This window comes from Adlercreutzia muris (assembly GCF_041223505.1).
GTDB lineage: Bacteria > Actinomycetota > Coriobacteriia > Coriobacteriales > Eggerthellaceae > Adlercreutzia > Adlercreutzia muris.
Map to the genome: position 1 here is coordinate 1 of NZ_JBCLQK010000007.1, position 57,052 is coordinate 57,052.

Below are 57,052 nucleotides of genomic sequence, written 5' to 3' on the forward strand. Positions count from 1 at the left end.
TCGGCGCACACCGACCGATAGCGGACAAGCGCACCGATGGCTCGCGGAATCACGGACTGAAAACGCCGCAATAATCATTCGCGGCAACGGAACAGATCAGCGGCGATAGCGAAAAACCCTCCGAAACGCCATGTGCGCCGCTGTGCGCCCTGCTTCCAGTATCGAATGGAATTCGACCCCTGGAAGCAGGGCGAAAAGGGGAGACGGCAGCGAATACGCCCGAGCGGGCCACGGGGCGCGGCGGCAGGGGCCCCAAACCCCACCGCCTACGCCCCGGGCACCTGCTCGAAGCGGTTATAGCTGTCGTAAACCCTGAAATACGCCCTGCGCGGGAGAAGCCAGGTACAGCCCACGCGCTCGCGGAGGCCGTAATAGTAGCTGACGGAGGCGAACAGCTTGCCGCCAAAGGGAAGGGAGAGCAGAAGGCCCCTCATCCCGAAGTTTGACAGCTTGCGATGGTTCGCCTCGATCTCTATAAGGCTGCGAATCTGCCTATCAAGCATCCTATCAAACTGGGCAATAAGAACGATCTTGTAGCCGTAGTGGCGGTGCTGGCTGAAGAACTCAATCCAGTCCATGCGCCGCTGGCTCGCCCCCTTGTCCTGCCAGGTGCGCGAGTTGAAAACAAGTTGAGCCTCGTCTATCACCAGCAAGATAGCGTCCTCACGTACGGGTCGCCCATCGAACCAACGCCGCGAGAAGTCATAGAGGAGATCAGGCGCAAGGTCAGAGTTGGGAACGTAGCGGAACAGCTTCCCATAGTTCCTCAACTTGGGGTTAACGTCGAAGTTGCAAACAACGGGCCTCCTCTTAACTTGCAGCGTGTCGCGAATGTCGCGGGCAACATGGAGGCTCTTCCCGCTGCCAGGAGTGCCTGAGTAAAGATAGATCATGGGAACCCCTATCTGTCAACGGTGGAAATGACGCGCTGAACGACCATGGCGACGTTGACGGCGAGCACGAGGCCAATCCAGGTCGTAAGAATGTCGATGAGATCGCCGACAGGAACGAACCAGTTGAGGGCACCGAGGGCATCGGCCACGCCCTGGGGCATGGCGAGGGGGAGCGCCGAGAGATCGACGGCGGGCAGCAGCGAAAGCAGCAGCAGAACCAACTGAAGAGCTGCACCCGTGATGAAATCAATAAGCCCGGTGATCATTCGGAAGCCGCACCCCCTCCCATGAAGATGAAACGGCGGGTATTGGCGAAGAGGACAACAACGAACAGGACGCGGCAGAACCAGCCCGACACGTCAGCAACGGGCTGCATGGGCGCGAGATCGACGCGCATAGGCTCGCCGCCGATCTCGAAATCCCAGACAGGGGCGGCGGCATCATGGCGGACAAGGCCCAAAACCTGCTTAAGCACGGCGGGGATACAGAAGGGGAAAGCACTAGATATAGAGCCCTGAACCTCGGAGGAGAGGGCGCCCAATCGCGAAAAATCCAGATCACCAACTAGAGTGTCGACAATATCGCGGGCAGCGCCAGCCATCATGAGATCAACAATGGTGGCCAACTTCGCATCAATGTAGGAGGTATCAACACTCAAGCCCTTAGCCGACCACGATTCCCAAGCCTTCGCCCACTCAATCAAAATAGTTCGAATGTCTAGAAAAAAATCACCGAAGGAATCATCAAAATCAGAAAGGACACGAACAATAGAAAGAAGATTCTGATTAATACCATAGGAAAGATTGTTAGCGTTCTCAAGAAGGACAGAATTCCCAACGAGAACATCATAGATGTAACCAATGGTGGTAGTGAAGTACCGACCATCATACTGGCTGTGGAGGAACTCATACAACCTATCATTCTGGGCACGAATCTTAAGCCCGTTATCATAGATATAGTAAATCCAGGTAGTGAAATAGCCGTCGTCAATCTTAGACGAGAGAAAAGAATAGAGATCAAAAAAACCCTTGGAAGTCAAAGAGCCATTCTGAACAAGGGCGTTATAGATGTAACCAATGGTGGTAGTGAAGTACCGACCATCATACTGGCTGTGGAGGAACTCATACAACCTATCATTCTGGGCGCGAATCTTAAGCCCGTTATCATAGATGTAGTAAATCCAGGTAGTGAAATAGCCGCCGTCAATCTTCGAATGAAGAAAACTGTACAAAGAAGAAAAGGTATCATTCAAAGAATAGAGCCAGCCAGCGGGAGAATTTTTCGCCCAAACAATCGTATTGCCAGTACCGTAATTATAGCCCCACTGCTGCTTTAACAAATTCAAAGTGGTGAACTGTGGAATAAGTTTCGCGCGATCAACCGTAGAAACCTGTGTGAGCCAAGAATCACTTCCGTAAAACCACGACAGATAATCCTTTACAGTACTCCAAGCAGCAGTAACAATACTTTGAATAGAACCCCATGTTTGCCCAACAGTATCAGAAAGGGAAAAGGCATTAGCGGAGTAAAGCGGCATATCAGCGGCTAAAATTAATCCCCCATCAACTTTCTGAGAAGTTTCTCCTGCTCGCGCTGAAGTTCCATCGTCTGGAAAACGTCCCTCTCCTGCTGCTGCGCCATCTGGGACTGAAGAGCCTGATTCCCACGAATCATCCGCGCCTGAAGTTCCCGCTCCATATCCTCCACCGTCTGATTCTTCTTGCGCGGCTTGCGACTGAACATGGGAAACCTCCTGACCGTCGGCGGACTCGTCGGCATAAGCATACCACGACAGAGCCGGGGAGAGCGAGAGCGTTACCGTGAGCAGGACGGACAGGGGAGCACGGAAACGAGCGAGCATAAAATCACCTCCTAAGATGAAAAAAGGGGAGGGCCGAAACCCTCCCCGAAGCCCAGGTTAGCAAGGGCGGGAACCGACTAAGCGCCCGAGGTGAAGCGCTTGACCAGCTTCCACGTCGCGGTGATCGCGATGAAGATGGCGGCCACACCCAGGATGGTGGGCAGGTTCGCGCCAATCACGGTCTGGATGGACGTGGAAAGCTGCGTAACGGCAGTTCCAATGGCAGTGGTGATAGTCTCCATTTCACACCTCCTCTCGTCAGATGAGACTACGAATCAAGCTCAGAAGCTTGAATGTTCCGAAGCTGAGGAGACCCAGGAACAACCCCAGCATGAAACCAGCGGGAACGGCTGCGAAGAGCGACACGAGGAAATCAAGCCAGCCGGCAACTTGATAGGTCTCGAGAATTTCCAAGGCGATCACCTCAATAAAAATGGTCGAAGAGCACTAAGGCAAGGGCACCAAGAAAAGAGCTCACGAGACAAAGAAGCATGAACAGTTGCGCGGTCACAGCGCCGCCGCCAGGAAGCAGAGCACCAGGACGGCGGTGAGCGCCCAGGGCGGCAGCTTGAGGAGCAGGGGACGCTTGCCCCAATCGTCGCGCCAGCGGTCTTTGGCCCAGGCGGTCACGATCTTCAAGACCTCGTAGACCGCGAAGGCGTAGGCGAGCACGCCGACGAGGGACAGAATGACAAGGACGTTAAGAAGGGATTCCATCTTAAGACCTCCACTTATCGGAGAACGCGAGCCAGAGGATCGCGCCCAGGTTGAGCAGGAAAGCCAGCAGCAGGAATACGAGAAGAACCGTCTGCATGTACTGGAAGGACATGAGGTCTCCGAAGAACCCGGAGGGAACCTCCACCGAGGAGTGAACCTCGGTGACCCACCCGCCGTCATCGGCGGCGGGCTCGGCGGGGGCCAGGTTGGCGGCCTCCTCCCCGTCGGGCTGCGGAACCTCCTCGGCCTCGTCGGGGCGGGACAAGATTTCAAGCTGCTTGAAGGACAGTTCGCGAATCTGGGCAACGTCCTGGCCGATGCCCTTGAGCGTGGCGGCCGCATCGACGGCCAGGCCAGCGGCTTCCGTCTCATCCATCTAAGCCACCTCCTCTACGAGATCGGGGAAAGGGCAGAGAGGGGAGCGGGAAGGGGGAGCGCCGTAAAAGTGCTTGTAACGGCCCTCGTCCTCGTAGTCGATGAGGCCGTGGCGCGGATCCCGGTAACACTCCTCATCGAACATATCCGCAACTTGGGAAAGCTGCGCGACGATAAGGCGGATAAAGAAACGCGCCTCGGGATGGTCGGCGTAACTCATGACAACATTGCCGTTGAAGCGATTCATAGCGACAGAAAGCAACTCGCCGCGGGGGATGTCGATGAACTGCGCGGCTTCCTCCACATTGTCCAGGGGAAAAATGATGTGATGCGAAAGGCCCATTTAGCACCTCCTTAAGTTCACAAGTGTTATGTAAAGTCCAGGGGATGCGGGCGCTACAGCTCGTAGGAATCGTAAACGAGCTTACAAAACTTCTCGCCAGCGTTCACGCGGAGAATGACGCAACAATTCACCTGCTCTTCGGGAAGCGCGTTCGATTCCTTGGGAATGGACACCTTCACCAGCTTCTTTGCCTCGGTGTCGTAGAAACGCGCATTGTGATACTCAACCTTGCGCCCCGTCTCATCGGTAAAATCGCCCTTCTGCTCATCGAGCAGAAAACCGTTCAAATGAGTAACCATGATCAACCTTCCTTTCGGTTAGAATTATCGGAAGCGCCCACGCGCTCCGTTCACGGATACCTTAAACCGATCTGAAAGGCTGATAATATGGATTATGTAAAGTCTAAATCCTTTACCCTTGCCCATGGAATTCTCGTTCTGTTGGTGGCCATCATGATGATCGCGGCTGCCTGCTCGCTCTCAGGTTGCCTGGGCAGCCCGAGCGACGAGGACGCCATCCGCGCGAAGCTCACTTCGGAACTCGACAGCATCAAGAACCTCGACGACTCCTTCGTCAACGAATTCTCCGAGAGCATCAACATGAGCCAGTTGTCGGTCTACGGCATCGACGGCGTGGCCTTCATGAAGTCCTACCTCGACGGCTTCGACTACGCCATCGATTCCATCGCCGTGGACGGCGACCGGGCCACCGCGCAGATCACCATCACCTGCAAGAGTTACACGGGCTATCAGGGCGCCCTCCAAAACGCCGTGACCGACATCACTGCGAATCCCGACGAGATCGCTGCCTTGTCGAGCGATGAGATCAACCAGCGCATCGGCGAGATCGTCATCGGCTCTCTCGACGGCGTGGAACTGGCGGCCACCGAGCCGGTCACCATCACCTACACCAAGGTGGACGGCCAGTGGGAGCCGGCATCGTCGACATCCGGGGACATCGCGGCAGCGCTCATGACCAACTAGGGCCATCAACCTTATATCTTCACGGAAGGCACCGCGTACCCGGTGCCTTCTTCTATAATAGCCCCACCGCGCATAATCAGCGAACAGGACAGCCCCGCTGTGCGATCGGCAGACGGCCCGAACAAGAAAGCGAACATGAGTACGAAACAGCATTCCGACGATAGGGGAGCGTTCGCTCCTCTCTCCCCTGCCCTGATCTGGCAGCTTTCCGCCCCCCACACCTGGCCCGCGGCCATCATGCCCGTGCTCATCGCCTGCGCCTGCGCCCTCGCGACCACGGGCGCCGTCTCCCCTGCCATGGCCTGGCTGCTTTTGGTCATCTGCATTCTCATGCAATCATCGGTGAATACGTTCAACGACTACTTCGACTACGTGAAGGGCGCCGACTCGGCCGACGACAACGTGGAGGTCACCGATGCCGTCCTCGTCTACAACCACGTGAACCCGCGCTCAGTGCTCGCCGCAGCCATCGCCCTGCTCACCGCGGCCTTCCTCCTCGGCATCATCGTCATCCTCAAGGCGGGCCTCACCCCGTTGGCTATCGCCCTCGTGGGGGCCGTCATCGTCGTGGCCTACTCGGGGGGCAAAACGCCGCTGTCCTATCTTCCCGTCGGGGAGGCCGTAAGCGGTCTTGTCATGGGAGGTCTCATACCCCTGGCCTGCTACCAGGTGCTCACCGGCTCCCTCGACTTCCTCATGCTGCTGTGGGCCGCGCCCACCGTCATCGGGGTGGGACTCATCATGATGACCAACAACACCTGCGACATCGAGAAGGACATCGAGGCGAATCGTCGCACCCTGCCCGTCCTGCTGGGTCGCCCGCGCGCCCGGACAGCCTATCGCGGTCTCATGGTGCTCTGGATCGCGGCCATTCTCGCCATCGTGCCCATCTGGTTCCCGACGGGCATCGCCGTCCTGCCGTTCCTGCTGCTGGCCGCCTACCCGCTTCTGCGGGCCCTCTGGCTCAACCCCCTCGTTCCCGCCTCGCGCATCGGCGCCATGGGACAGATCGGCAGCGCGAACGTGGCACTGGGCGCTCTCTACGCCGCCGCCCTCCTGTTCTAGGCTCAGCGCCAGGGTATCTGCACCGGATCGGAAAACAGGGTCAGCAGCTCCCCGACGGAGAATTCTCCCAGCAGCTCCTCGGGCATGACGGGATCAGTCGTGGGTGCCAGCCCCGTGATGCCGGCGATGTGCCCGATCACCGCCGCAGGCGTGCCAAAGCGGGCGAGCAGCTCGTCCAAGGCCGCATCGCGATCCCGCTTCGAGAGGCGCCGGCCCCGGTCCCCCGTCACCAGCGGCACATGGCCGTAGACGGGATGGGGCAATTCGAGCAGCTCCTGCAGGTACATCTGCTGGGGCGTGGAGCACAGCAGATCGACGCCCCGTACCACCGAGGTCACCCCCTGGGCCCCGTCGTCCACCACCACGGCCAACTGATAGGCGAAGGCCCCGTCGGCGCGGCGCACGAGGAAGTCGCCGCAGTCGCAGGCCAGGTTCTGACGGTAATCCCCCTGCACGAGGTCGCGCAGGCCCAGGACGCGGTCGGGCACCGTGAGCCGCAGAGCCGGCGCGCGCCCGGCGGCCTCGCGCTCGGCCCGCTTTGCAGCCGGCAGGGCGCGGCACGTCCCCGGGTACACCGGCTTCTCGCCGCGATGGGGCGCCGAGGCGGCATGCAGGTCGGCCCGGGTGCAATAGCAGGGGTACAGCAGATCCCGTGCGGCCAGGGTCTCCAGGGCCGCACGGTAGGCCTCGTCCCGATCATGCTGGAAATAGGGACCGCGATCCCAGAAGAGCCCGAGGCGCTCGAAGTCCCGCTGCACGCCGTCGATGAACGCGGGCTTGGAGCGCTCCCGATCGAGATCCTCCACCCGCAGCACCATCTGACCGCCCTGGGACCGCGCCACGAGCCAGGCCACGAGCGCCGCGAAGATGTTCCCCGCGTGCATGCGCCCCGTGGGCGACGGCGCGAAACGGCCAACGACGGGGATAGCGGGAACTTCAGGAGCATCCATGGAAAGGCCCTTGGGCTACTTCGCCCGTCGGTCGTCCACGTGCTTGGCCTTGCCGATGGCCCGCTCGATGCCGCCAGGCTCCACCAGGCGCACCGAAGGTGCCACCAGCAGGGTTGCCTTCAGCTTCTCGGCGATCTTGCGGCGCAAGGCGTCCATGGTCTCGAAGGAATCGGAGAAGGCCTCGGGGCGCAGCTCGGTCTCCACGATGAGGGAGTCCATGCCGTCCTTCGTCTCCACGATGATATGGTAGTGGGGCGTGACCTCCTCGATGCCCGTGAGCACGTCCTCCACCTGGGAGGGGAACACGTTGGTGCCGCGGATGATGAGCATGTCGTCAGAACGGGAGCGCACCTTGTCCATGCGGGCCAGGGTGCGGCCGCAGGCGCAGGGCCCGGTATGCACGGCCGTCAGATCGTGGGTGCGGTAACGCAGCACGGGGATGCCCTGCTTGCCCAAGGGCGTGAGCACGAGCTCGCCCATCTCCCCCTCGCCCACCGGCTCGCCGGTCTCAGGGTCGATGACCTCCCACAGGAAGTGGTCCTCGGCGATATGCTGCTGGTAGCGCTCGGCCAAGCACTCACCGGACACGCCCGGCCCCATGACCTCGGTGAGCCCGTAGTTATCGGTGCACACGATGTGCATGCGCCGCTCGATCTCGGCCTTCAGGCCCGGCGGGCAGGGCTCGCCGCCGAACAGGCCCACGCGCAGGGACGAGGCCTCCCAGTCGTAGCCCATCTTCTCCCCCACCTCGCAGATGTGCATGGCATAGGAGGGCGTGGCCACGAGCACCGTGGTGCCGTAGTCCTCGATCATCTGGATATGGCGCTCCGTGTTGCCGGCACCGGCGGGAATCATGGCGCAGCCGAGCCGCTGCAGGCCGTAGTGCAGGCCAAAGCCACCGGTGAACATGCCGTAGCCGAAGGCCATCTGGGCCACGTCCCCGGGCACCACGCCGGCCATCTGCACGAGTCGGGCGATGCACTCGCTCCACATATCCATGTCGTCGTCGGTGTAGCCCACCACCACGGGTTTGCCCGTAGTGCCCGACGAGGAATGCAGCTCGCGAATCTCGTCCAGGGGCACGGCGAACAAGCCAAAGGGGAAGGTGTCGCGTAGGACGGCCTTATCGGTGAAAGGCAGCTGGCGCACGTCGGCCAGGGTCTGGATGTCGGCGGGCGCCACCCCCATCTCGTCCATCTTCTCCCGGTAGTAGGGTACGCGCTCGTAGGCGTAGGCCACGGTCTCCTTAAGCTTGGCCAGCTGCACCGCCTCGATCTCCTCGCGCGAAGCGCACTCGATCTCGGCCTTGTACACCGGAAGAAGATCGAAGCGACCCGCGGCCGCGGCGGCCAGGGCGCCCCCCTTCTCCCTCACGTCCATGATCGCGGGAACGCTCATCGCTCGATCTCCTTCCCCTGGCGGGCCGCCGAGAAGCGGGCGATGTCCTCCTGGGTAATCATCTCCACCGGCTCGCTCGCCAGAAGCTCCCGGGCCCGGTCGGGATCGGTGGTGGAGAGCACGATGTAGGTGGAGATCATGGAGTAGCTGTACACCACGTTGATGCCGCAGCGGGCGAGCACCCCCATGACCCGGGCCAGCTCGCCGGGCTCGTCGACGAGCTTCAGGCAGAGCACGGGCGCGACGGTGCAGGCGCAGCCGTCCTGCCGCAGCGCCGCCAGGGCCTCCTCGGGCCTGTCCACCACGAAGCGCAGGATGCCGTACTCGCCGGTATCGGAAGCCGAGAACCCGCGCACCGACACGCCGACCTCCTCGAAGCGGTCGAGCACCCGGCCCAAATGGCCGGGTCGGCTGTTGGCAAAGACGCTGATCTGGGACACCGTCATATCACTCACGCCTCCTCTGTGGTATCCATAAAGGCCCGGCCGGCGGCCAGGGCCGCCAAATTCGCCTCCACGGTACGGGCGGGCACGCGCTCGGCCACGGCGCGCTCCCATATCTCGGCCGGGATATCGAGCGTGGCCGAGAGCGCCCCCACGAGCACCACGTTGGCGCACTTGGGGTTGCCGGCAGCCCGGGCCAGGGCCTCGGCGGGAACGAGCAGCGCCCCGGCCGCGGCCAGGTCTTCCCGGGCCCGGGGCGGCATGGAGGCGGCACCGGTGAGCACGGGCAGCGGCTTGATGGCCGTATCGTTCACGATGAGCGTGCCACCCTCGGCGAGCTGGGGCAGGTTGCGCAGGGCCTCGGTGGTCTCGAAGGCCACCACCACGTCGGCGGCGCCCGGATCGGACACCATGGACCGCACAGCACCGCCCATGCGCACCACTGTGGTCACGGAACCGCCGCGCTGGGCCATGCCGTGGATCTCCGACACCTTCACGTCGAGCCCCGCCGCCAGGCAGGCGGCGGCCAGCAGGTCGGCCGCCAGGATGGTGCCCTGACCGCCGACGCCGCACAAGAGCACGGTCTTGGTCGTCATCTCCATTATCGCTCCCCTATTCCAAAACGATCGCGTTGAAGCGGCAGTACTGCTCGCACTGGCCGCAGCCGATGCAGAGCCCCGTATCGATGGAGGCCACGCCGCTCTCGTCCCGGGCGATGGCCGGGCAGCCGAGCGTGGCACAGGAGCCGCAGGCCGTGCAGGAGCCGTTCACCCAAAAGGGCCGGGCCGCCTTGCGCTCCAGCAGCACGCAGGGAGAACGGAATACGATGACCGAGATGTCGTCTGCGGCCGTGGCCTCCTTGAGGGCCGCGCGCACCGCGGCGGCGTCGTTGGGGTCCACCGTCCGCACGTCCTCCACGCCGATGGCGGCCACCACGGCCTCGATGTGCAGCTCGCGGCTGGGGCGCCCCTGCAGGGTCACGCCGTTGAAGGGGTTGCCCTGGCGCCCGGTCATGGCCGTGGTGCGGTTGTCGAGCACGCAGACGGTGCCCGCGCCGCAGTTGTACACCGTGGAGATGAGCGAGCTCAGGCCCGAATGGGCGAAGGTGGAATCGCCGATGACCGCCACCACGGGCCGGTGCTCGGTACCGGCTAAGGCCAGCTCGAAGCCGTGGGCCATGGAGACGGAGGCGCCCATGTCCACCGTGGTATCCATGGCGGCCAGCGGGGGCAGGGCCCCCAGGGTGTAGCAGCCGATGTCCCCGGTAACGATGGCCCGCATGCGGGCGAGCTCCTTGAACACGAGGCGGTGGGGGCAGCCCGGACACAGCGCCGGCGGCCGGGCCGGCAGTCCCTCCACGGCCGGGGCGTGGGGCAATGCCGCGCCGCCGAAGGCCGCCCGCACCAGACCCGGGGACAGCTCCCCGGCCCGGGGCAGCGGGCAGGGCGGCTCGCTCACCGCGATGCCGCAGGCCCGCACGGCATCGGCCAGATAGGCCGAGCCCTCCTCCACCACGTAGAGGCGCTCGACGGAATCGGCGAAGTCGGCCAGGGCCGCGGCCGGAAGGGGCCAGGTGAGGCCCAGCTTGAAGACGGAGGCCTCTGGCAGCCCTTCCACCACATGCTGGTAGGCCGCTCCGGCGCAGACGACGCCGATGTCGCTTCCGCGGCGCACCACCTCGTTGTAGGGGCACTCCTCGGCCCAGGCGCGCAGGGCGTCGATGCGCTCGAGCTGCACAGCACGGCGCGGCTTGGCGAAAGCGGGCATCATGACCCACTTCGCGGGGTTCTTCTCGTAGGGAACGAGGGGGCGCTCCGTGCGCGCGCCGGGCTCCACGGGCGTCTTGGTATGGGAGATGCGCACACTGGAGCGCAGCATCACCGGCACATCGAAGCGCTCGGACAGGTCGAAGGCCTCCCGGGCAAAGCGGAGCGCCTCGGCGGAATCGGCCGGATCCAGGCAGGGCACGGCGGCCGCCTGGGCATAGTAGTGGGAGTCCTGCTCGTTTTGGGAGGAGTACATGCCGGGGTCGTCGGCAGCCAGGATCACCAGGCCGCCCCCCACGCCGGTGTAGGCGGCGGTGAACAGCGGGTCGGCCGCCACGTTCACCCCCACGTGCTTCATGGTAGCGAGCACCCGGGCCCCGGCCGCCGAGGCGCCGACGCCCACCTCCAGGGCCACCTTCTCGTTGACGCACCACTCGGCGTAGACGCCCTCTTTCCGGCCGAAGGCCTCCAGCGTCTCCGTGGAGGGCGTGCCCGGATAGGCCACGCCGATGGCGCAGCCGGCTTCCCAGGCACCTTGGGCGATGGCCTCGTTTCCCGACATCAGTTCCATAGTTCCTCGTCTCTCTCCCAACCAAGGGCCGCAAGCGGCCTAGTTCTCCTCGTATTGCAGGCAGAAAGTGCCGATCTGGATGAAGTCGCCGGGACGCAGGGTGCGCGCCTCCACAGAGTCGTTGTTCACCCACACGCCGTTGAACGAGTTCGCGTCGCGGATGACGTAGCAGGGACCCTCGGGCTCGATGGTGGCGTGCATGCGCGAGACGGTCATGTCGTTCAGGAAGATGGTGCACTGCGGCGCGCGGCCCACGGTAATGGGCTCGCTGCCCAGACCGTAGACCATGCCCACCTTCGGCCCGCGCACCACGGTGAGGGACGCCCGGGTGGGGGCCACATCGCAGGCGAGCACGGCATCGCCCTCCACCGACAGCGGCTTGAAGGCCTGGGTCGCACCGAGGAGCTTGAAGCCGCAGGTGGGGCACACGGCATCATCGGGCGATACCGCATGGGAGCAGACGGGGCACAGTTCGGTCATAGCCGTTCTCCTTCTATTCGCTGGCCCCGGACGCCGGGGCCCCTTGCTGGTCGTCGGTCGCCCCATCGCCGTCGGCCGGGGCCCTATCCTCCTCGCCGGAGGCGATGGCGGCCACGGACTGGTCGGAACGGGTTGGCGCCTTGTCGTAGATGAGCGGGGTCTCGTTCACCACCACGGGCTCGGCCACAAGCTCGGTGCCCCCGAAGCCGGCCCACAGGCGCTCCCACCAGATGGCGATGGCCTGGAAGAAGTCGGGGGCGGCCGCGTCCTCGGCGGCCACGAGATCCTGAGTGGCGATGGGCTTGCCGGCCTGGTAGAAGGTGGCGGTGCCCACTTTATCGCCGGCCCGCACCGAGCCGTTCAAATCGTCGAAGACGAGCTCCTGGCTCACGTTGCCCTCGGGAGCGAACACCTCCACGGCGGCCTTCGGATCGGCGAAGGTGGCGTTCACGCGCTTGTCGGTCCAGGCAGTGAAGGGCACCTCGGCGATGAGGGGCACCTCCTCGGCGCGGCCGTCCGCGGTCATGGTCACCGTGCGGTCGCTGTGGGCGAGGCGGTAGCTCACGCGGTTGTCGTAGACCCAGTCGAAGAGGATCTTCGTGTCCTCGAAGCGGGCGGTCTCCGAGGGGCAGCCGAGCACCACGGCGATAAGGTCGCCGCTGCCCCGGTTGCAGGCCCCGGCGAAGGAGTTGCCCGCAGCCTCGGTGTAGCCGGTCTTGATGCCGCAGGCGCCCTCGTAGACACCGAGCAGCAGGTCGGAGGACACCAGATCGAGGGTGACCGCCTGGCCATCGGGCTTGGCCACGGTGATCTGGGCCGTCTGCTGGGCCACAATGGAGCGGAAGGTCTCGTTCTCCATGGCGTAGGCGCACATGAGGGCCACATCGCCGGCCGTGGAGTACATCTCGTTGTCGAACTCGTCGATGTCGAGCCCGTGGGGGTTCGCGAACAGAGAGTGCTCCATGCCCAGCTCGGCGGCCTTGGCGTTCATGGCGTCCACGAAGGCCTCGTTGGCCGACTGGCCGTCCCGGGCAAGCCCCGCCCCCACGGCCTCCGCGATGGCGATGGCGGCATCGTTGCCCGAGGGCACCATGAGCCCGGTGAGGGCCGCCTGGAGGGTGAGCGTGTCGCCGGCCTGGAGGTTCGCCGAGGACTCGCCCACGGCGGCGGCCTCCGGCGATACGGTCACCTTCGTGTCCAGGGGCAATCCGGAATCCAGGGCCACGATGGCCGTCATCACCTTGGTGATGGAGGCGATGTGGGACTGGGTGTCGGCATCGCGGGCGAAGAGCACCGCGCCGTTCTCATCGGTGAGCACGGCATAGGACGCCGTGATGTTGGGGCAGGCCACGGCCGGCAGTCCCCGCGCCTCCACGGTCTGGCCGAGAATCACATCGGTGCCGCGCACATCGGCGGCGGCCGGCACAGGGGCGGCCAGGGGCAGGGCCAGGGCGCCGGCCAGCAGCAGGGCCCCGAGCCAGGAGCGGCGCTTAGTCCTCATCGACAACATAGACCTCTTCCGGAGCGAGAATCTTGAAGCCCGCGGCGGCCAGGGCCTCCTCGGCCCCCTCCCCCTCGATCTTCAGCACGTCCACGGCAGTGCCGCCGGCCACCGAGAAGCAGTAGCCGTACTCGACGTTCATGGACGCCTCATGGCAGAAGCCCAAAAGCCGGGCCAGGGCGCCGGGCTCATCGGCCACGGAAACGGCGATGACCGGCGTGATGGAGGCGCGAAATCCCGCCTCGGCGAGCACGGCGGCGGCGCGGTTGGGCCGGTCGCAAAAGATGCGCACGATGCCGAAGTCGGCCGTGTCGGCGATGAAGAGCGCCGCCAGGTTGATGTCGGCGTCGGCCAGGGTGCGGCAAGCCGCGGCCAGGCGCCCCTTCTCGTTGGCGAGGAATACCGTCAGCTGCGAGATCATTAGTGGGTCTCTCCTCTCAGGTCGATGACGCGCTTTGCCTTGCCCTCGGAGCGGGCGATAGTCTTGGGCTCCACGAACTTGATGTCCACGGCCACCTGCAGATTGCCCTTGAGCGCCGCGCCCAAGCGTCCGCGCAGATCCTCCAGGGCGCGCACCTCGTCGATGGGGAAATCGGGCTCGGTCTCCACCTGGAGCTCCACGTGGTCGAGGGGCCCGCGGGAAGTGAGCACGATCTGGTACTGGGTGGCCACCTCGGGGAACTCGGTGATGACCTGCTCGATCTGGGACGGGAACACGTTCACGCCGCGGATGATGAGCATGTCGTCGGTACGGCCCAGGATGCGGCCGATCTTGCGGTGGGTGCGACCGCAGGCACAGGGCTCGGCGCTGATGGAGGTGACGTCGCGGGTGCGGTAGCGGATCATGGGCGAGCACTCGCGGGTGAGCGTCGTGATGACGAGCTCGCCCACTTCCCCGTCGGGCAGCACCTCCAGGGTGTCCGGGTCGATGATCTCGCAGTAGAACTGGTCCTCGGCGATGTGCAGGCCGCCGCGCTCGGCGCATTCCATGGCCACGCCCGGGCCCATGATCTCCGAGAGGCCGTAGACGTCGCAGTACTGCAGCCCCAGCTTGTCGGCGATCTCCTGGCGCATGTTCTCCGAGCAGGGCTCGGCGCCGAAGATGCCGCCGGAGATCTGGAACTCGGTGGCCGGATCGTAGCCCATCTCGATGGCCGTGTCGGCGATGAGCAGGGCGTAGGAGGGGGTGCAGCACAGAATATCGGTCTTGCAGTCCTTGAGCATCTGCACCTGGCGCTTGGTGTTGCCCGAAGAGGTGGGGATGACGGTGCAGCCCATGGCCTCGCCGCCGGCGTGCGCGCCCAAGCCGCCGGTGAACAGACCGTAGCCGTAGGACACCTGGATGGTGGATTCGCGCGAGCCCCCTACCATGGCGATGCCGCGGGCGAAGCAGTCGCCCCAGTTCTCTAGGTCGGCGGCGGTGTGGCCTACCACCGTGGCCTGGCCCGTGGTGCCCGAGGAGGCATGGATGCGGGCCACGTCGCCGTTCTCGCGGGCGAACATGCCGAAGGGGTAGTTGTCGCGCATGTCCTGCTTCACCACAAAGGGAAAGCGCGTAAGATCCTCGAGGCTTTCCAGGTCGTCGGGGGTCACGCCGGCCGCGTCGAAGCGCTCTCGGTAGAGCGGCACGTTCTCGTAGGCGTTGCGCAGCGACTCCCGCAAACGCTCCAGTTGCAGCGCCTGCAGCTCCGCGCGGGGCATGGTCTCGATTTCCGGCTGAAAGTACACAGCTGTCCTCCTATTCCTCATCATCCGATGGCCCGGGTTGCTCCCCGGCCCCTCCGTCCTCTTCCCCTGCATCCTCTTCCTCGGGCTCGCGCGCGGCGCCGGCCACCACCTCATCCCAGGGGCGGCCCTCCTCGGGCGGCGGCTCGGTGCTCTCGGGCTCGTCGGGCTCGCGCTCGGTGCCCGGAAGATTCGGGCCCTCCACGACCACCTCGTCGACGGGCGCGTAGTTCGAAGCGAAGTCCTCCTGGTGGAGCAGGTTGCCCGAGCGGTCGCGCACCGTGCGGTGCACCGTGACGCGGCGCCCGTCGGCCCCCTTGGTCTTCACGTAGTGGGTGCCCGCCGGCTCGTTCTCGTCGACCTTCGTGCGCTTCTTGAAAGGATCGCCCGCCTCCCAGTCGCCGGTCTCGGCCGTGACCACGTAGCCCGGATCGATGCCGAAGAGGGAGACCGTGAGGGTCGAGTCGGTGTAGCGGGTGCGCACGAGCACGTCGGAGGAGCTGTCGTTCACCCACGCCAGATCCAGATCAGGATACGCGATGGCGGCATCGCGGCCGGTGGGATAGCTGGAAATGTACAGGGAGTGGTTTCGGCGCTCGGTCACGGGGAAGCCGGACTCGAAGACGGCGTTGAACACCGTGGTGGCCACCTGGCAGATACCCCCGCCGATGGCGTCCTCGTACTCGCCGTTCACGATGGCGTTGGCGGCCTGGAAGCCGTTGGCCTCGTTGGCCTCGCCCATGACGTCGTTGAAGGACCACTCTCCGCCGTCGGCGGCCGCGATGGAGTCGGTCAGGCGGTCGGCCGCGTGGTGGATGTTGTGGCGGCGGTTAGCGGTGCCGGGGCCGTCGTTGTACTCGGTGGTGAAGGTGGCGATCTCGCCGATGAGCCCCAGCTCCACGGCCTCGTCGAAAGTGGCTCGCTCAGGGGCTTCCCCCCAGCCGATCTCCACGGCCACCGGACCGGCGACAGGTGCGCCGGTCCGGTCGAATTCTCCGAACAGCGCCTCGCGGGCCGCCGTGAGCGCCTCGGCCACGAGCGGGTAGCGGGAGCCGGCCCCCGTGGACACCCACACCTCCCCGTCGGCCTTCTTGAAGGAGACGGTGACCGCCGAGGCGAAGCCGGCGTCGCGGATGCGGGCCACCAGATCGGCCCGGGCGACCTGCTCGTCGAGCACGGGAGCCAACACGAAGCCGTCGCCGGACGGCCGCACCTCGGTATCCATCCAGGCGCCGAGCTCGGCGCCGGACAGGGTCCAGGACGTGCCCTCGAAGGTAAAGGTGGCACCCCCGTCGAGAGCCGCCTGCACGGCGGCGCGGGCACGCTCGGCGGCGGCCTCGTCGATGCGCAGGGGCGCCCAGGCGGCCTCGGCCACGAAAGAGACGGCCTCCGGAGCGTCGCCGAGGAAGCCCTCGGTGAGCAGCGCCGTGAAGTGATCGCGATCGACGATGGTGCCCTCGTGGCCCTCCACGAGGCGCACCTGGCCCTCCTCCACGGCCACGTCCCAATCCTGGCGCGGCTCGCCGATGGTGGCGTCGATGTCGGCGGCGAGAGTCTCCACGGCATCGTCGTCGAAGGCCAGGCGCACGGGCACAGCAGCGCCGTCGACGAGGGCCGACCAACGCTCGGCGATGCCGCCGTCGCGCCCCACGGCGAAGGCCTCGTCTACAAGCTCGCTCACGGGCAGATGCGCCCCCAGGGTGCCGGCCTCGGCCACCCACAGCAGCTTATCGGCCCGGGCCTCCTCCACCGAGAGCTGCTCGGCTTGGGCCTCTTGCTCGGCCAGCTCGGTGCCCACGTCCACAGAGGCCGCGGCCTCCTCGCTCGCGAACACGATGGCCCGCCCGCGGCTGGCGCGATCGCCGTAGGCGCCGCTCACGGCGGCGCGGGCCTCCTCAAGGGTCATGCCGGACACGTCCACCGAGCCGATGGACACACCGGCGTAGATGCGGTTCTCGTTGATGACGCGGTCGGCACCGTAGGCGCCCCCCAGAAGGAGCCCGATGAGCAGCAGCGTGGCCAGAGCCGCGGGCAGCCCGCGCCGGCGACGGCCGCGAATAGTGGAGGGCTGGACGCGGGGCGCGTCGTAGTCGGACGCCCTCTTCTTCCCCCGGCCGTGTCGGCCGCCGTCGGCCGCCGAGGGGCGCTGCGCGGCCGGCCGGGACCGGGGCGTGCGATCGGGGCGGCCCGTGGGCCGGGCCGGGACCGCCGGCCGCGAGCCCCGGCCGCCCTCGGCGGCGACGGCGCGATGGGCTCCGATGGAAGACGGGGCGGGCCGAGCGGGCCGGGGCCGCCGATCCGCAACCCGATCGCGATCGCCCTCGATCGAACGGGAGCCGCGGGCAGCGTCGGCCGCCTCGGGGCGGGGGCGCCGCGGGGCGGGGGCTCCCTCCGCGCGGGATCGCTGCGATCCGGAGGCATCCCGCGCCCCGCGCGAGGCGCGGTCGTCCCGCACCGAGGGCATGGACAGCGACGAGGGGGCCTTGCGGCGCGTGGGCCGGACCGGCCGGCCCTCCCCTTCCCTACGCGGCGCCATGACCGGCGAGCCTTTCCCGGGCGAGGGCGTCCCGCAGCTGCCGCACGGCGGCCACGGTATAGTAGACGGTCACTCCGAGCGAGAGCACGAGTCCGGCGTAGATGAACCAGATGCCCCAGGACACGGGAGCTCCGTTGAAGCCGGGCAGCCAGGATAGGTCGCACCAGCCCAGGCCGGGAACGAGAGGCCAGTTGAGCAGCAGCCCCGAGAACCCGATGAAAAGGAAGGTGGTGGCGAACTTGCCCGGATAGACCACCGGCACGCGGATACGGAAGCGGGAGATGAGCCAGCCGCCGCCGATGAGCAGGTAGGCGTCGCGCACCACCACGACGACGATGACCCACAAGGGGATGCGGCCGACGAGGAACACACCGAGCACGCCGGTGATCATGAGGATGCGGTCGATGGCAGGGTCGAGCAGCTGGCCCAAGCGGGTGACCGTGTGGGTGCGCCGGGCAATCTGCCCGTCGAGGAAGTCGGTGGCCGCGGCCGTGGCGAACACGAGAGTGGCGGCCAGATTGAGACCCTGCAGCAGCAGGGCGAGGTAGAGCGGCACCATGAGCAGGCGGATGAGGGAGATCACGTTGGCCACGGTGAAGACCTTGTGAGACACCTCGTCGGCGGCTCCCCGGGGGTTCTTCGCGTTCTCGGCCATAGAATGCACTTCCTCTTCTCAAAAAGTCCGGACTCCCCGAGGAGCCCGGACTGTCATGCCAGCTGATGCAATTCTATCAGATGCCCCGCGCCCACAGAGCATCGCCACGAAACTTAACGCCCCGTTCACCTTACTTTTCCGTCACCATGACCGGCATCGGCCGACGGCCGACGGGGAAATGCGAGGCGCCCGGCCGAGGGCCGACCGCTCCCCTAGGCCGAGGCCTTGGGATCGGGCACCTCCACCACCGTGCACGACTGCGCTGTGGCGATGGGGGTATAGCTCGGCAGCATATGCAGGCAGGCTTTGGGGCAGGCGCGCACGCAGCTGCCGCACTGGACGCAGCGAAACGGGTCGATGGCCCAGGTGCGCTCCTTCTTCTCCACGACGATGGCATCGGCCGGACAGGCCTTGGCGCAGATGCCGCAGAGGATGCACAGGGACGCGTCGTTGACGATGTGACCCTTCAGACCGGCCGGGGCCGGCTTGGTCTCGAGGGGGTACAGCAGGGTCTCCGGCTTCTTGAACAGCGATCCGAAGGTCATGCCCCCCAGTTTGAAGCTTCCCATGGCGGCCTACCTTTCCGTGCAGCTGATGCAGGGGTCGATGGTCAGGATGATCATGTTCACGTCGGCCAGATCGCATCCCTTCAGGGCCACGGTCATGCCGGCGAGGTTCTGCGAGGTTGGCGTGCGGATGCGCATGCGCTCCAGGTTCTTAGAGCCGTTGCCGCGGGCGTAGTAGTAGCACTCGCCGCGGGGCTGCTCCAACACGTTGGAGGCCTGGGCCCCGTCGGCCGGGGCGCCCTTCACGGCCACCTCGATATCGCCGGCGGGGATCTTCGCCGCCAGCTCCTTGATGATCTCGATGGACTGGAGCACCTCCAGGCAGCGCACCTTCACGCGGGCGTAGCAGTCGCCCTCGGTGGCCACGATGGGCTGGAAGTCGGCCAGGTCGCCATAGGCCCCCTTGCCGAAGGAGCGCACGTCGTAGGGCAGGTTGGAGGCGCGAGCGAAGGGACCGACCATGGATAGCGAGCGGGCATCCTCGGTGGAGATGTGGCCCACGCCCACGGTGCGGTTCTTCACCGAGGTGTCGGTGAGCAGGGTGTTCATGATCTTGGTGTAGTCGTCCTTCAGCCCATCGAGTACCGCGATGATCTCGGCCATCTGGGTGGCGTCGATGTCGCGCACCACGCCGCCCACCTTCACCACAGACAGGATCACGCGGCCGCCGGTGGTCTTCTCGAACAGGTCGAGCACGCGCTCGCGCAAACGCCAGCAGTGCATGAACATGGACTCGAAGCCGAAAGCGTCGGCGGCCAGGCCCAGCCACAGCAGGTGCGAATGCACGCGGGACAGCTCGTGCCAGATGATGCGCAGGTACTCGGCGCGCTTGGGAATCTCCACGCCCATGAGCGACTCCACCGTCTCTGCGTAGCCGATGGAGTGGCCCGTGGCGCAGATGCCGCAGATGCGCTCGGCGATGTAGATGAACTGGTTGTAGTCGCGGGTCTCCACGAGCTTCTCCAGGCCGCGGTGCACGAACCCGATCTGCGGGAGCACGTCCACGACGGTCTCGTCCTGCACCACCAGATCGAGGTGCAGAGGCTCCGGCAGCACGGGGTGCTGCGGGCCGAAGGGAATGACGGTCGCCTTGCCCATGCTACTTCCCCTTCCCGGCTGCGGCCGCAGCCTTCTTGGCCTTCGCCTCCAGAGCGGCGCGCACCTTGGCGGCCTTCTCCGGATCGAGGCCCGCGATCTTGGCCTGGATCTCCTCCTCGGTCAGCGCCGCCGACGGGGCCGAAGTGGCCGGGGCCGTCTCGACAGCGGCCGCGGCGGCCTTCTTGGCCTTGGCCTCCATGGCCGCGCGCACTTTGGCGGCCTTCTCGGGATCCAGCCCGGCGATCTTGGCCTGAATTTCCTCTTCGGTGGGACTGGCGACGGTGGCAGGAGCAGCCGGTGCGGCCTGCTCCTTCTGGGCCGCGGCCTCCTTGGCGGCCTTGGCGGCGGCGATCTTCTTCGCCTTCTCGCGGGCGGCCAGCTGCTCGGGGCTCACCACGGTCATGGGGGCCTTCTCGGCCAGCTGGTAGAACATGCCGCCGAAGTCGATGGCGATGTTCTCGATGGCCACGCCGTACAGGTCGTGGATCTCGTTCTCACAGACGAAGGCCTCCAGGAACAGGTCGGTGATGGAGGGCACCGCATCATCGGCGCCCACGGCCGCGACCGTGTCGTTCTCCAGCAGGCCGTCCTTCATGTAGGAGTACACCAGATCGATGCCCTCCTCGGTGTTCACCGCGAGGATCTGCACATAGCGCCAGCCCTCCTCGGCGCGGCGGGCGGCCAGATCGTGCACCTCGGCCAGGGGCACCTCGTTGAACACTTGGCTGAATCGGTCCATGGGCGCTCACGCTCCCTTCTTGGCGGCCTTCATCGCCGCCGACTTCTCGTCGAGTTTGGCCACGCCGGCCACGATGGCGTCGATGAGCTGCTCGGGGCGCACGGCACAGCCGGGGGCGTACACGTCCACGGGAATGGCCTTGTCAACGCCGCCGATGACATTGTAGCAGTCGTGGAACACCCCTCCCGAGCAAGCGCAGATGCCGCAGGCCACGACGACCTTCGGCTCCAGCATCTGCTCGTAGATCTCACGCACCACGCCGATATTCTGCTCGTTCACGCTGCCGGTGACGAGGAAGATGTCGGCATGCTTGGGGTTGCCGGTGTTGATGACGCCGAACCGCTCGCCGTCGAAGCCGGGGCAGAGCGTGGCCAGCACCTCGATGTCGCAGCCGTTGCAGCTGGAACCGTCGTAGTGGATGACCCAGGGCGATTTCGATGCGAATGCCATTTTCGTCCCTCCTTACAGAAACGCCAGCACGGCGATGTTCACGCCGCCGGCCACGAGGGCCACGAGCCACGCCGACTTGAACATGAACTGCCACTTCACGCGGGCGAAGTTGTTGTCGATCCATATCTCCAGGAAGTACACGACCGCCACAGCGACGAGCGCCGCGATGAGGGAAAGCGGGCCGCCCCAGACGAAGAACAGACCGATCCAGCCCATGAACAGCACGTTCTCGCACCAGTGCATGATCTCCACCAGACCCAAGGTCGAGCCGCTCATCTCAGTGGTCACGCCGCGGACGATCTCCTGGTGGGCGTGGTGGGACAGCGCCAGGTCGAAGGGCGACTTGCGCAGCTTGATGGTGAGGATGAACAGCACCCCCAGAAACACCAGGCCGATGGTGCACACCGCCGGATGCGGAAGCCCGAAGGCGGCGGCCACATCGAAGGAGCCGGTCACCTGGAAGAACGCCACGGCCATGAGCAGCACCATGGGCTCGTAGGACATCACCTGGAGCGTCTCGCGGGCCGCGCCCGCCTCGGCGTAGGGGCTGCGGGTGGAATAGGCCGCCATGATGAAGAACAGGCTGGAGAGCGTGATGACGAACACGCACAGAAGCAGGTTGCCGCCGGAGAAGAAGATGCCGCCGGCGAGCACGGCGAACAGGAGGGCCGCCCCCACGTAGACGCGCTCGACGGCGTTCACACTGGCGCGCTCCTTCTCGAAGAGCTTGCGCACATCGTAGTAGGGCTGCAGAAGCGGCGGCCCCACGCGGCCCTGCATGCGGGCCGAGATAATGCGGTCGAGGCCGGCGAGCAGGCACCCGACCACCGGCGCGACGAGCGCGAACAGGAGGGTGCCGATCAGGGTCGTCAGCAAAGTCATCTCAATCACACCCTTCCTAGAAGACCAACGGGGTCACGACGAAGGCCACCACGAACGCGGCCACCATGATGAGCGAGTTGAACACCACGCCCACCGGCGCGATGCGGGCCTCGCCGAACACCGATTCCATGTACCAGTTGCGCGTCGTGGCCTCGGCAGTGCCGGACAGGGCGTTCTGGAAGGAGCGCGCATCGCCGTCGCGGCTCACGCCGGCCAGGTACACGTCCACCGTGCGGCCCTTGGGCTTGGCGCCCGCACCGGCGAACAGGACGACGACCACGATGACGGTGCACAGCGAAGCCAGCCACAGGTTGTCGGCGGAGATGTCCTGGCCGACGGTGCCGTAGACACCGAAGATGTAGGGCTCCACGACGGCAGCGGAGATGAGGGGCAGAAACACGCAGCCGAGCACGAGCAGGCAGGCCATGAGCAGCAGGGCCGTCCACTCCGTGGGCTTCACGGTCGTCTCCACGTTCTCCGGCGAGCCGGCGATGCCGGCCAGCTTGCCGAGCCACTTGGCCCAGAACATGAACGTGGCGGCGCTACCGAAGGCGAGGATCACGATGAGGGCCACCTGGCCGGCGTCCACGAAGGACACGAGCGTGGCCCATTTCGCCATGAGCATGCCGAAGGGGGCGATGAACATGGCCATGATGCCGAGCATCATGAAGCGGGCCAGGCGCGGCATGCGGTCGAACAGGAGATCCATGTCCTCGATGTCGCGGCTGCCGATGTGGTGCTCGGCGGTGCCGACACACAGGAACAGCAGCGACTTCGCGATGGCGTGGAACAGGATGAGGAAGGTGGCTGCCCACACAGCCTCGGGGGTGCCCACGCCGGCGCAGGCCGTGATGAGGCCGAGGTTGGCGATGGTGGAGTAGGCCAGCACCCGCTTGGCGTTGGATTGGGAGATGGCCATGAAGGAGCAGAGCACGAAGGTGATGGCGCCCACGAGCATGACCATGATGGAGGGGGCCGGGGCCACGGCGAGCACCGGAGCCAGCTTCACCAGCATGAACACGCCGGCCTTCACCATGGTGGACGAGTGCAGCAGGGCGCTCGTGGGGGTGGGGGCCACCATGGCGCCCAGAAGCCAGGTCTGGAAGGGCATCTGGGCCGCCTTCGTGATGCCGGCGAAGGCCAGGGCCGTCACGGCGAAGGTGACGATGGCCGGCTCGTTCACGCCGATGACGAGGAAGTCCAAAAACGAGAACGTGCCCACGGTGATGGCGCAGGAGTACAGGGCCGCGAGAAAGCCCAGGCCGCCGGCCAGGTTCATGACGATCTGGCGGAAGGCGTTGTTGATGGCCTCCTCGGTGCGGGTGTAGCCGATGAGCAGGAAGGAGCACACCGTGGTGACCTCCCAGCCCGTGAACATCCACTCCATGTTGTTCGAGAACACGATGGCGAACATGGCCGCCAGGAACACGAACATGAGGGCGAAGAACAGCGGGCGGCGATCGGCGGCGCCTTCGGGCTGGTGGGCCTGGAAGTCCTCCATATAGCCGAGGGCGTACACGCAGATGCCGCTGCCGATAACGCCGATGATGAAGGCCATGAGCAGCGACAGCGAGTCGAAGTAGAGCCCGTAGGGCACCTCGATCTCGTGGGCGAAGACGAATTCCAGCACGAGCGTGCCGACGATCTGCACCGCGGCCAGGGCGATGGCCAGGGCGTTCTTGTAGCGCACACCGAACGCGATGATGACTGCGGCGATGAGCGCCGAGATGCCCGTGCAGACGAAGTCGACCACCTCGCTCTCGAACGAGAACAAGACGGTGGCCGTCCCCAGATTCATCACCACGAGCGCCACCGACGCCGCCGCGATGACCGCTGCCGCCGCGCACACGATGACCCGACGCGGGCCGTCATGGCGCACGAACAAGAGTACCGCTGCGACGATGAGGGGGAACACGATGAGGAAGCCGAGCAGTCCGAGACTGAGTTCCATACAGGATCCTCCTTACCCTTCTCTTCGGCCCGATACGGCGGAATCTATCCGCCCCGCCCGGGCAAGACCCTGAAGATCTTCGCTCTACCATAGCAAAGAACCGCGTCCCGGGCCGTCCCTTTCCCTGATGGAGGGGCTAATGCTCGGTAAAAGGGTACGGGTGGTTGTGCACCTGCACTAAAATTCGGCGTCCCCGGGCCGCCCGATCAGGGCCGCGGAAGGGGCGCCCTGCCGTCGAACCGGCGCCCCAGAAGGGCGCCGGCCGCAGCGCCGATGAGGGCCGGGGGCAGCCAGCTGAAGCCGAAGACGTAGAGGGGCGCGGCCTCCACGAAGGCGAGGGCGCCGGTGAGGTCGTGGGCGGTCAGAAGCAGGCTCGCCCCCACGGCCGCCAGGGCGGCCCCCTTGAAGGTCCAGGTGGAGCGGATATGCCGGCGGAACAGCAGCAGCACCACGGTGATCATGAACGGCGGGCAGATGACCGACAGCACCGGGGCCGCCAGGCTGATGATGGTGGTAAGACCCAGGTTGCAGATGAGCAGGGCGATGACCACCACGGTGATGAGAGCCGCCCGGTAGCCGACGCGCCGGTCGGTGATGCGCTCCACGTAGGCCGCTGTAGCTCCGACGAGCCCCGCGGCCGTGGTCAGGCAGGCGAATCCCACCACCACGCCGAGCACCATGAGGCCGGTGCGCCCCATGAGCTGCTCGGTGATGAGGGTGATGAGGGTGGCCTGGTTCACATCGGCGGGCACCACCGTGGCCGCCGTGGCCCCCAGATAGGTGAGGCCGCCGTAGACCAGGGTCAGCAGCACGCAGGCCACCAGGCTCGCCCGGGCCGTCACCGACAGCTGGCTCTTCCCGTCGGCATAGCCCGCGGCCCGCACCGACTCCTGCACGATGAGGGCGAAGCCCACCACGGCGAGGATGTCCATGGTCTGGTAGCCCGCCGAGATGCCGTCGGCCACCACCGTGGCCGTCTCGGGAGCGCCCACGGGGCCGAGCGGCGTGGCGATGCCGGCCGCCACCATGACGACGATGCCGGCTACGAGCACCGGGGTGAGCACCTTGCCCACGATGTCCACGATGCGGACGGGGCGCAGGGTGAGCAGCAGCACCACGGCGAAGAACAGCAGCGAGAAGGGCAGAAGGCCGATCTGGTCGCCGAGCAAGGGGGCGATGGACATCTCGTAGGTGGTGGCGGCCGTGCGGGGGCTCGCGATGATGACGCCAGTGCACAAAATGGCGGCGGTGTTCAGCACGAGGGCCGCCCGCTTGCCCAGCACCCCCTCGATGGAGAGGATGGAGCCGCCGGCGCGGTTGATAGCCACGACCCCGATGCAGGAGATGACCACGTCCACGAAGACGAAGCAGGCAAGGCCGATGGGCCACTGATCGCCGGATTCCAGGCCGAGGAACGGCGGGAAGATGAGGTTGCCGGCCCCGAAGAACATGGCGAACAGCGCCAATCCGATTACCAGCGCGTCCTTGTTCATGGGCCTCCCTCTCTCACACGCGGTCTCGCACATACCGTACCGCCCACGGAACCCATTGTCCGCGTACGAGAGGGACATGATGACGGAAGGGCGCCCCGGTTACCCGCTCAACGCCAAAGCGGCATAAAATCGTCAAGGGGTGCCGGGGCGCCTCTCGAAGGGGCGGGCGCGGCCAAGGGAGTCCGCGCACCTGGAAACGGCGCTGCCGGGGGCGCGGCGCTACAGCGGGCGGGGCACCGGGTAGCTTCCCGTGAAGCACGCCTCGCACCACCCCTGGTGACGCGCTCCGCCGACAGCCCGGTGCAGCCCTTCCAGGGAGATGAAGGCCAGCGAATCGCAGCCGATCCACTGCCGCATCTCCTCGGTGGTGCGCCCGGCGGCCAGAAGCTGATCGCGGGTGGCCGTGTCGATGCCGTAGAAGCAGGGCCAGCGCACCTCCGGGCTCACGATGCGCAGGTGCACCTCGGCCGCCCCCGCCTCGTAGAGCATGGACACCAGCTGGCGGCTCGTGCTGCCGCGCACGATGCTGTCGTCGATGACCACGAGGCGCTTGCCCGCGATAACGCTGGGCAGCGGGTTCAGCTTCAGGGTGATGCCCCGCTCCCGCATGGCCTGGGTGGGCTGGATGAAGGTGCGGCCCACGTAATGGTTCTTCACGATGCCGAAGGCGTAGGGAATGCCGCTCGCCTCGGCATAGCCCACCGCCGCCGGCGTCCCGGAGTCGGGCACGCCGATCACCGCGTCGGCCTGAACGGGGGCCTCCGCCGAGAGTATGGCCCCCATGGCCCGGCGCGCCTGGTAGACGCTCTGCCCGTCGATGATGCTGTCGGGGCGGGCGAAGTACACGTACTCGAAGATGCAGGAGGCGCGCCGCGGCGCCGCTCGCCCGCTCTCGGCGACCAGCCCCTCGCGCCCGAGGCGCACCACCTCGGCCGGCTCCACATCGCGCACGTAGGCCGCGCCCGCGATATCGAGCCCGCAAGTCTCAGAGGAGACGACCCAGCCGCCTTCGGGCAGGCGCCCGATGCACAGCGGGCGAATGCCGTGCGGGTCGCGGAAGGCGTAGAGGGCCCGGGGCGTGGCCAAGATCATGGCATAGGCGCCCTCAAGCACATCCATGGCCTGCCGTATGCCCTCGCGCACCGATCCGGCCCGGCGGACCGCCCGCGCGATGACGTGGGCCGCCACCTCGCTATCGGTGCCCGCGGCGAAGACGGCCCCCTCGGCCTCAAGCGACGCTCGCAGCGCCTCGGTGCCGAGGAGCGTGCCGTTGTGAACCAAGGCGATGGACTCCGCATCGATGGTCGACAGGTGGGGCTGGGCGGCATCCCGCGAGGAGGCGGCCCCACTTGTGGAATAGCGCACGTGCCCCACGGCCAGCGAGCCGCCCAGCTCTTCCATCACCGCATCGTCGAACACCTGGGTGACCAGGCCCACATCCTTGTGGCAGCGCAGCGTCTCCCCATCCCCCACGGCGATGCCAGCGCTCTCCTGGCCCCGATGCTGCAGGGCCTGCAGACCAAAGCCCGCGAGGCGGGCCACATCCTCGCCGGGGGCGTACACTCCGAATACACCGCAGGCTTCCTCCAGGGCATCGGGCATTTCGCAGACAACGGTTTCCATGGCGCGCATCGCTCCTCCAACGACGTATTGGGGCCGTCCTTCTTATCGGCGGTCTCCCATGGTAGCCGACAAACGCGGGTGCAGAGGCGCGCGGGCCGGGAGGAAATGCGCTGGAAACAAGACCCGTACCAAGCGGAAACAAAGTTGACCCTCCCGCGTAACGTTGGGGGCCTAGCATGGGGACGCTGAAAACCACGAACGAGGAGTCGCAGCTATGACACGCAGGAACATTCCCCGCGAGGGCGAGGTTCGCATCCCCTCGGGCTGCGCCATCGCGGGCATCATGGATCGCAGCGGCGCGCGCCACGACGGAGGCGACATCCTGCGCTCCATCGCGCTCATGCACGATCGGAGCAACGGGCTGGGCGGCGGGTTCGCCGCCTACGGCATCTACCCCGACTACGCCGACCTGTACGCCTTCCATATTATGTACGAGAGCCGCGAGGCCCGCGCCGCCGCCGAGGCCTATCTGGAGCACTTCTACCTCTGCGAGAAGCAGGAGCGCATTCCCACCGAGGAGCACCCGGCCATCAAGAACCCGCCGGACATCTGGCGCTATTTCATGGCGCCGCATCCCATGCGCCTGGCCGCGAGCGGGCTGGACGAGGCGGAGTACACCATGCAGCACGTCTTCCATATCAACGGGAAGATCGAGGGCGCCTTCGTGGCCTCGTCGGGCAAGGACATGGGCGTGTTCAAGGGCGTGGGATACCCCGAGGACATCGGCGCGTTCTACCGCATCGGCGACTACCGCGCCTGGGCCTGGACGGCCCACGGGCGCTTCCCCACCAACACGCCCGGCTGGTGGGGCGGGGCGCACCCCTTCACCTTGCTGAACTGGTCGGTCGTCCACAACGGCGAGATTTCCAGCTACGACGCGAACCGCCGCTACGTGGAGCAGTTCGGCTACGACTGCGAGCTGCAGACCGACACCGAGGTCATCACCTACCTGTTCGACCTTCTGGCCCGCCGCCACGGCCTGTCCCAGCAGATGGCCGCCCACATCATGGCAGCCCCCTCCTGGCGCGACATCGACGCCATGGAACCCGACCGGGCCGCCTTCGAGACGGCGCTGCGCACGGTGTACGCCAGCGCGCTCGTGAACGGGCCCTTCTCCATCATCGTGGGCTCCGAGGAGGGGCTTTTGGCCCTGAACGACCGCTTGAAGCTGCGGGCGCTCATGGTGGCCGAGAAGGGGCCGATAGTGTATCTGGCCAGCGAGCAGGCGGCCATCCAGGTGGTGTGCCCCGACGCGGAGAACGTGCGCTCCATCGAGGGCGGCGTGCCCTTCGTGGTGCAGCGCGACGATGTGGCGGCCGCCAAGGCCGGCGAGGCCGCGGAGAACCGGGCGGTGCGCGACTGGCCGCTGGAACACGAAGTGGGCGTGCTGCCCCGCAAGAGAAGGGAGGCGTGAGCGCCATGGATGCTACGACCAACTGCGTGCTCCCCCGCTACCGGGTCGTGCGCGACGAGGCGGCCTGCACCGGCTGCGCCCAGTGCGTGCGCTCCTGCGCCAACGGCGTGCACCGCCTGCGGAAAGACCCCGATCGCATCGTCATCAACTCCCGCGCCTGCGTGAACTGCCAGCGCTGCGTGGTGTTCTGTCCCGAGCTGGCCCTGACTATCCGGCCGTGGCCCCAGATGGGCACCGGCTCGTCCACCTGGACGGCCGAGGCCATGGCCGACATCGCCAAGCAGGCCCAGACCGGCGCCGTGCTGCTGTCGTCCATGGGAACGCCCGCCCCCTACCCCATCTACTGGGACCATTTGCTGCTGAACGCGAGCCAGGTGACCAATCCCTCCATCGATCCCTTGCGCGAGCCCATGGAGACCCGGGTGTTTTTGGGCAGCCGGCCCGAGATCCTCAAGATCAACGAGCGCGAGCGGCGGGTGGTGGAGCCCCTGCCGCCGCAGCTGAAGCTCGATGCGCCGATCATGTTCTCGGCCATGTCCTTCGGCTCCATCTCGCTGAACGCCCAGAAGGCCCTGGCTTTAGCCGCCACCGAGCTGGGCACCTTCTTCAACGTGGGCGAGGGCGGCATGCACCGCGACCTGGAGCCCTTCGCCGACCACGCCTTCGCCCAGGTGGCGTCGGGGCGCTTCGGCGTGGACGCGCACTACCTGAACACGGCAGCGGCCATCGAGATCAAGATCGGCCAGGGCGCCAAGCCCGGCATCGGCGGACACTTGCCCGGGGAGAAGATCAACAGCGAGGTGTCGCGCACCCGCATGATCCCCGAGGGCAGCGATGCCATCTCCCCGGCACCGCACCACGACATCTACTCCATCGAGGATTTGCGTCAGCTTATCTTCTCCATCAAGGAGGCCACCGGCTACCGCAAGCCCGTGGCGGTGAAGATCGCCGCCGTGCACAATGCCGCCGCCATCGCCAGCGGCATGGCCCGCACCGGCGCCGACATCATCGTGGTGGACGGCTTGCGCGGGGGCACCGGCGCCGCCCCCAAGCGCATCCGCGACGCGGTGGGCATTCCGGTGGAGCTGGCCCTGGCCGCCATCGACCAGCGTTTGCGCGACGAGGGCATCCGCTCCACGGTGAGCTTGGTGGCCAGCGGCTCCATCCGCAACTCCGCCGACGTGGTGCGCGCCATCGCCCTGGGGGCCGACGCCTGCTCCATCGGGTCGGCGGCCCTCATCGCCATGGGATGCCATCAGTGCCGCGACTGCTCGAGCGGCCGATGCAACTGGGGCATCGCCACCCAGCGTGCGGCACTCACCGAGCGGCTGCAGCCCGAGGAGGCGGCCGAGCGCGTGGTGAACCTCGTGCGGGCGTGGACCGCCGAGATTCAGGAGATGATGGGCGGCATGGGCATCAACGCCGTGGACAGCCTGCGGGGCAACCGCCTGATGCTGCGCGGCGTGGGGCTCAACGAGAAGGAACTGGACATCCTCGGCGTGAAGTACGCCGGCGAGTAGGACGGGAGGAAGCCATGACCGACGCGACCCACACCCTGGACGCCGGGAAAGCCGAGGCGGCCGCAGGCACGGCGGCCTTGGCCGGCGGGACGGCCACAGGCGAGGTGGCTCTCGGGCTCGCCCACTTCAAGGAGGCCAACGAGCAGGTGCGGAAGGCCCTGGCGGGCGCCGATGCCGTCGTCGTCCGCGATGCGAACGCCCAGCGCTACCTCGGCTGCGCGCTGCCCGCGGGCAAATCGCTCGACATCCTCGGCACTCCCGGCAACGATTTGGGCTGCTACCTGGATGGCGGCGCCATCGTCGTGCACGGCAACGGCCAGGACCAGGTGGGCAACACCATGAACGACGGCGCCATCGTCGTACACGGGCGCATCGGGGACGCCGCCGGCTACGCCATGCGCGGGGGCACCATCCTCGTGCGCGGCGACTGCGGCTGGCGCGCGGGCATCCACATGAAGGAGTACGCAGGCAAGCGCCCGGCCATCGTCATCGGCGGAGATGCCGGCGCCTTCCTCGGCGAGTACATGGCCGGCGGCGTGATCGTCATCGGGGGCACGCCCGGCGACTATGTGGGCACCGGCATGCACGGCGGGGTGATCTACCTGCGCCATCCCTTAAGCACCGAGCGCATCATGGACGGCCTTATCCAGGAACCTGTCGGAGAGGAGGACATCCCTCAGCTTGCCGCGCTGCTCGCCGCCTACGACGAGGCTTTCGCGAGCGAGGGCCCGCCCTTGGGCGGCGACCCGGGCAGCTGGTACTGCCTGCGTGCCGCAAGCGCCCGCCCCTACGGCGGCCTGTACGCCCACTAGGCCGACCCGCTGCCGTACCTGTCGTTCCACCTGTCGCTTTACTGTCGTTTCACCTGTATTCGCTCTGAGCACCGCCTACAGAAAAGGAGATTCCCATGACGAACGTTCCCGAGATCTACGGCTCCCTTGTGTTCAACGAGTCCACCATGCGCGAGCGCCTGCCCAAAGCCACTTACAAGCAGCTCATGGACACCATCAAGGAGGGCGCGCCGCTTGCGCCCGAGGTGGCCAACGTGGTGGCCCACGCCATGAAGGAATGGGCCATCGAGAAGGGCGCCACCCACTACACCCATTGGTTCCAGCCGCTTTCCGGCATCACCTCCGAGAAGCACGATGCCTTCGTGGACCCCACCTCCGACGGCCACGCCATCATGACCTTCTCGGGCAAAGAGCTCATTCAGGGCGAGCCGGATGCCTCCAGCTTCCCCTCCGGCGGCCTGCGCGCCACCTTCGAGGCCCGCGGCTACACCGCCTGGGACCCCACCTCCTACGCCTTCATTAAAGACGACGTGCTCTGCATTCCCACCGCCTTCTGCAGCTATACCGGCGAGGCTTTGGACAAGAAGACGCCGCTTTTGCGCTCGATGAAGGCCATCGAGACCCAGGCCCGCCGCGTGCTGGAGCTCTTCGGCGAGGAGGATGCGGGGCGCGTGGTGACCAACGTCGGCGCCGAGCAGGAGTACTTCCTCATCTCCGAGAAGGACTACGAGCGCCGCATGGACCTCATGCTCACCGGACGCACCCTGTTCGGTTATTCCCCCTGCAAGGGCCAGGAGCTGGAGGAGCACTACTTCGGCGCCATCCGTCCCACCGTGAGCGCCTACATGAAGGAGCTCGACGACGAGCTGTGGATGCTCGGTGTGCCCGCTAAGACCAAGCACAACGAGGTGGCTCCGGCCCAGCACGAGCTGGCACCCATCTATTCCGAAGCCAACCGCGGCATCGACGAGAACCTGCTCACCATGGAGAAGATGCGCCTTCTGGCCAGCCGCTACGGCCTGGTGTGCCTGCAGCACGAGAAACCCTTCGAGGGCGTGAACGGGTCGGGCAAGCACAACAACTGGTCCATCTCGGCTGGCAGCAAGAACCTGCTGGACCCGGGCGAGCACCCCATGGACAACCTGCGCTTTTTGGTGTTCCTCGCCGGCGTGGTGCAGGCCGTCGACGATTACCAGGAACTGCTGCGCATGACCGTGGCCAGCGCGGGCAACGATCATCGTCTGGGGGCCAACGAGGCGCCCCCGGCCATCATCTCGATGTTCCTCGGCGACGAGCTGGGAGCGGTCGTGAACGCGCTCATCGAGGGCCGCGACTACAGCGAGGCAGACCGCGTGTCCATGGACCTCGGCGTAAGCGTGCTGCCCAACTTCCAGAAGGACAACACCGACCGCAACCGCACGAGCCCCTTCGCCTTCACGGGCAACAAGTTCGAGTTCCGCATGCCTGGCTCGGCGGTGAACCTGTCGGACGCGAACATGGTGCTGAACACGGCCATGGCAAAATCGCTGAAGGACTTCGCCGACGCCCTGGAGGGCAAGACCGGCGACGAGTTCGTACAGGCGGCCTGGGATTACGTGAAGCAGACCCTGCGCGATCACGAGCGCATCATCTTCAACGGCAACGGGTACTCCGCCGAGTGGGAAGAGGAGGCCGCCCGTCGCGGCCTGGCCAACCACAAGACCACGGCTGATGCGCTGCCCTGCTTCGTGGCGCCGAAGTCCATCGAGCTGTTCGAGGAGTTCGGCGTGCTCTCCGAAAGCGAGGTGCGCAGCCGCTACGAGGTGAAGCTGGAGAAGTACAACAAGCTCATCAACATCGAGGCCCGCGTGATGCGACGTATGATGCGGCGGCTGTACCTGCCGGCCATCAGCGCCTATGCCGCTAAGGTGGCCGACCACATCACCTCGGTGAAGACAGCCATGCCCACCGCCAACACATCTGCCCAGGAAGCCCAGCTCGCGCGTATTATGGACGGACTGAACGACGCCCAGGAGAAGTTCGATGCCCTGGCCGCCAAGCACAGGGAGATCGTGAAGATCGACGACGCCCAGGCCGCGGCGAACGCCAACGCCCACGAGCTGCTGCCGCTCATGGAGAGCCTGCGCGAGACCGTGGACAACCTGGAGATTCTCGTGCCCGACAGCGATTGGCCCGTGCCGTCGTACAATGAGATCCTCTTCTATGCCTAGGCGCGCGCGACGAGATATTCAGGGAAAGGTGATGACCATGGAGATAACAGGAGCAGGCGTTGCGGGTCGCTACCCCTTCGCGAAGCTGCACGGGCTCGGCAACGACTTCGTGTTCTTCGACGACCGCGACGAGACGATGGATGTGTCGATTGACCAGGTGAAGCACTTGTGCGACCGGCGGTTCGGCATCGGGGCCGACGGGGTCATTCTTGTGCGCCCCGCCCGCCTCGAGGGCTGCGACGGGCTCATGTACTACATCAACGCCGACGGAACCTTGGCCCAGATGTGCGGCAACGGCGTGCGCTGCTTCGCGAAGTACGTGGTGGACCGCGGCATCGTGGATGCCGCGCGCGGCAGCCTGACCGTGGAGACCCTGGCCGGGCCGCGTGCCATCCGCTTCACGATGGACGAGGCCGGCAAGCTTGCCATGGCCCAGGTGGACATGGGCGCCCCCGTTCTGGCGGCCGCCGAGGTTCCCTTGAATGCCGCCGCGGCCGACGAGGCCTGGCCCGTAGTGCTAGAAGAGCGCGCCACGCGCCCCTGCGATGGGCAGGCGCGTTCTTCCGCCACGGCACTGACGCTGGCCTACCCCACCGGCCCCTCGTTCGCCTTCGTCGGTGTGTCCATGGGCAACCCCCACGCCGTGTGCCTCATCGACGACTGGGAGGCGCTGCCCGCCCATCTGTTCAAGGGCGGCGAGAAGTCGCTGGACACCTTCGACGTGGACGCCGTGGGCGCCTACTTCGAGAGCCATCCCGCCTTCCCCGAGAAGACCAACGTGGAATTCGCCTGCATGGATGATAGCGGCATCGCCATGCGCGTCTTCGAGCGCGGCTGCGGCGAGACCATGGCCTGCGGAACCGGCGCCTGCGCGACGCTGGTGGCCGCGGCCCTCACCGGGCGCTCCGAGCGCGAGAACGACGTGCGCCTGCGCGGGGGCACCCTGCATATTCTCTGGGACGAGACCGACCACGTCATCATGACCGGCCCGGCCGAGGAGGCCTTTACCGGCGAAGTGGAGCTGTAACCCTCCGCGGCAGTCGGGCGCTCGCGCGAAGCCCCTATCCCCCGGCACGACAACGCCCCCGCAATCATGGCGAAAGCCGCGATTGCGGGGGCGTTTCACGTGCAGGGCAAGCTTTGAGGGCGCGGACGCGCGGCGGGGAGCGCGCTCGAGTGGTACCGCTAACCGAGGGCGCGGATGCGCTCCATGGCCCGCTCGGCGTCGGCCCGCTCGCCGAAGGCGGTCAAGCGCACGTAGCCCTCGCCGGCCGGGCCGAAGCCGGCCCCGGGCGTGGTAATGATGGCCGCCTCGTTCAAAAGCCGGTCGAAGAACTCCCACGATCCCATGCCCTCGGGCGTCTTGCACCAGATATAGGGGCTGTTCACCGCACCGTACACGGTGTAGCCGGCCGCCTCCAGCCCTTCTCTGATGAGACGGGCGTTGTCCTGGTAGTACGCGATAGTCTCGCCCACCTGGCGCGCGCCTTCCGGCGTGTAGATGGCCTCGGCTCCGCGCTGGATCACATAGGAGGCGCCGTTGAACTTGGTGCACTGGCGGCGATTCCACATATCGTGCAGGCTCTGCCCGCCGCGCACGAGAGCCCGCGGCACCACGGTGTAGCCGCAGCGGGCCCCCGTGAAGCCGGCGGTCTTCGAGAACGAGCGGAACTCGATGGCGCAGGTTTCGGCACCGGGCACCTCGTAGATGGAGTGGGGCACGTCGGCATCCACGATGAAGCGCTCATAGGCCGCATCGAACATGATGACGGCATCGCAATCGTTGGCGTAGTCCACCCAGGTCTGGAGCTGATCGCGCGTGAGCACAGTGCCGGTGGGGTTGTTCGGGCTGCACAGGTAGATGATGTCCACGGGCACCTCGGGCAGCGCCGGGCAGAAGCCGTTCTCAGCCGTGGTGGGCATGTAGACGATGTTCTCCCAACGCTGGGACGCCTCGTCGTAGTCGCCGGCGCGCCCAGCCATGGCATTGGAGTCCACGTAGACGGGGTACACCGGGTCGCACACGGCGATGACGTTGTCGGTGGCGAAGATGTCGCCGATGTTGCCGCAATCCGACTTGGCGCCGTCGGAGATGAAGATCTCATCAGCATCGACGCTCACGCCCCGCGCCGCGAAATCGCCCTGGGCGATGGCCTCGCGCAGGAAGGCGTAGCCCTGCTCGGGACCGTAGCCGTGGAACGTTTCGGCCGTCGCCAGGTCGTCCACGGCACGGTGCATGGCCTCAATGACCGCCGGCGCAAGCGGCCGCGTCACATCGCCGATTCCCATGCGGATCAGATCGGCATCGGGATGCTTCGCGGCAAACGCCGCCGTGCGCCGTGCGATCTCCGAGAAGAGATAGCTTCCTGGCAGTTTTCCGTAGTTCTCGTTGACGTGTGCCATGACCTTGCCTTTCTCGCGGTTTTGCCCATTGTAGGCGAGCTCTGTTACCCGTAGGTTTCGGCTGCCCGAAACGGCCAGGATGCCATCCCGCGAACGGCCAGTCAGCCTGAGCGCGCCCCTGGGACCGCACCGGGCCGGGCATTCCTGGCGCGCGGCACGCCGGCACGGTTGGGCCCCTGCGGCCGAAACGGAGCCGCTGAAAGCAAACAGGCTCTGACATCTTGCGATGCCAGAGCCTGAAACAAGCTGGTCGGGTTGACAGGATTTGAACCTGCGGCCCCTTGACCCCCAGTCAAGTGCGCTACCAAACTGCGCCACAACCCGTGATGCGTTTAAGCCTCTGCTCAAACAGCTTGATTATAATAACCTTACCCCGGAAGCATTGCAAGAGAAATTTTTTCACTTTTATCCCCAACGGCGCCGCTGCCCGCAAGCGGCGGCCCGTCTTACCGCTCCAGTCCCAGACGTTCGGCCAAATCGCCTCGGCGGTTGATGCCGAGCTTGCGGTACAAGTTGCGGATATGGGTCTTCACGGTATTGGGCGAGACGACGAGCTCGCTGGCCACCTCGGAGGCAGTTCGCCCGGTCGCGAGCAGCACGAGCACATCCTCTTCGCGGCGGGTGAGGTCGAAGACCCGGGCCACCCATGCGCATCTCGCGGTCAACCCGCACTCGTCATATGCAGGCCCGCTTGCCTCCACGCCGCCGGATCGCTCGCCATCATGCGCCGGCGCGCAGCCCAGTTCTTCATCGCGCAGCCGGTCCCGATCTGGTTGCAGGACAAGCAACCTCATCCGCATCGCCTCGCGCTCCATGGCCCGTTCGCGCCAGAGCCTTCCCAGCACGAGCGTTCCCGCGCCTGCGACAACGAGCACCGTCGCGCTCCATGTGAGAGGAGCTGCCGCGCCGATAGCGTCGCGAACCATGATGGCTCCGAGCACCTGGGCCACGAAGGCGGCGCTCCAAAGTAGAGCCGTGCGCGTCGCCGTACCGTCGGGGCGCGGGGAAAAGCAAGCTCGCGCAATGGCGGCGCACGCAAGGGCGAACCCTATAAGGATAAACAGCGCCGCCCCTTCCATCACGCCGATGAACATCGAGAACCTCCTTTTGCTTCTCTGCGCTGACTCTTCTTCCATGAAACATGATTTCCCTGGTGGGCGCAAGGGTGAAAAACTTCACCATTGCCGAAGGGACCCTCCTCCTGTTAGGTTTGAGAAGCCGGCGCTGCCATCACATGCAGCCGCTATCATGGAATCGCACCAGAAGGAGGCCACCCATGCAGCAGCTTTCCCTCTCCACTCCTACCGGCCAGAGGCCGGCCCGCATCGCCCTCGGCATCGCGGGCATCGTCGCTCTCGCCCTCGTGCTCGGGTGGTTTCTCCTTCAGCTCGAACCCGCAGCCCCGCGGAAGGCCGCACCCCTCGAGACACCCTCGGCTGCGAACAGCCTCCACGATGCTGTCCACTTCGATACGACCTACGAGGTGGTGCCGGTAGCCGCCGGCGAACCGCTCAATGTGAAGGGCTTCGCGCACGGCCACGCATTCACCTACAGCGACGATGAGTGGGCCGAGGTGGCTCGCCAGCTCTCGAAGGAACGGGTGCGCGAGATTACCGAGGCGCCGGACTGGCGCTTCGAGCTCGGCGACATCGACATCCTTCCCGGAGCCGTGCATATCGTGAGCGAGGAGGCCTTCGAGGAATGGTATCCCGGCTACGATGATGCCACTGCCTACGATCCCAGTTATGCAGCGGAAGATGTGCGCATCGTGCTCGTGGACGTCTCGATTGCCAATCACGGCGATACGGCCGCCGACGCACGCTACCTCTACCTCACGTCAGCGGAACTCAAGGCGCCGGTGCAAGGCGGCCCCGCTATCATCTATCCCTCCGATGCAACCCTTCGGGCAATATACGGGGTGCCCGACGACAAGGCGCCCTTCAAGACGCTGCCAGAAGGATGGGATGCCATCGAACCCGGTGAGAGCCGAACGCTGACGCTCCCCTTCGTCGTCTACCGCAACGAGCTGGTCGGCCGCGACGCCATCGACCGGCTCTCCGCTGCCGACTTCGAGCTGCTCACCTACCGCTGCGATCCGCTGACGGTGTACACAATGCCGCTGCGCTAGAAAAGCCCGCACGCGGCGCTAGTTTCACGCGCCCCATCATGGGCTGAAACCAGCGGAGGTAGCGGCGGCCATGCTTATTCCTTGCATCACCTCTCTCGGTAGGCTACAATATGTACAACGTACAACCATATAGGAGGATTCCATGGCTACCGCCGATGCGATGGTGACGGCCCGTATGTCACCGGAGAAGAAGGAAATGGGCAACCGCATACTGGAGGATTTGGGCACGAACGCCTCCCAGGTCATCAACCAGCTCTACGACCTCGTTATCGAGAAGCGGGCGCTCCCCTTTCCCGAAGCCAAACCTCAGCCGCGTACGTTCTCGCCCCAGGAGATCGCTGAGGCGAAAGCATGGGTGCAGAGCCTGAAGGTGCTACCTCTCGATAATCACTTCGCGACGATGGCCGATGACGAGATTCGTCGCGAGCGCCTGGCTTCCCGAGGCCACTTCGATGGATGGGAGGCACAGTGAAACTGTTTGTCGATACCAATATTATCTTGGACTCTTTGGCCCGACGGCAGCCTTTCGAGAAAAAGGCCGATCTGCTCTTCAGCCTCGGTTTCTGCAAGGAGCGCGAGCTATGGACGAGCGCCTCGCAATTCACCGACGCCTTTTATATCCTCACCTCTGGTCCGCAAAAAGTATCGACTACAACGGCAAAGAGCGTTATTAAGACCCTTCTGAAGTCTTTGAATGTGTGTAACTTCACGCGACTCGAAGTTGAAACCGCCCTCGATTCGTCGTGGGACGATTTCGAGGACGCCTGTCTCTACGAATGCGCACGAAAGATGAAGGCCGATGCCATCATCACACGGAACAAGGGAGATTTCGGGCAATCGCGTATTCCCGTTATGGACTGCGACGAGTTGTTCGCCTGGCTTGAACAGGAGCACAGCCTCGTGTACGACTTCATCGATCTCTAGCGTTCGCCGCCCGACAGGCTCACTGCTCCCGCGCTGCATCCTCGTCCCCGGCACGGTTCACCAGGTCGATGAGCTCGGCGCGAGCGTGAATGCCGAGCTTCTGGTAGATGCGCTTCGCGTGGGACTTCACGGTGTTCTCGGACACGAACAGGCGCTCTGAGATGGCGGGCATGGTATGCCCCTGGGCAAGCAGCGGGAAGATGTCGCGCTCCCGCGGGGTCAGGCCGTATTGCTCGGCCAAGGAAGCGCAACGGACCGTCAGCACCTCCTCGGGCGTCAGCGCAATCTCGATTGAGGGCGCTGATTCCCCGTCGGAGGGCGGCGGCGCCTGGAACGCGCTGCCGCCCTCCCGATTGCGGAAGAGCACGATGGCGGCTATGAGCAGCAGGTACACCGACACGAGCGCCACGGCTGTGAGGGCCACGTCTCCCGGGCGGATATTCTGCGCCTGGGCCGCTCCGAGCAGCGTTCCCGCCAGCATGGCCGCGTTCGTGACGATGAGCGCGAGCGAGAACAGCAGCGTCGGCGAAGTATGCGTGCGCCGTGCCCCATCGGTGAGCATGCACCAGAGGATAAGCGCCGCGACCATAGCACCCACCTGGGCGAAAGCGTTCACGATGCCGCCAGCGGCATTCCAGATGAGCGGCAGCAGCAGAAAGCCCGCTGCCGAGAGGGGCAGGGCCACCGAGTACACGCGGCTCAGGTTCAGGGGCTTGCGCACCACAAGGGCCGGCACGAACAGGCAGACAATGGCCGCCGCGCTCGCCCACAGCGACGTTTGCTGGAACTCGCCGAGGGGAATGTCCTGCTGCCCCGATATCTGGAGCATAAGGCCGCCCATGAAGCAGAGGATGGCCGTGCCGAGCACCGGATGCCACAAATCGCGCACGAGCCCGTGAAACGCCGACACCTGAAACCCGAAGTCCTCCTCGGGTGCGCGGGCATCGAGCACCCGCTTGGCACAGAGCACCGCCACGAGGAAGAGCAGCGCCGCCAAGGGCAGCACGGCAGCAGCGGACACGAGGGTGAACACGGCGTAGAGCACAAGGCTCGCGCCGTTTGCCACCGTCACATATATATAGATGGTCCGCAAGCTGAGCGTGGCGGAGAAGCGGGCCCACAACAACGTCGCCAGAAGATCGGCCGCCCCGAGAAGCGCACCTGCCAAGGCAAGCCACGGCAGCATGAGCGACGGGGGCACGGCATCGGAGAGGTGGAAGACCATGGCCAGCACGAGAAAGCCCGCAAGGGCCGCGGCAATGCACAAGCCCGCCAGCACCCAGGTGACGACCCTCGGCCGAAGGCACTTGCCCCTCGTTGCGGCGAGAAGCACCGCCGCGGCGGAAAGGAGCGCGGCCGTGATGCGGCCGGCCATGGCGCAACCCGAGAACAGCACGCCGCCGTGTCCGACGGCCTCGACCGGCGAGAGCAGCGTAGCCGAATGAAAGGCGACGAAGCTGAACGCCAGGTACAGCGCGTAGCCGGCGGCCAGCAGACCGTCCCGGCCCGAGAGATCCGCTATGGTGTCTTTGAATCGATTCACAAGTTTCCTCCCTCCTTTAGTATAGAGGTTTTCCGCGGCGCGCCCCCAGGGAACAAGACAAGCTCCCATGATCGCACTTGGTGTCGCCCCGGTGCCCGCTTTCAGGGAGAAAGATATACAGGACTAGCGTTTTCCCTGTTCAGAAGAGTCGCTCGGCGGCGCTTCACACGAATCAGGTGAAGTGGGGGCGACATCGTTGCGGAAAAATTCACCCGTCGTCTGGTGAAGATACGCGGCTCGCTTTCCCGTAGAGTGCCCCTCGTCAAAGGGCGCGGAGAGGCCGCGCCCCCGCGAAACCCTTAAGGGAGGGATCATCATGGAACAGAATCTCAGCCGCCGCACATTCCTCGGCCTGGGTGCTTCGGCTGCCGTAGCTGCCAGCGCCATGGGGCTTGCCGGGTGCAGCCAGCCGCAAAGCGCCACCCCCGCCCCGCAGACCGGCACCGATGCCGCGCCCGCGGCAGGCGGCGCGCCGGCCGACTTCGTGCCCAACTTCATGACCGCGCCGGCCGTACCCGAGAGCGTGGCCGAGACGAAGGACTGCGATGTGCTCGTCATCGGCCTGGGCCTGTCGGGCTGCGCGGCCGCCAAGGCCGCAGCCGAGGAAGGCGCGAAGGTCATCGCCGTGGAGAAGTCCCCGGAACTGGCCGCCGTATCCATGGCCGGCGACTTCGGCGTCGTAGGCTCGCAGATCCAGAAGGATCTCGGCATTAAGTGGGCCGGCAAGGACGTTATCGTCAACCAGCTCATGAAGGACATGTGCTACCGCCCCACCCCCGACTTCCTCGGCTACTGGTACGACCACTCCGGCGAGGACTTCGATTGGTTCGTCGAGGGCGCCGACTTCGAGGTGCTGAAGAGCACGGCCGCCAACCAGGAGACCGACAAGCCCTGCTATGTCCGCCCCAAGTGCTTCCCCGCCCTGGAGGGCTACGACTACACAACCGAGTACTACCCCTACTTCCACGGCACCATCACCACCAACCCCAACATGCAGTGGACCCTCGAGGCCGCTGTGGCCGCCGCCGAGGCCAAAGGCGCCGAGATGATCTACGGTACCTGGGGCGAGCAGCTCATCACCGACGATTCCGGTCGCGTCGTGGGCGCCTACGTGCACGATGACGATGACGTCTACACCCAGATCAACGCGAAGTCCGTAGTGCTCGCCACCGGCGACTGGGGCAACAACCAGGACATGCGCGACTACTACATACCCTGGGCCAACGAGTTCATGAGCTTCTACACCACCATGGACGCCGCGGGCAACGTGGGCAACACCGGCGACGGGCACCTCATGGGCCTGTGGGCCGGAGCGCACATGGAACTCGGACCCCACGCGCCGATGACCCACCATATGGGCGGCCCCCTGGGCGTTGACGGCTACCTGCAGCTCAACATCAACGGCGAGCGCTTCATGAACGAGGACATCCCCGGGCAGAACATCGCCGACCAGCTCTCGCGCGTGCCCGTGGGCACCAACCCCTTGAGCGGCGCCGAGGACCTGCGCTCCTGGCAGATCTTCGACTCCAAGTGGCCCGACGAGATCGACAAGATGCCCGACGGCCACGGCTATGTGAACCACTTCATCCCCGCTGACAAGGTGGGCGACTACGCCACCGTGCTCGCCGGCTTCGGCTTGGGCTACACCACCCAGGAGATGGTGGAGGGCACCGAGGGCCTCATCGTGGCCGACACCATCGAGGACTTGGCCGCGCAGTGCAACCTGCCCGTCGAGACCGTCGTGGCCTCCGTCAACCGCTACAACGAGCTGTGCGCCGCCGGCCACGATGCCGACTTCGGCAAGGATCCCCGTCGCCTGTTCCCCGTGAGCGAGCCGCCCTTCTACGCCTACCCCTTCGGCAGCGCCGGCATGCTCGTGCTCATGGGCGGCCTGGAAGTGAACAAGAAGCTCCAGCCCCTGAACGCCGAGGGCACGCCCATCGAGGGCCTTTATGCCACCGGAAACGTCCAGGGCGGCCGCTACCTCGTGGAGTACCCGGTCACCGTGGCCGGCATCTCGCTGGGCACCGCGCTGTCCTTCGGGCGCTTGGCCGGCATGAACGCCGCCGGCGCTGATGTCGAGGCGACGAGCCAGAACTAGCCCTCACCCCAAACGCGCCATCCCCGCAAGCGCCCGCTGCTCCCCTCCCGCAGCGGGCGCTTTTCCGTTTCCCCTGATCATAGCCATGGGTTATGGAGCGGGTTACGTATTTAACCCAAAAGTTCCGCCCGGCCCGATGCGGCAGCTTCCCTTCCTGGGCCATGATGCGATCCGTCAGCAGCGCTCGCTGCCGCAGCCGAAAGGGCGGCGGCCAGCACAAGGAAAGCCGAGGGCTTTCCGCAGCGGGCGCATCGGGAACGCGGCTCACTCGAGCCGCCCATCTCCAAGGAGGGAAACCATGGAAGTAACCCGTCGGGATCTGCTCAAACTCACCGGCCTTGCGGCTGCAGGCGCTATGGGGGCCGGCGCTCTCGCCGGCTGCGCGCCGAAGACGCCTGCCGAGTTGGCCGATCTGTCAACCACCGGCGCCGCCGACACCGGTCTGCCGGAGTTCCTCACGGCCCCCGAGCCCATCACCGACTTCGTCGATACCCGCGAGTTCGACATCGTCGTAGTGGGCGCAGGCGAGTCGGGGCTGGCCGCAGTGCATACGGCCCTTGAAGAAGGCGCCACCGTTGCCTGCGTGCAGAACATCGGCACGGCTCAAAGCACAGGCAATATGGGCGCCTCGGTAGACACTACCAAAACCGACGAGGCCGGCATCCAGGCCTGCGTGGCATTCCTCATGGAAAAGAACGCCCATCGATCCAACCGCAAACTCATCGAGGCCTGGGCGCGCAACTCCTATGAGGCCGTAACCTGGTGGGCCGATACCGCCGCCACTCGCGGCGTGGAGTCTAAGCCCTTCGATACCGACCGAGAGTACAACGGCTACCCCTATTCCCTCCATGCCAATACCTATAATCACGTGGAGGGTGCCCACAACGCGGCGGCTCTCGTCATCTGTGATGCGCTCGCCGAGGATGGAGCGCAGTTCTTCTTTGATTCCCCCGCTGTGCAGTTGTACAAGGAAGGCGATCGGGTGGCTGGCGTCATCTGCTCCACCGAGGAGGGCAACGTGCTGTTCAAAGCGGCCAAGGGCGTCATCCTCGCCTCGGGCGACTGCTCCGGCAACCAGGAAATGCGCGACTACTACTGCCCCGACTTGCGCGGCTTCAAGACCATGAACCCCTTCCGCGACGGCATGGGCATGATGGCCGGCATCTGGGCCGGCGCCCAAATGACCCCGGTGAACCACTCGAAGATGGTCCACGGCGGCGGCTCGCTCACGCGTCTGGAAATGCCCTTCTTGAACTTGGATATCCACGGGAAGCGATTCATGAACGAGGTGCTGTCCTTCGCTTACCTGAATAACCTCATGCGCCCCTATCTGGAAGAGTACAGCTTCGAGAACCCCATGGCCGCGAAGTTCTTCACCATCATGCCGGCGAACTGGAACGCATTGGGCCAAGAATGGGCGGCGACCTACCCCGAAGAGGTGAAGTTCACCGTCGGTACCCGCAAGGTGCCCACCGACGATCAATTCATACGGGGAGAAACCTTTGCCGAGCTGGCCGCGAACATCAACGCCTATATGGCGGAAGAGGAATGGGGTATCGATCCCATTGATGAGACGACCATCGTGGAATCCATCGAAGCCTATAACGAGCTGTGCGCCACCGGTGTTGACAGTCAGTTTGGCAAGCGCGCCGACTACCTGGCCCCCATCGAACAGGGGCCGTTCTTCGCTGTGCCCCGAGGCACCAACTCCGTGCCCGCTGTGCTCGGAGGCCTCGTTGTCGATGAGAACCAGCAGTGCCTGAGCGCCGAGGGCACGCCCATCGAGGGCCTCTTCGCCGTGGGCAACGCTTCAGGTCAGTTCTATGGAGGCGTGGACTATCCTATGGATATCGAGGGTCTGTCCGTCGGCCGCGCCATCACATCGGGCTACGTGACCGGCCGCTACGTCGCGTCTCTCTAGCACACTCGCCCTCCCCCCCAGGCCAGCGACTCCCGGCTCCTCCCCGCCCGGATCGCTGGCCTGCAGTGCGTCTATTCAGCCCCTCGCAACGAACAGAGGCGTCATGAGCGCAACTCGGTATAATGACCCCATGAAGATACGATTCGACAGCCATCGCATCCGGCCCATCGACAACCTGGAGCAGATGATTCCCTATCTGTTCGCCCTCGGATGCGCCCGCACTTGGATGACCCTCACCTTCGCAGCCCCGGAAGAGGTTGCCGTTTCCGCCAGTTTCGACCCCCATGTCCTGTTCGACTATGCCTTCGCGGCTTTCGGAGTTGCCGCTACTCTCTTCGCACGGCGCATCGTGCCCCTGCACCGCCAGCCCTGGGCGAAACCAGCGGCGCTGGGCTCCATGCTCAGCGCCTCCCTCTTGATCGTTATCGCACCCCTCTTCCACAGCGTGGGAGCGGCGTTACCCATGCTCGCGGTGATACTGGGTGCCTTTGGGTTCTGTACCGTCCTGCTCATGTTCCACGAAGCCGTCGTGCCTCTGAGCCTGGTACGCATCGCGTTGTACTCAGCTGCCTCGCGATTCATCGCTGTGCCCCTCGCCTACCTGTGCCAGGGGCTTTCCGGCAATCGATTCTCGCTGGTCCTCATGCTGCTGCCCCTCGCCTCCATGGGCAGTCTCGTCCTGGCCTTTCGTTCCTTGCCGGCACAGAGCACGGAGACTCCCGTCTACCCCAAGTTCCGATTTCCCTGGAAGCCCTTTGCGGTGGTATGCGTGTACGCCTTCGCCTATGGCCTTCGGTCGTCTCAGCTTCCCGAGGGCGCCGGGGTGCACTCATCCCTCTCCACTGCCATCGCCATGGGCGGCTTCTTCATCGTAGTGTACTTCTTCTCCGACCGATTCTCGGTCAGCTCCCTATTCCGATCGCCGCTCTTGCTGATGATATGCGGTCTTGCGCTTATTCCGGCTGAAGGCGTTCTCGGCACCACGGCAGCGGGCTATCTCATAGCCATGGGAATGTCACTCATCTCATTGCTGGTGGGACTGTTGTTCTATGACCTGTCGAAACGCATGGGCATCTCTATCGTAGCGCTCACCGGCATCACGAGGGCAACCTCGCTCGTCAAGCTGTGGGGCAGCAATGCGGCTGATGCGTTCGGGTCATGGGGCATAGCTGCCACCGTTCAGGATGTCGTCATCACCGCTGCCGTGGTCATGCTCGTGCTGGCGAGCACTCTCATGCTGCTCTCGGAAAAAGAGCTGGCCAGCCGCTGGGGCATCCGCCTGCTGGAAACTGACGACCTGGCCGAGGAGGGGCGGCGCGCCGAGGCCGTTGCCAGCCGCTGCGACGCGGTGTCGGCCGCCTATCACCTCAGCCCCCGCGAGGACGAGATCGTGCGCCTCATCGCCGGCGGCAAGACCAATCCCCAGATCGAGCAGGAGCTGCTCATCGCGCCGGGTACCCTGAAGGCCCACATCCAGCATATCTACGTGAAGTGCGGCGTGCACTCCCGCAAGGAGCTCGTCGAGATGTGCGGAGGAGGTGCCTGAAAACGGCTCCTGGCCTCTGCAGGGGAAAATGCCAGGACGGGAGCCCCGCAGCTTCGAGAGCACTTTCGCCCGATGTGGACAAAAAGCCCTCGAGTGAGCTCCTCAAAGCTGCATGGCGGCCAAAAACGCGCTCGAAACCAATGCTAAACGTATATTTCAGGCGCTCCGAGGCCCGAAAACACGTCCGCAGAGCCCCCCTACGGGTTCACTCGAGGGCTTTTTGTCCACTCTTGCAGAGAGTGCTCGCACGAAGCTACCTTTCGGTGCCGTCACCGAACAAAAGGTCGTGCTCCAGGCCCGTAAGCTCGCTGCGCGCCTGCTCGCGCAGGTTGTTCAGGCCGGCCAGGTACTGGCGGTAGAGCACCACGGTGAGGTAGCGGCCGGCGCGCGTAAGCGTCAGTTCCTCGTCGTTGTCGGTGGCAAAGGCGCCGTTGGCCCGCATGAAAGCCATCTCCACGGGCAGTCCCCGCTCCACCGATACGCCGAAGTCGCGCACGAACTCGCGCTTGTCGAAGCGCAAGCTGTACAGCTGCAGCAGGAACTTGTAGCGCATAAGGTCGCGGCGCGGCAGGTCGGTGCAGCCCATGAGCGGCAGGCGTCCCTCCCCCACGATCTGCGCGTACTCCTCCAGGTTGAAGGTGTTCACGAACAGGTTGTCGCCCAAATGCGTGATGGAGCCCGACCCGACGCCCACGCACTCCTCGTAGGCCACGGCGTACTCGTCCACCTCCAGGTTCTGGCGACGGCGCAAATTCTCGTCGAGGCGGTTGAATGTCCACAGAGTGCGCCGCTCGAACAGCGGGCGGTCGCCCTCGTTCAAGATCTCGTCGAGGATATGGTAGAAGCGACGCTCCTTGTCGTAGTCCATGCGCCCGAGCACGCTCTCCATCTTGCGCGTGGTGGCATGGGACTGGTACAGCGGCGAGAAGGTGGTCTGATGGCAGCCACAGGTGGCGATCTTCTCGCAGTCGTTGATGAGGATGTCCTCGGTCTGGGACGGGAAGTTGAAGATCATGTCCACGTTGAGCGACTCGAAGTACGGCGCCGCCTCGCCAATGCGCTCGAAGATCTCCTCGGCGCTGCCGTACTTCTCGTAGCGATCCATCTGGCGCAGAAGCTCGTTGTCGAAGGACTGCACGCCCACCGATAAACGCTGGATGCGGCCCTTGAGCTTCTCCAGGTACGAGGGAATCAGGTGGTTCGGGTTCGTCTCGGAGTTGATCTCCTTGATGGAGAACAGATCACGGGCGTAATCGATGGTCTCGCACAGCTCGTCGATGTCCACCGTGGGGGTGCCCCCGCCGATATAGGCGCTCTCGAAGTCGTAGCCCTTCTCCTTCAGAAGGCGCATCTCCTCGCGCAAGGCCGCAAAATGGGTGCGCGCCCGCTCTTCCCGATAGGGAAAGCGGTTGAACGAGCAGTAGGGGCACAAGCGCTCGCAGAAGGGCACGTGCACATAGAGCGTGTAGGCGCGGCCGGGCACCGGATCGGGCAGGGTGCCCGTGGGCACGGGGTGCAGCGCCAAGGTCTTGTCGGTCATGGAGCGGACCACGGTGGTGAGCAAGCGCTCTGAGAGCATGGGGAAACCTCCTGGTCGGTACAAGCGTAAGGGGCATTGTAGCACGACCGGGAAGGCAAGGCCTGACCTGGCGGGAGAGGTTGTGGGGAATGCACACGGGCAGCGCGCGACGGTCAGGGCGGCCGCGGGGCGCATCGGGATGCACGGTGCGGCCCTCCGGCGCGGCCGGGGCGCGATCAGGGGAAAAGATTCCAACAGGGGGCTCCAAAAAACGCCGTCGGCCCCTTTCCGGGGAAGGGCCGGGGCCGGCGGCAAAGCGGGGAGGCGAGGAGCCTAGAGGTAGGCGTCGGCAGCAGACTTCTCCCAGGTTGAGAGCGACGCCTCGCCCCGGGTCTCGGTAGCGGCGGCCGTACCGGCGATCTTGCCGAATACGAGGGCCTGGATGAGGCCGTTGCCGCTCATATAGGCCGCGCCGCCGCGGGAAGAGAACCCCTCGGTGCAGCCGCCGGCGGCGTAGAGCCCCTCGATGAGGCTCTTATCGGCCCGCAGCACATGGCCGGCCACATCGGTGGCCATGCCGCCCTGGGTATGGCGAATCTCGCCGGTGAGCTTCACCGCGTAGAAGGGCGGCTCGAAGCTGGCGGGCAGATGGGAGCGGTTGAACTTGTCCATGCCGGCGCCGATGGCCTTCTGGTAGTCGGAAACGGTGCGCTCGAGCTTCGCGGGATCGGCGCCGATGGCGGCTGCCAGCTGCGCTACGTCATTCCCGCGCAAGACGATGCCCTCCTCCTCCCACTCCGCGAACTTCTTGCTCTGCTCGCGCTGCAGATCGGTAAAGCACAAATACCCGATGCCATCGGGCTGGGCGAGCACATGGGGGGACATCTCGGAATAGCCGCCGTACTCGTTCATGAAGCGATTGCCGTCCTGGTTCACGATGATGCCGCCGTTGTTGGCCACCCCCTGCTCCAGGGTCTTGTCGTTGTCCACCCCGTGGAAGGCGTGGCCCTGGTAGGCACCCATGCTCTGCAGGTCGGCACCGAGCTCGGCGGCCCAGAGGATGCCCTCGCCGGTGGCGCCGGGGGCGACCACCTTCACAGCGGGAACGGCCTCGGGGCAGTACTGCTCGAGCATATCGGGGTTATTGGCGAAACCGCTCGTGGCGAGCACGGTGTTGCCGGCGAAGATGGCGATCTCCTCGGAGCCGTTCTTGCCCCAGGCGCCCACGACCGCATCGCTCTCGTCGTCGAGCACGAGCCCCTGCATCTCGCAGGAGAGCAGCGTCTCGATGGCGCTATCGGCCTCCGTGCTGGCGATGAGCGCGTCGGTCAGGCCCGCGCCGGCGCCCTCGGTGGTGTGCATGCGGTAGGCGGTCTGGCCGAAGTAGAGCGCGTCGTCCACAGACCAGACGGCCCCGTGGCCCTCGGTCCACTCCACGATGTCGCGGGACTGCTCCACCACGGTGTACACCAAATCGGGGCGGACGCTGTAGTTGCTCGGCCGCATGATGTCCATGGCGCAGGCGCCGATGCTGTCGCCATCCTCCTTCGCGAGCTGCTGGGCGGTGCCCACGGCGGGAATCTTGCCGCTGGAAAGCGTCGTCGCGCCCCCGAGGGCCGAGGTTTTCTCGCACAGGATAACGCCCGCGCCCTGCTCGGCCGCAGCCAGGGCGGCGCACAGCCCCGCCCCGCCGCCGCCGATGACGAGCACATCGGTCTCCAGGGCGGTGCGCCCGGCCACCTCCGACGCACGCTTGGCATAGCGCAGCGCCGCGCCCTGTCCCGTCGATGCGCCGTCGGTATCGGAGGCTCCCCCGGCGGCCGGAGCGCAGGCGGCCAGGGCGCCGCCCGAGGCCAGGGCCATCGACCCGAATGCCAGGCCCTTCAGTACGTCTCTGCGAGTGAGGTTTCCCATCATCTCCCCCTTCTCTTCCAAGCCGGGCCCTCTGCCCGGCGACGGAAAAGACTATAGGGGGCCGTCCGGGCATCGAAAAGAAACACTTTGGGGCCGTCATGCGCAACATCGACCATTGCGCTTTCCCGTCTTCCCTGATCAGGGCCATATCGAGGCAACGCCTCGCTGCAGCCGAGGGCCCGAGGGGCCCCGCGCCCGCTTGCGCGGCGGGGACACTTCTCCTATATTTGGCCCCGAGGGCCCGGCAGCTGCCCGGAGCCCGCCATGACCTGAGGGAGGAAGACCATGGCACCGTTTCGCCTGAGCGCCGAGCAGCGGCGCTACTTCTACGCGCTCTGCGCGACGCGCAACATCACCAAGGCCGCAGAGAGCCTCTACCTGTCGCGCCAAGGGCTCTCCCGCAGCATGCGCGGGCTCGAGCGGGCCGTGGGTGCGACCCTGTTTGCCCGGGGCAAGCACGGCGTGGAACTGACCCGGGCCGGCCAGGCGCTCCTGCGCCACCTGCAAGAGGAGGACCGGGCCTGGGAGGCGTGCCTGGACGGCATCCGCGCCCTGGAGGGCGATGGGTGCGAGACGGTGCGGGTGGGGCTGCTCAGCATGTTCGTGGGCTACGACCAGAAGCGGCTGCTGCTCTCGCGCTTCGAGGAAGACGAGGGGCTGCGCATCGAGATCGTCGACGGGGACCACGACGCCTTCTGGGAGGCCATCGCCGTGGGAGACCTCGAGTGCGCCATCACCATCCGACCGCCGGACCATTTGGGACTGCCCTCCATCAAGCTCGCCGACGACACGCTCTCAGTGCTGTTGAGCTGCGACGACCCCCTCGCCCGCAAGGCGACGGTGGACTTCGCCCGCGACCTGCGCGGCAAGACCGTCGTGCAGACGAGTCCCTACAAGGGGCGGCTCTACGAGACCATCTTCCGGAACCACGGCATCTTGAGCGAGTCCATCCTCCACGACCGCAACCTCATGCTAGCCCAGGTGTCCTGCCGCCACCAGTGCTTCATCATCCAGACCACCTACGCCCGCGAGTTGACGACCGATGAAGTGTGCCGCCGGCCCCTCGTGAACGCGCCGCTGTCCATGGCATCCCACTTCGTCTTCCGCCCCGACCTATCCGAGCGCGCCCTGCGGGTGGCCCGCGATCTGTTCGGCGGCTTCTCCAAGGCAGAGGAGCTGGACGCCTACCTGGCCGCCCGCTCCCCCGCCGAGCCCTCGCCCACATAGGGGGCGAGCACGGCGGCGAGCACCTTCAGATGGGCCCGCGACTTGTTGAGGCACGGCACGTAGACGAAGGGCTCGTCATCGGCAATCTGACGATGGGCGCCGCGGCGGAAATCCTCGGCAGCGCGCTTCATGCGCACGGTGCGCGCCACATCGCGGTGCGCCTCCAGATGCGCGTCACAGCGGGCGGCGCTCGTGCCGGTGTTCTCCAGGGCGCCGGGCTCCTCGTCGGCATCCACGATCTCGCCGGCCAGGGCCGCGCGGTAGATCGGCTCCAGCTCGCGAGGCACGTCGTAGAGGGTCTCCAGGCAGTCCACGGCGAAGTTCGGGCACACCACGAACAGGCGGCTGCCCTCCTCGGCGGCCCGGGCCAGGCGCACGAGAGTCGGTCGCGTGAAGGGCGCGAGCCACGTGCGGCCCTTGTCGAAGCGGCTCTGATAGCTGATGGTCCAGCTCCGGCGGTCGAGCCCCAGCTCGCCGGCCACGGCCAGGGAGGTGGCCCCGGTCTGCAGCTCGTAGGTATCCCCCGCCTCGATATCCTTCAGCGGTATGGAATGGTAGGAGAACAACAGCCGATCGCCCCGCTCCTCCGAGAAGCCCGCCTTGCGGATGGAGGCGGCGATGGCCCGCACGTAGACGGGGTTCTCGCCATAGTTGTCGACGAAGCTCACCTCGCCCTTGAAATGGGCGCGGCGCACGGCCCGGGCCAGCCCGTCGGCCACCGAGGCCGTGGTGGACAGGGCCGACTGCGGGTACATGGGCAAAGCCACGATGCGGGTGCATCCGGCCTCTTTCAGCTCGCGCACCGCCTGCCTCAAGGTGGGCTTGCCGTAGCTCATGGCCGCCCGCACCTCCACGGGCGCGCCCTGCTCGGCGTAGTAGTCGGCCAGGCCCCGCTCGAGGGCCTCGTAGGCCACGGCCATGGGAGAGCCAGCCGCCGTCCAGATGGCACGGTACTTCTCCGCCGAAGCGCGGGAGCGCTTGCCCAGGATGACCGTGTGCAGCAGCAGCCACCACACCGGCCGCGGCATGGGGCAGATGCGCGGGTCCATGAGGAACTGCCCCAGGTACTTGCGCACCGCCTTGGGGGTGGGCGCGGCGGGCGTGCCCGTGTTCGCGATGATGACGCCCACCTTGGGGGAAGGCGGGGCGGTCTTCTTCCTAGGCACGGGGCACCTCCCCTTCCACCGAGGGCGCCGGCGCCGTCTCCATGAGCGCGGCCACCTCCCGCCCGGCCTCGGTCACGCCCAGCGAACGGTCGGCCAGGCTATCGAGCGCCTTGCGCAGATCGGCCGGCAGCTGGTCGGCGAAGGCAAGGGGCTCGCCGGTCACGGGATGCTCGAAGCCGATGCTGTAGGAATGGAGGAACTGGCGGCCCAGGCCCAGCTGGGCCCGCCCGTCCCGGGGCCCGTGGGCGTTGTAGACCGGATCCCCCACAATGGGATGGCGCGCGTACTGCATGTGCACGCGGATCTGGTGGGTACGGCCCGTGAACAGCTTGCACTCGATGAGGCTGTAGCCGTCGTCCTTGGGCCCGGCCTCGAAGCGCTCCAGCACGCGGAACGTGGTGATGGCCTCGCGGGCGCTCGGCACGTCGCGCACGGCCATGCGGCAGCGCTCGTCGGCCGAGCGCGCGATGGGAGCATCGATCATGCCGGTGTCGTGAGCCACGATACCGTGGACGAGGGCAAGGTAGTGGCGGTCAACCGCGCGATCCTGGATCTGGGCCATGAGCTCGCGACCGGCCTCGTCGCTCTTGGCCGCCAGCATGAGCCCGCTCGTGTCGCGATCGAGCCGGTGCACGATGCCGAGACGATCGGCCTCTTCCCCCTGCACGTTGCAGAGGTTCTCCTCGCCGCAATGCCAGATGAGCGCGTTCACCAGCGTCCCGTGGGCATGGTCGACCGACGGGTGGCAGACGAGCCCCACCTGCTTCGACAGCACGAGCACGTCATCGTCCTCGTAGCGGATGTCAAGATCGATGGGCTCGCCGTAGACCACGACGGACTCCGGCTCGTCATCGGCCTCGTAGACGATGGTGTCGCCGACGGCCACGGCGTGCTTCTTGGAAACCGTCGCGCCGTTCACGAAGACCCGGCCCTCCTCGATGGCCCGGGCCGCGGCCGAGCGCGATGCGTAGAGCCCCTGGGCGGCGCAGAGCGCGTCCAGGCGCGAGCCCGCGTCGTCAGCGCCGACGATGTGGCAAAGGGAGCGGGCCATGTTACTCACCTTCCTCGCCACGGGCGGGAGCCGGGGCGCCCGTGGCAGTCGAGGCGCCGTCGCCGCGCATAGACCACAGCATACCCGCGAAGAACAGCACGAAGCCGCAGGTAACGCCGATGTCGGCCACGTTGAACGTGGGGAAGCTGATGAAGGTGGTGTCGATGAAGTCGACTACGTAGCCCAGGGTGAAGCGGTCGAGGGCGTTGCCCAGACCGCCGGCCACGATGAGGGCGCCCCCCAGCACCTCGATCGCACTCGCCCGCCGGGACACGAGGATGAGATAGGCGGTCAGGGCCGCGCACACCGCCAGGGAGAGCACCCCCAAAGCGAAGGTGGAGTCCCCGAACATGCCCCAGGCCGCCCCGGTGTTGTGGGCCACGCGGAACTGGACGAGCCCCAGGAAGGGCCCGGCCACGACCGAGCCTGCGGGAAAGCCGTTGAAGTAGGCCTTGGTGGCGATGTCGGCCCCGAGCCACAGCACCGCCACCACGGCGAACAGAATCAGGTTGCGGCCCCGCAGCGGCCGCCTGTCCGTACCGACCGCCACTTACTCGGCCTCGTAGCCCAGAACGTCCAGGGCGTTACCGCAGCGCTCGCACACATCGGGGTGCGCCGGGTTGCCGCCCAGGGTGCGGATGTTCCAGCAGCGCGGGCACTTCTCGCCCGCGGCCACGGTCACCGCGGCGGACACCTCGTCGTCGGCCCCCTCCTCGAAGGTAACCGAGGCCACGATGAACAGCTCCTCGAACACGGCGGCATCGAAGGTACGGGCCGTGGCCACCACGGCGGCCGGGGCGCACACCACCACGGCGGCCTCCTGGCTCTTGCCGATGATCTTCGCCGCGCGGGCGTCCTCCAGGGCCTTGGTGACCACCTCGCGCACGGCCATCATCTCCTCGAAGGCGGCCACGGTCGCGGCGCCCTCGGCAGGCACGGCCGGCGCGAAGTCGGTCGGGCGCGGCCAGCCGGCCAGCTGCACCGAGAGGGCGCGGCCCTCCTCGGCGCGGAACGCCGGCGGGAAGTGGTCCCACACCTCGTCGGTGGTAAACGACAGGATGGGGCTCATCACGCGCACGAGCACCTCCAGGATGTTCATGAGCACGGTCTGCACGGCACGGCGGCGCGCCGATGCGGGTGCCTCGGCGTAGAGACGATCCTTGGTCACATCCATGTACACGGCCGACAGGTCGTTCACGTAGTCGTAGAGCGCACGGTACACGCCGTTGAACTTCAGCGCCTCGTAGGACGCCTCCACCTCGGACAGGAGCTGCACAGTGCGCACCATCTGCCACTGGTCGATGGGCTCAAGCTCATCCCAGGCCACGAAGTCGGCAGGGCCGAAATCGTCCAGGTTGCCCAAAAGGAAGCGGAAGGTGTTGCGGAAACGGCGGTAGGCATCCGACACCTGCTTCAGGATGCCGTCGGAGATGGACACGTCCTGGGAGTAGTCGCAGGAGGACACCCACAGGCGCAGCACATCGGCGCCGAACTTGTCGCAGACCTCGGCCGGATCGATGCCGTTGCCCAAGGACTTCGACATCTTGCGGCCCTCTTCATCCACGGTGAAGCCGCAGTGCATGACCGAGCGGTAGGGCGGCACCCCGTAGGCGCCGATGGAGGTGAGCAGCGACGACTGGAACCAGCCGCGGTGCTGGTCGGAGCCCTCCAGGTACAAATCGGCCGGGAAGCGCAGGCCCTCAGCGGAGCGATGACGGCACACGCTCGTGTGGGACACGCCGGACTCCCACCACACGTCCAGGATGTCCTTCTCGGGCACCAGCTCGGTGCAGCCGCAGGCCTCGCACTTGGTGCCCCGGGGCAGGTACTCGGACGGCTCCATGGTGAACCAGGCGTCGGCCCCCTTGGTGTTGAACAGCTCGATGACGGCATCGAAGGTGGCCTCGGTGGCTACCGTGCTGTTGCACTTGGCGCACTTGAACACGGGGATGGGCACGCCCCAGCTGCGCTGGCGGGAGATGCACCAGTCGGGACGCTCGGCCACCATGGACCCGATGCGGTTCTTCGCCCAGGCCGGCACCCACTTCACTTCGGAGTTGATGGCCCGCAGGGCGTCCTCGCGCAGGGCGTTCTTGTCCATGGACACGAACCACTGGTCCGTGGCGCGAAAGATGACCGGCTCATGGCAGCGCCAGCAGTGGGGGTAGGAATGGTTGATCTTCTTCTCGGCCACAAGCGTGCCCTGCTCGCGCAGCCAGCCGATGATGACCGGGTTGGCCTCGTCGGTGGACAGGCCCGCGAACTGGCCGGCCTCGTCGGTGAACACGCCGTTGTCGTCCACGGGCATGAGCAGCGGAATGTCGAACTCCAGGGCCACCAGGTAGTCGTCCTGGCCGTGGCCGGGAGCCGTGTGCACCGCACCGGTGCCGGTGTCCAGGGTGACATGGTCGCCGTAGATGACCGTGCCGGTGATGTCATGGCGCACGGGTGCCGTGTAGGTGAGGCCGAACAGCTGCTTGCCCTTGAGTGCCACCGGCTCGCCCGCGCCATCGCGCACGAAGTCGTAGTCTTCCCAGCCGGCCACCTCGGCCACGGTTTCCACCAGCTCCCTGGCCATGATGAGGTTGCCGTCGGCGGTGGTGACCATGACGTAGTCGGCCTCGGGGGCCAGCGACACGGCGGTGTTGGCCGGCAGCGTCCAGGGGGTGGTGGTCCAGATGAGCAGGAAGGCCTCGCCGGCGGCCCCGTTGGCCTCGAAGACGCCGGGCATGGCGTCCAGCTTGAACTTCACATAGATGGAGGGCGACACCTCGTCGCCGTACTCGATCTCGGCCTCGGCCAGGGCGGTGTGGCAATGGGTGCACCAGTGGATGGGCTTGCGGCCGCGGTAGACCGAGCCCTTCAGGTACAGGTCCTTGAACACCTCCACGTTGCCGGCTTCGTAGTTCGGGATGAAGGTGAGGTAGGGGTGCTCCCAGTCGGCGTTCACGCCGAGGCGCTTGAAGCCCTCGCGCTGGATATCGACGTACTTCTCGGCCCACTCGCGGCATAGCTGGCGCAGCTCGGGCTGGCTGATCTCGGCCATGCGCTCGGGGCCGATGGTCACCTCCACCATGTGCTCGATAGGCTGGCCGTGACAGTCCCAACCGGGGATGTAGGGGGTGAAGTACCCGCGCTGGGCGTGGCTCTTCACTACAAAGTCCTTGAGGATCTTGTTGAAGGAGTGGCCGATATGGATGGGGCCGTTGGCGTAGGGAGGCCCGTCGTGGAGGATGAAGGGCTTGCCGTCGGCGTTCTTCTCGAGCACACGGCGGTAGATATCCATCTCGCGCCAGACCTCCAGGCGCTTGGGCTCCTTCTCGGGCAGATTGCCGCGCATGGCGAAATCGGTCTGCGGCAGGTTCATCGTGTCCTTGTAGTTGTTTGCCACCTTGATTCCCTATCCTTCTCGTCCGGGTTCCAGCGTATCGGTCAGGGCCCGCACGCGGGGCCCGTATGGGTAACTGGTCAAGTATACGCCACAGGCCGCCCGCCGTGAACAGCCGCCACCCTCCTCTGCGCGGAAAAACCGCGGGCGGGCCCGAGGCGAGGCCGGGGCGGGGCCGATCCGAGCGGGGCCGCGCCGCCCGATTCTGAGAGGTGGCCGCCGGCCGCACCGCGAGTCCAATGCCGCCGGCCGCACCGTAACCCCGAGGCCGTCGGCCGCACCGCGAGCCCGATGCCGCCGGCCGGGCGCGGCCCCAACAAAGAGCGGGAAGGTTACCGTTTCAATTCCTGCCCCTTTCCCCGCTTGCGGCGAGCTGTCCATGGGCTAGAATAGCGCCAGCGACAAAACGGGCCGTTGCAGGAGACAGCGGAACCGAAACCCCGATAGGAGCATCCATGAGCTTTGCCATCGTCACCGACTCGTCGAGCAACCTCACCGAGGAGGTCATCGACCGGTTCGACCTGTCCGTCCTGCCCCTTACCTTCATGGTGGACGGCGAGGAGTACCGCAGCTACCTGAAGGGCGCAAAGACCGACCTCGCCCAGTTCTACGCCATGATGCGCGAGGGGAAGGTCATCACCACGTCGCTGCCGAACCTGCAAGAGTCCCGCGAGACCATCGAGGCCCTGCTGAAAGCGGGCGACGACGTGCTCTACCTCGGCTTCTCCAGCGGACTTTCCGGCACCTACCAGGCCATCGAGCTGCTCCTGTCGGAGCTGGCCGGGCTCTACCCCGAGCGCACCTTGACCTCGGTGGACACCCTGGCGGCCTCCGGCGGCGAGGGCCTGCTCGTCACCTACGCGGCGAAGATGCGCGAAGGGGGCGCTTCCCTGGCCGAAGTGCGCGACTGGGTGGAGGATCAAAAGCTGCACCTGGCCCACTGGTTCACCGTGGACGACCTCATGTTCCTGTTCCGCGGCGGGCGGGTGTCCCGCACGGCGGCCTGGGCCGGCACCATGCTCAACATCAAGCCGGTCATGCACGTGGATGACGAGGGGCACCTCATTCCCCTGGAGAAGGTGCGCGGCCGCAAGAAGTCCCTCAAGGCCCTCGTGGACCACATGGAGCAGACCGCCGACGCGCCCGTGGCCGACCAGACCGTCTACATCACCCACGGCGACTGCCTGGAGGACGCCGAGTACGTGGCCGGCCTGGTGCGCGA

52 protein-coding genes and 1 tRNA gene (1 of these 53 cut by a window edge) are annotated in these 57,052 nt (G+C 66.0%); 15 read left to right on the forward strand and 38 right to left on the reverse strand.

Annotation, left to right across the window (positions count from 1 at the left end; translation table 11 throughout):
* Positions 1-266: 266 nt before the first annotated feature.
* The 9 genes from AAK988_RS07620 to AAK988_RS07660 all read right to left on the reverse strand — a co-directional run bounded on the left by AAK988_RS07620 (position 267) and on the right by AAK988_RS07660 (position 4,488).
* The gene (locus AAK988_RS07620) at positions 267-893 is read right to left on the reverse strand and encodes a zonular occludens toxin domain-containing protein (protein WP_369872417.1); all 627 of its coding nucleotides are present in this window, start codon (positions 891-893) and stop codon (positions 267-269) included.
* Positions 894-901: 8 nt separating this feature from the next.
* Positions 902-1,159 (reverse strand): hypothetical protein, encoded by a 258-nt coding sequence (locus tag AAK988_RS07625; protein WP_369872418.1) that lies wholly within the window; start codon positions 1,157-1,159, stop codon positions 902-904.
* Positions 1,156-2,754 (reverse strand): hypothetical protein, encoded by a 1,599-nt coding sequence (locus AAK988_RS07630; protein ID WP_369872419.1) that lies wholly within the window; start codon positions 2,752-2,754, stop codon positions 1,156-1,158. The genes AAK988_RS07625 and AAK988_RS07630 overlap by 4 nt, the downstream gene beginning before the upstream one ends.
* 77 nt (positions 2,755-2,831) lie before the next feature.
* Positions 2,832-2,996 carry a hypothetical protein gene (locus AAK988_RS07635; RefSeq protein WP_369872420.1) on the reverse strand — a complete coding sequence of 55 codons (165 nt, stop codon included), beginning with the start codon at positions 2,994-2,996 and terminating at the stop codon, positions 2,832-2,834.
* Positions 2,997-3,012: 16 nt separating this feature from the next.
* A complete protein-coding gene (locus AAK988_RS07640) occupies positions 3,013-3,168 on the reverse strand; it encodes a hypothetical protein (protein WP_369872421.1) in 156 nt (51 codons plus the stop codon).
* Between the two features lie 93 nt (positions 3,169-3,261).
* Positions 3,262-3,471, reverse strand: coding sequence for a hypothetical protein (locus AAK988_RS07645; protein WP_369872422.1), 210 nt, complete (start codon positions 3,469-3,471; stop codon positions 3,262-3,264).
* A 1-nt stretch (position 3,472) separates the two neighbouring features.
* The gene (locus AAK988_RS07650) at positions 3,473-3,847 is read right to left on the reverse strand and encodes a hypothetical protein (RefSeq protein ID WP_369872423.1); all 375 of its coding nucleotides are present in this window, start codon (positions 3,845-3,847) and stop codon (positions 3,473-3,475) included.
* Complete coding sequence (locus AAK988_RS07655) at positions 3,848-4,189, reverse strand: hypothetical protein (protein WP_369872424.1); 342 nt, start codon at positions 4,187-4,189, stop codon at positions 3,848-3,850.
* A gap of 53 nt (positions 4,190-4,242) precedes the next feature.
* Positions 4,243-4,488: a hypothetical protein gene (locus AAK988_RS07660; RefSeq protein WP_369872425.1), complete on the reverse strand. Its 246-nt coding sequence runs from the start codon at positions 4,486-4,488 to the stop codon at positions 4,243-4,245.
* A gap of 87 nt (positions 4,489-4,575) precedes the next feature.
* On the opposite strand from AAK988_RS07660, the gene AAK988_RS07665 reads away from it, so the two are divergent.
* On the forward strand, positions 4,576-5,172 hold the full coding sequence (locus tag AAK988_RS07665; RefSeq protein ID WP_369872426.1) for a hypothetical protein: 597 nt from the start codon (positions 4,576-4,578) through the stop codon (positions 5,170-5,172).
* A gap of 135 nt (positions 5,173-5,307) precedes the next feature.
* Positions 5,308-6,237 carry a prenyltransferase gene (locus AAK988_RS07670; RefSeq protein ID WP_369872427.1) on the forward strand — a complete coding sequence of 310 codons (930 nt, stop codon included), beginning with the start codon at positions 5,308-5,310 and terminating at the stop codon, positions 6,235-6,237.
* A 2-nt stretch (positions 6,238-6,239) separates the two neighbouring features.
* Here the strand turns inward: AAK988_RS07670 and gluQRS are convergent, their stop codons facing one another.
* The 19 genes from gluQRS to purF form a co-directional block, all read right to left on the reverse strand.
* Positions 6,240-7,187: a tRNA glutamyl-Q(34) synthetase GluQRS gene (gluQRS, locus tag AAK988_RS07675; RefSeq protein ID WP_369872428.1), complete on the reverse strand. Its 948-nt coding sequence runs from the start codon at positions 7,185-7,187 to the stop codon at positions 6,240-6,242.
* Positions 7,188-7,202: 15 nt separating this feature from the next.
* Entirely contained in the window at positions 7,203-8,585 is a 1,383-nt protein-coding gene (locus tag AAK988_RS07680; RefSeq protein WP_369872429.1) for a phenylacetate--CoA ligase family protein, read from the reverse strand.
* A complete protein-coding gene (locus AAK988_RS07685; protein ID WP_151431258.1) occupies positions 8,582-9,031 on the reverse strand; it encodes an ACT domain-containing protein in 450 nt (149 codons plus the stop codon). The genes AAK988_RS07680 and AAK988_RS07685 overlap by 4 nt, the downstream gene beginning before the upstream one ends.
* A gap of 5 nt (positions 9,032-9,036) precedes the next feature.
* Positions 9,037-9,630 (reverse strand): indolepyruvate oxidoreductase subunit beta, encoded by a 594-nt coding sequence (locus AAK988_RS07690; protein WP_151431244.1) that lies wholly within the window; start codon positions 9,628-9,630, stop codon positions 9,037-9,039.
* Positions 9,631-9,640: 10 nt separating this feature from the next.
* Entirely contained in the window at positions 9,641-11,365 is a 1,725-nt protein-coding gene (locus AAK988_RS07695) for a thiamine pyrophosphate-dependent enzyme (protein WP_369872430.1), read from the reverse strand.
* Between the two features lie 39 nt (positions 11,366-11,404).
* Positions 11,405-11,845: an FHA domain-containing protein gene (locus tag AAK988_RS07700; protein WP_135969856.1), complete on the reverse strand. Its 441-nt coding sequence runs from the start codon at positions 11,843-11,845 to the stop codon at positions 11,405-11,407.
* 13 nt (positions 11,846-11,858) lie between these two features.
* Positions 11,859-13,346, reverse strand: a complete 1,488-nt coding sequence (locus AAK988_RS07705; RefSeq protein ID WP_369872431.1) for a D-alanyl-D-alanine carboxypeptidase family protein — start codon at positions 13,344-13,346, stop codon at positions 11,859-11,861.
* Positions 13,336-13,767: an ACT domain-containing protein gene (locus AAK988_RS07710; protein ID WP_135969858.1), complete on the reverse strand. Its 432-nt coding sequence runs from the start codon at positions 13,765-13,767 to the stop codon at positions 13,336-13,338. The genes AAK988_RS07705 and AAK988_RS07710 overlap by 11 nt, the downstream gene beginning before the upstream one ends.
* Positions 13,767-15,074: a phenylacetate--CoA ligase family protein gene (locus AAK988_RS07715; protein ID WP_262999672.1), complete on the reverse strand. Its 1,308-nt coding sequence runs from the start codon at positions 15,072-15,074 to the stop codon at positions 13,767-13,769. Before AAK988_RS07715 ends, AAK988_RS07710 begins: the two co-directional genes overlap by 1 nt.
* Before the next feature lie 10 nt (positions 15,075-15,084).
* Entirely contained in the window at positions 15,085-17,607 is a 2,523-nt protein-coding gene (locus AAK988_RS07720; RefSeq protein WP_369872432.1) for a VanW family protein, read from the reverse strand.
* Complete coding sequence (locus tag AAK988_RS07725) at positions 17,594-18,262, reverse strand: CDP-alcohol phosphatidyltransferase family protein (protein ID WP_369872433.1); 669 nt, start codon at positions 18,260-18,262, stop codon at positions 17,594-17,596. The genes AAK988_RS07720 and AAK988_RS07725 overlap by 14 nt, the downstream gene beginning before the upstream one ends.
* A 212-nt stretch (positions 18,263-18,474) precedes the next feature.
* Complete coding sequence (locus tag AAK988_RS07730) at positions 18,475-18,831, reverse strand: 4Fe-4S binding protein (protein ID WP_369872434.1); 357 nt, start codon at positions 18,829-18,831, stop codon at positions 18,475-18,477.
* A gap of 6 nt (positions 18,832-18,837) precedes the next feature.
* The gene (locus AAK988_RS07735; RefSeq protein WP_136433022.1) at positions 18,838-19,926 is read right to left on the reverse strand and encodes a hydrogenase large subunit; all 1,089 of its coding nucleotides are present in this window, start codon (positions 19,924-19,926) and stop codon (positions 18,838-18,840) included.
* 1 nt (position 19,927) lies between these two features.
* A complete protein-coding gene (locus tag AAK988_RS07740) occupies positions 19,928-20,665 on the reverse strand; it encodes an NADH-quinone oxidoreductase subunit C (protein WP_369872435.1) in 738 nt (245 codons plus the stop codon).
* 6 nt (positions 20,666-20,671) lie between these two features.
* Complete coding sequence (locus AAK988_RS07745; RefSeq protein WP_135969865.1) at positions 20,672-21,115, reverse strand: NADH-quinone oxidoreductase subunit B family protein; 444 nt, start codon at positions 21,113-21,115, stop codon at positions 20,672-20,674.
* Between the two features lie 12 nt (positions 21,116-21,127).
* Positions 21,128-21,997, reverse strand: coding sequence for an NADH-quinone oxidoreductase subunit H (locus AAK988_RS07750; protein WP_369872645.1), 870 nt, complete (start codon positions 21,995-21,997; stop codon positions 21,128-21,130).
* A 16-nt stretch (positions 21,998-22,013) separates the two neighbouring features.
* Positions 22,014-23,948, reverse strand: a complete 1,935-nt coding sequence (locus AAK988_RS07755) for an NADH-quinone oxidoreductase subunit 5 family protein (protein ID WP_369872436.1) — start codon at positions 23,946-23,948, stop codon at positions 22,014-22,016.
* A 206-nt stretch (positions 23,949-24,154) separates the two neighbouring features.
* A complete protein-coding gene (brnQ, locus tag AAK988_RS07760; RefSeq protein ID WP_369872437.1) occupies positions 24,155-25,441 on the reverse strand; it encodes a branched-chain amino acid transport system II carrier protein in 1,287 nt (428 codons plus the stop codon).
* Between the two features lie 219 nt (positions 25,442-25,660).
* The gene (gene purF, locus AAK988_RS07765; RefSeq protein ID WP_135969868.1) at positions 25,661-27,064 is read right to left on the reverse strand and encodes an amidophosphoribosyltransferase; all 1,404 of its coding nucleotides are present in this window, start codon (positions 27,062-27,064) and stop codon (positions 25,661-25,663) included.
* Between the two features lie 214 nt (positions 27,065-27,278).
* Between purF and AAK988_RS07770 the strand changes: the two genes are divergently transcribed.
* From AAK988_RS07770 to dapF, 5 genes are all read left to right on the forward strand, one after another.
* On the forward strand, positions 27,279-28,478 hold the full coding sequence (locus AAK988_RS07770; RefSeq protein ID WP_369872438.1) for a class II glutamine amidotransferase: 1,200 nt from the start codon (positions 27,279-27,281) through the stop codon (positions 28,476-28,478).
* A 5-nt stretch (positions 28,479-28,483) separates the two neighbouring features.
* Positions 28,484-29,998, forward strand: a complete 1,515-nt coding sequence (locus AAK988_RS07775) for a glutamate synthase-related protein (protein WP_369872646.1) — start codon at positions 28,484-28,486, stop codon at positions 29,996-29,998.
* 14 nt (positions 29,999-30,012) lie between these two features.
* Positions 30,013-30,810 carry a GltB/FmdC/FwdC-like GXGXG domain-containing protein gene (locus AAK988_RS07780; RefSeq protein ID WP_242369991.1) on the forward strand — a complete coding sequence of 266 codons (798 nt, stop codon included), beginning with the start codon at positions 30,013-30,015 and terminating at the stop codon, positions 30,808-30,810.
* A 95-nt stretch (positions 30,811-30,905) separates the two neighbouring features.
* Complete coding sequence (locus AAK988_RS07785) at positions 30,906-32,999, forward strand: glutamine synthetase III family protein (RefSeq protein ID WP_160324413.1); 2,094 nt, start codon at positions 30,906-30,908, stop codon at positions 32,997-32,999.
* 37 nt (positions 33,000-33,036) lie between these two features.
* Complete coding sequence (gene dapF / locus AAK988_RS07790; protein WP_242369990.1) at positions 33,037-34,026, forward strand: diaminopimelate epimerase; 990 nt, start codon at positions 33,037-33,039, stop codon at positions 34,024-34,026.
* Between the two features lie 158 nt (positions 34,027-34,184).
* On the opposite strand, the gene AAK988_RS07795 is transcribed toward dapF, so the two are convergent.
* The 3 genes from AAK988_RS07795 to AAK988_RS07805 all read right to left on the reverse strand — a co-directional run bounded on the left by AAK988_RS07795 (position 34,185) and on the right by AAK988_RS07805 (position 36,496).
* Positions 34,185-35,402 carry an LL-diaminopimelate aminotransferase gene (locus tag AAK988_RS07795; RefSeq protein ID WP_242369989.1) on the reverse strand — a complete coding sequence of 406 codons (1,218 nt, stop codon included), beginning with the start codon at positions 35,400-35,402 and terminating at the stop codon, positions 34,185-34,187.
* Positions 35,403-35,649: 247 nt separating this feature from the next.
* A tRNA-Pro gene (locus AAK988_RS07800) sits at positions 35,650-35,726 on the reverse strand.
* Positions 35,727-35,848: 122 nt separating this feature from the next.
* Positions 35,849-36,496, reverse strand: a complete 648-nt coding sequence (locus AAK988_RS07805) for a helix-turn-helix transcriptional regulator (protein WP_321194031.1) — start codon at positions 36,494-36,496, stop codon at positions 35,849-35,851.
* A 182-nt stretch (positions 36,497-36,678) separates the two neighbouring features.
* Between AAK988_RS07805 and AAK988_RS07810 the strand changes: the two genes are divergently transcribed.
* The 3 genes from AAK988_RS07810 (at position 36,679) to AAK988_RS07820 (ending at position 38,454) form a co-directional block, all read left to right on the forward strand.
* Entirely contained in the window at positions 36,679-37,530 is an 852-nt protein-coding gene (locus AAK988_RS07810; protein ID WP_369880583.1) for a hypothetical protein, read from the forward strand.
* 142 nt (positions 37,531-37,672) lie between these two features.
* On the forward strand, positions 37,673-38,002 hold the full coding sequence (locus AAK988_RS07815; protein ID WP_160324417.1) for a type II toxin-antitoxin system RelB/DinJ family antitoxin: 330 nt from the start codon (positions 37,673-37,675) through the stop codon (positions 38,000-38,002).
* Entirely contained in the window at positions 37,999-38,454 is a 456-nt protein-coding gene (locus tag AAK988_RS07820) for a PIN domain-containing protein (RefSeq protein WP_369880585.1), read from the forward strand. Before AAK988_RS07815 ends, AAK988_RS07820 begins: the two co-directional genes overlap by 4 nt.
* Positions 38,455-38,473: 19 nt before the next feature.
* On the opposite strand, the gene AAK988_RS07825 is transcribed toward AAK988_RS07820, so the two are convergent.
* A complete protein-coding gene (locus tag AAK988_RS07825; RefSeq protein ID WP_369880586.1) occupies positions 38,474-39,997 on the reverse strand; it encodes a helix-turn-helix transcriptional regulator in 1,524 nt (507 codons plus the stop codon).
* 316 nt (positions 39,998-40,313) lie between these two features.
* On the opposite strand from AAK988_RS07825, the gene AAK988_RS07830 reads away from it, so the two are divergent.
* The 3 genes from AAK988_RS07830 (at position 40,314) to AAK988_RS07840 (ending at position 45,565) form a co-directional block, all read left to right on the forward strand.
* Positions 40,314-42,098 carry an FAD-dependent oxidoreductase gene (locus tag AAK988_RS07830; protein WP_369880588.1) on the forward strand — a complete coding sequence of 595 codons (1,785 nt, stop codon included), beginning with the start codon at positions 40,314-40,316 and terminating at the stop codon, positions 42,096-42,098.
* 298 nt (positions 42,099-42,396) lie between these two features.
* Positions 42,397-44,019, forward strand: coding sequence for an FAD-dependent oxidoreductase (locus AAK988_RS07835; protein ID WP_369880589.1), 1,623 nt, complete (start codon positions 42,397-42,399; stop codon positions 44,017-44,019).
* 130 nt (positions 44,020-44,149) lie between these two features.
* The gene (locus tag AAK988_RS07840) at positions 44,150-45,565 is read left to right on the forward strand and encodes a helix-turn-helix transcriptional regulator (RefSeq protein WP_369880590.1); all 1,416 of its coding nucleotides are present in this window, start codon (positions 44,150-44,152) and stop codon (positions 45,563-45,565) included.
* Positions 45,566-45,818: 253 nt separating this feature from the next.
* Here the strand turns inward: AAK988_RS07840 and AAK988_RS07845 are convergent, their stop codons facing one another.
* Complete coding sequence (locus tag AAK988_RS07845) at positions 45,819-47,144, reverse strand: coproporphyrinogen III oxidase family protein (protein WP_262999700.1); 1,326 nt, start codon at positions 47,142-47,144, stop codon at positions 45,819-45,821.
* 273 nt (positions 47,145-47,417) lie between these two features.
* On the reverse strand, positions 47,418-48,998 hold the full coding sequence (locus AAK988_RS07850) for an FAD-dependent oxidoreductase (protein WP_369880591.1): 1,581 nt from the start codon (positions 48,996-48,998) through the stop codon (positions 47,418-47,420).
* Between the two features lie 285 nt (positions 48,999-49,283).
* Between AAK988_RS07850 and AAK988_RS07855 the strand changes: the two genes are divergently transcribed.
* Positions 49,284-50,225 carry a LysR family transcriptional regulator gene (locus AAK988_RS07855; protein ID WP_369880592.1) on the forward strand — a complete coding sequence of 314 codons (942 nt, stop codon included), beginning with the start codon at positions 49,284-49,286 and terminating at the stop codon, positions 50,223-50,225.
* On the opposite strand, the gene hemH is transcribed toward AAK988_RS07855, so the two are convergent.
* The 4 genes from hemH to ileS are packed head-to-tail and all read right to left on the reverse strand — an operon-like array spanning position 50,183 to position 55,833.
* Entirely contained in the window at positions 50,183-51,391 is a 1,209-nt protein-coding gene (gene hemH, locus AAK988_RS07860; RefSeq protein WP_289636336.1) for a ferrochelatase, read from the reverse strand. The genes AAK988_RS07855 and hemH overlap by 43 nt on opposite strands.
* On the reverse strand, positions 51,384-52,442 hold the full coding sequence (locus AAK988_RS07865; protein WP_369872445.1) for an RluA family pseudouridine synthase: 1,059 nt from the start codon (positions 52,440-52,442) through the stop codon (positions 51,384-51,386). The genes hemH and AAK988_RS07865 overlap by 8 nt, the downstream gene beginning before the upstream one ends.
* 1 nt (position 52,443) lies before the next feature.
* Positions 52,444-52,992 (reverse strand): signal peptidase II, encoded by a 549-nt coding sequence (gene lspA, locus AAK988_RS07870; RefSeq protein WP_369872446.1) that lies wholly within the window; start codon positions 52,990-52,992, stop codon positions 52,444-52,446.
* Positions 52,993-55,833: an isoleucine--tRNA ligase gene (gene ileS / locus AAK988_RS07875; RefSeq protein WP_151431264.1), complete on the reverse strand. Its 2,841-nt coding sequence runs from the start codon at positions 55,831-55,833 to the stop codon at positions 52,993-52,995.
* Between the two features lie 452 nt (positions 55,834-56,285).
* Between ileS and AAK988_RS07880 the strand changes: the two genes are divergently transcribed.
* Positions 56,286-57,052 carry the 5' portion of a DegV family protein gene (locus AAK988_RS07880; protein ID WP_369880593.1) on the forward strand. Its footprint extends 106 nt past the window's final position, so only the first 767 of its 873 coding nucleotides appear in the window; the start codon lies at positions 56,286-56,288; the stop codon falls past the right edge of the window.

Coding starts and splice junctions, on each gene's coding strand:
- AAK988_RS07635 (WP_369872420.1), bottom strand. CDS start 2,996: ATGGAGACTATCACCACTGCCATTGGAACTGCCGTTACGCAGCTTTCC.
- AAK988_RS07835 (WP_369880589.1), top strand. CDS start 42,397: ATGGAAGTAACCCGTCGGGATCTGCTCAAACTCACCGGCCTTGCGGCT.
- AAK988_RS07770 (WP_369872438.1), top strand. CDS start 27,279: ATGACACGCAGGAACATTCCCCGCGAGGGCGAGGTTCGCATCCCCTCG.
- brnQ (WP_369872437.1), bottom strand. CDS start 25,441: ATGAACAAGGACGCGCTGGTAATCGGATTGGCGCTGTTCGCCATGTTC.
- AAK988_RS07775 (WP_369872646.1), top strand. CDS start 28,484: ATGGATGCTACGACCAACTGCGTGCTCCCCCGCTACCGGGTCGTGCGC.
- AAK988_RS07780 (WP_242369991.1), top strand. CDS start 30,013: ATGACCGACGCGACCCACACCCTGGACGCCGGGAAAGCCGAGGCGGCC.
- AAK988_RS07655 (WP_369872424.1), bottom strand. CDS start 4,189: ATGGGCCTTTCGCATCACATCATTTTTCCCCTGGACAATGTGGAGGAA.
- AAK988_RS07840 (WP_369880590.1), top strand. CDS start 44,150: ATGAAGATACGATTCGACAGCCATCGCATCCGGCCCATCGACAACCTG.
- AAK988_RS07755 (WP_369872436.1), bottom strand. CDS start 23,948: ATGGAACTCAGTCTCGGACTGCTCGGCTTCCTCATCGTGTTCCCCCTC.
- AAK988_RS07805 (WP_321194031.1), bottom strand. CDS start 36,496: ATGTTCATCGGCGTGATGGAAGGGGCGGCGCTGTTTATCCTTATAGGG.
- AAK988_RS07645 (WP_369872422.1), bottom strand. CDS start 3,471: ATGGAATCCCTTCTTAACGTCCTTGTCATTCTGTCCCTCGTCGGCGTG.
- AAK988_RS07700 (WP_135969856.1), bottom strand. CDS start 11,845: ATGACCGAACTGTGCCCCGTCTGCTCCCATGCGGTATCGCCCGATGAT.
- AAK988_RS07745 (WP_135969865.1), bottom strand. CDS start 21,115: ATGGCATTCGCATCGAAATCGCCCTGGGTCATCCACTACGACGGTTCC.
- AAK988_RS07705 (WP_369872431.1), bottom strand. CDS start 13,346: ATGAGGACTAAGCGCCGCTCCTGGCTCGGGGCCCTGCTGCTGGCCGGC.
- AAK988_RS07685 (WP_151431258.1), bottom strand. CDS start 9,031: ATGACGGTGTCCCAGATCAGCGTCTTTGCCAACAGCCGACCCGGCCAT.
- AAK988_RS07845 (WP_262999700.1), bottom strand. CDS start 47,144: ATGCTCTCAGAGCGCTTGCTCACCACCGTGGTCCGCTCCATGACCGAC.
- AAK988_RS07680 (WP_369872429.1), bottom strand. CDS start 8,585: ATGAGCGTTCCCGCGATCATGGACGTGAGGGAGAAGGGGGGCGCCCTG.
- AAK988_RS07670 (WP_369872427.1), top strand. CDS start 5,308: ATGAGTACGAAACAGCATTCCGACGATAGGGGAGCGTTCGCTCCTCTC.
- AAK988_RS07830 (WP_369880588.1), top strand. CDS start 40,314: ATGGAACAGAATCTCAGCCGCCGCACATTCCTCGGCCTGGGTGCTTCG.
- purF (WP_135969868.1), bottom strand. CDS start 27,064: ATGGAAACCGTTGTCTGCGAAATGCCCGATGCCCTGGAGGAAGCCTGC.
- AAK988_RS07690 (WP_151431244.1), bottom strand. CDS start 9,630: ATGGAGATGACGACCAAGACCGTGCTCTTGTGCGGCGTCGGCGGTCAG.
- AAK988_RS07810 (WP_369880583.1), top strand. CDS start 36,679: ATGCAGCAGCTTTCCCTCTCCACTCCTACCGGCCAGAGGCCGGCCCGC.
- AAK988_RS07785 (WP_160324413.1), top strand. CDS start 30,906: ATGACGAACGTTCCCGAGATCTACGGCTCCCTTGTGTTCAACGAGTCC.
- AAK988_RS07630 (WP_369872419.1), bottom strand. CDS start 2,754: ATGCTCGCTCGTTTCCGTGCTCCCCTGTCCGTCCTGCTCACGGTAACG.
- AAK988_RS07695 (WP_369872430.1), bottom strand. CDS start 11,365: ATGGAACTGATGTCGGGAAACGAGGCCATCGCCCAAGGTGCCTGGGAA.
- AAK988_RS07795 (WP_242369989.1), bottom strand. CDS start 35,402: ATGGCACACGTCAACGAGAACTACGGAAAACTGCCAGGAAGCTATCTC.
- AAK988_RS07855 (WP_369880592.1), top strand. CDS start 49,284: ATGGCACCGTTTCGCCTGAGCGCCGAGCAGCGGCGCTACTTCTACGCG.
- AAK988_RS07815 (WP_160324417.1), top strand. CDS start 37,673: ATGGCTACCGCCGATGCGATGGTGACGGCCCGTATGTCACCGGAGAAG.
- AAK988_RS07625 (WP_369872418.1), bottom strand. CDS start 1,159: ATGATCACCGGGCTTATTGATTTCATCACGGGTGCAGCTCTTCAGTTG.
- AAK988_RS07710 (WP_135969858.1), bottom strand. CDS start 13,767: ATGATCTCGCAGCTGACGGTATTCCTCGCCAACGAGAAGGGGCGCCTG.
- AAK988_RS07660 (WP_369872425.1), bottom strand. CDS start 4,488: ATGGTTACTCATTTGAACGGTTTTCTGCTCGATGAGCAGAAGGGCGAT.
- AAK988_RS07850 (WP_369880591.1), bottom strand. CDS start 48,998: ATGGGAAACCTCACTCGCAGAGACGTACTGAAGGGCCTGGCATTCGGG.
- AAK988_RS07650 (WP_369872423.1), bottom strand. CDS start 3,847: ATGGATGAGACGGAAGCCGCTGGCCTGGCCGTCGATGCGGCCGCCACG.
- AAK988_RS07720 (WP_369872432.1), bottom strand. CDS start 17,607: ATGGCGCCGCGTAGGGAAGGGGAGGGCCGGCCGGTCCGGCCCACGCGC.
- AAK988_RS07725 (WP_369872433.1), bottom strand. CDS start 18,262: ATGGCCGAGAACGCGAAGAACCCCCGGGGAGCCGCCGACGAGGTGTCT.
- AAK988_RS07750 (WP_369872645.1), bottom strand. CDS start 21,997: ATGACTTTGCTGACGACCCTGATCGGCACCCTCCTGTTCGCGCTCGTC.
- AAK988_RS07740 (WP_369872435.1), bottom strand. CDS start 20,665: ATGGACCGATTCAGCCAAGTGTTCAACGAGGTGCCCCTGGCCGAGGTG.
- AAK988_RS07620 (WP_369872417.1), bottom strand. CDS start 893: ATGATCTATCTTTACTCAGGCACTCCTGGCAGCGGGAAGAGCCTCCAT.
- AAK988_RS07730 (WP_369872434.1), bottom strand. CDS start 18,831: ATGGGAAGCTTCAAACTGGGGGGCATGACCTTCGGATCGCTGTTCAAG.
- dapF (WP_242369990.1), top strand. CDS start 33,037: ATGGAGATAACAGGAGCAGGCGTTGCGGGTCGCTACCCCTTCGCGAAG.
- gluQRS (WP_369872428.1), bottom strand. CDS start 7,187: ATGGATGCTCCTGAAGTTCCCGCTATCCCCGTCGTTGGCCGTTTCGCG.
- AAK988_RS07665 (WP_369872426.1), top strand. CDS start 4,576: ATGGATTATGTAAAGTCTAAATCCTTTACCCTTGCCCATGGAATTCTC.
- AAK988_RS07735 (WP_136433022.1), bottom strand. CDS start 19,926: ATGGGCAAGGCGACCGTCATTCCCTTCGGCCCGCAGCACCCCGTGCTG.
- AAK988_RS07865 (WP_369872445.1), bottom strand. CDS start 52,442: ATGGCCCGCTCCCTTTGCCACATCGTCGGCGCTGACGACGCGGGCTCG.